The sequence below is a fragment of the Citrobacter sp. Cm046 genome (assembly GCF_030333065.1).
GTDB classification, from domain to species: domain Bacteria; phylum Pseudomonadota; class Gammaproteobacteria; order Enterobacterales; family Enterobacteriaceae; genus Citrobacter; species Citrobacter murliniae.
This window is the reverse complement of record NZ_JAOWGP010000042.1, coordinates 228731-286401: the sequence shown is the minus strand read 5'-3', so window position 1 is coordinate 286401 and position 57671 is coordinate 228731. Positions and strand designations below refer to the sequence as shown.

Genomic DNA, 57671 nt, shown 5'->3' with positions numbered 1-57671 from the left:
CATTCTAAAATCCATTTGTAATAAAATATCGGAAGCGCTACCTGTAATATTGATTGTCGCCAGTATCGGTTTCTTAATTGGCTCATGGATGGTGTCAGGAACTATCCCCATGATGATCTATTACGGTCTGAAGTGGATTAATCCGCAATATTTCTATATTTCCGCTTTTATGCTGGGAGCACTGATCTCTGTCTGCACCGGTACGTCCTGGGGATCTATCGGTACCGTAGGGATTGCCATGATTGGCGTGGCGATCGGCCTCAATGTTTCACTCCCGGTTGCTGCCGGAGCCATTGTTTCGGGGTGCTGGTTCGGCGATAAACTCTCGCCGGTCTCTGATTCAACCAATATGGCGGCACTGGCTGCCGGTGTAAACCTGTACTCACATATCGGCCATCTGCTATGGACCACAGGACCTGGATTTATTATCTGCTGTGTCGTTTACAGTTATATGGGGATGGGTATTAATGCAACCAGCAGTGCTCCAGAAAATATCACTAATTTAATGAGCTCTATCGGCCAGATTTATCACTTTAATATTCTGTTGCTGCTACCGCCGATTATTGTTTTATACGGTTCATTATCAAAGAAACCACCTATTCCCATGTTATTTCTGTCGACCTTAGTCTCGATGATTCTGGCATTAGTCTTTCAGGCATTCACGGCATCCTCTGTTGGTGAATCCGTAGTCAGCGGCTTTAAGCTCGCTATGCTCACAGGAGATGCCCTTCCGGCACTATCATCTGATGTCTCTCGCTTGCTGGAGAGAGGTGGCGCAATTTCTATGTTTAGTAGCTTTGTGACTGTTTTCAGCGCCTTTCGTTTTGCCGGTGCCATGAGCGCAACAGGTTCTCTGCATACCGTGATTAACGCACTGACAAAAGGCGTTAAATCCACATTCCGTCTGGTTGCCACCACTATTGTTACGACATTCACCATCTGTGCCTGCACGGCAAATGGTACCTTACCGCTGCTGTTATGTGGCGATGCATTTAAAGACGAGTATAAAAAACGGGGACTTGCCGCAAAGAATCTTTCGCGAACCACCGAGGATGCCGGGACGGTCGTCGAACCTATTATTCCGTGGTCTGCTTCCGGCGTTTATTGTGCAACTATGCTCGGAGTCGCCACCCTCGATTATTTGCCGTGGGCAATCTTATGCTACAGCGGCGTCATCTTCGCACTACTGTGGGCGGCGACAGGTATCGGCATTGCTAAATACGAGCCAGACAATGTCGCTGAGAATATGGCCGAGCAAAAATCACCGGCTAATTAAAAAATCAATATCGATATTCACCAGGGTTAACTATTCGATATTTAGCTGACATGCAGATTATATGCATATAAATATTCTGCATTTATATTTCATTGTTTAAATAATAATTTATAGAGACTGACCAGGAGTTAACAATGTCTTTGTTTGACGATATTGTCATAAGGGATGATAGTTGCCGTAAATACGGGCAATTACAACAGATGTTTGGCACTCATGATGTATTGCCGCTATGGATTGCAGATATGGATTTTGTCACTCCAGAGCCGATTATGAATACGCTACATGCTGTGGTTGAACAACCCGTTCAGGGATATAACCTGGATTATCCGCACTGGAAGGAAGCGGTTATCCACTGGTATGCGAAACAGTATGACACCGACATCAAACAGCACTGGGTGCATTTTGTCCCAGGGGTCATTAAAACGATTGTGTTATCTCTGATGGCGCTCACCCGTTTGGGCGATAATATATTGACCTGTACCCCAATATATGACCCTTATCCAAATCTTGTAAAGACCAGCGGCAGAAACCTGATCCAGACACGCCTGGTCGAGATGAATGGGGGCTATAAATTTGACTGGCATGATTTCCGTGAGAAGCTAAAACAGTGCAAAATGTTTCTTTTTCCTTCACCACATAATCCCGGCGGGATGATATGGAGCCGGGAAACGCTTGAGAAAATTAGCCTCTATTGCCAGGAGGCTGGCGTTATCGTTGTATCGGATGAAGTCCACGGTGATTTAACCTTACCGGGTAAGCAACATTACCCGTTTTTTACCATTGATGAAGGTCTCAACGCTAAATCAATCGTATTGACTTCGATCAGCAAGACCTTCAATACCGCGGCAATCCAGGGCGGGATAGCAATTATTAAAAATGATGAGCTGCGCAGTCAGTTTTATGGTTTTCTCGATAATTGTTATCTTGCAGAGACAAATTCATTACAGCAGGCAGCCATTTATAGCGCCTATACTCACTGCGCTAACTGGCACCAAAATTTATTAACTTATCTGTCTGATAACGTCGCGTTTGTAAAAAGCGAAATAGAGAAAAACTGTCCTTTAATATCAGTTACCTATGGTGGTGCATCCTATCTGCTTTTTCTTAATGCTGAAAAAATGGAACTCAGCGATAAGCAGCTCGCTTCATTTTTTGTTCATGAAGCCCGACTGGGTCTTTCTCCTGGCGCACAGTATGGCCCAGGCGGAGAGGGACACATGCGATTAAACGTTGGCTGTCCACGCGCCGTTCTGGTGGAAGCGATGAACAGGCTAAAAGCGGCTTACCAAAGGCGCTACGCAAGCTAATCTTGAGCTTATCAGCGTACTTTTTCGCTGTCCGCTATCGATATTATGTTGCCCTGCAGCGATGGGGCAACCATTGGCCTTACAAGGTAAATACCTGCCATTTATTACCCAAAGATATTGGTTTAACGGCTATAAAGTCTTTCTCTTCTGTCTGCTGGTGTTAAACTGGAAAGTGTGATCTTCATCATAACCTGCTTAAACAGAGAAAAGAGACACTGCTATGCAACATATCATTGAGGGCTTCCTCAACTTCCAAAAAGAGATTTTCCCTCAACGTAAGGAACTCTTCCGCAGCCTGGCATCCAGCCAGAATCCTAAAGCGCTTTTCATCTCCTGCTCAGACAGTCGCCTGGTACCAGAACTCGTCACACAGCAAGAGCCAGGGCAGCTTTTTGTTATCCGCAACGCCGGTAATATCGTGCCTTCCTTTGGCCCGGAGCCAGGTGGGGTATCTGCGACTATCGAATACGCGGTTGTCGCATTAGGCGTGACGGATATCGTTATCTGTGGCCACTCCAATTGCGGCGCGATGAAAGCCATTGCCGAAAGTCAGTGCCTGGATCCGATGCCTGCGGTCGCCCACTGGCTGCACTATGCCGATGCCGCTAAAGCGGTGGTCGATAAAAAAACCTGGGATAACGAAACCGATAAAGTTAACGCGATGGTAGAAGAGAACGTTATCGCTCAGTTGAACAATATTAAAACGCATCCTTCAGTTGCTGTTGGGCTACGTAATAATGCACTGCGTCTGCACGGCTGGGTGTACGACATTGAAAGCGGCGAAATCCGTACTCTGGATAAAAACAGCAAAGCCTTTGTTTCGCTGGCAGATAATCCGCAGGTACATTTCGAATAAATCCTCAACTGGAGCAGGGATGCTCTGGCAACGTCATACCTCCCCCCCACTATCTCTGCTAGTGGACAAAAATCACTGTTGCTACTAGCTTTTACACTGGCGATGAGTGTAGCCGTATTGGAACCAGCAGCAAATTAAGCGATAAAAAGGAGCAGTTGCGAATGCGAACGAAAAATAACAGACTTATTAATATGTTATTCTTTCATGAGTCGTGGGACACTGTGATCATTAAAAATGACGGCCCTCATACATTCCCCACCAATACGCTGGACATCCTTACTAACACCAAGGGACAACAACTCAAAAAAAAATATACCTTCCAGGCCGATCCTTTCATTATTGAAAGGGACAATAAAGTATATGTTTTTTATGAAGCATTAAGTTTTCGTAATTCTAAAGGAATATTACGATGTCGCATACTTGATGCTAATTTGGTTGAGCTTGATGATGTAAAACTCGAAGGTTTTGATAACCTAAAGTGCCATTTATCATTCCCTTTTTTATTTTACAGTCATGATCAACTCTTCATGATCCCTGAGTCCTCCGAAAGAAAAGAAGTTATCTTATTCCAGTCCATAGATTTCCCCGTACGCTGGCAGCAAGTAAAAGTATTACTGTCTGACATCGCATTAACAGATAATGTTCTTTGTTCGCACAATGGGAATCTCTATCTTTTATCCACCACGATGGATGATGAGTTAACGATTCATACAGCCGCGGAGGTAAATGGGCCATGGCAGAAAATAACGCCAGCATTACACGTATGTAATCAACACCATCGGGGAGCGGGTTCGCCACACTGTATAAATAATAAAATGTACATCCTCACCCAGGAGTGTACGCCAGAGACTTATGGAAAGTCAGTCTATATCAAAGAGTTAAACACTCTTGACGCTGCCACATTTGATGAGAGTCTGGTTGTACAAATAAACGCCAGCATCAACCAAAGCGAAGGGGTACATACATTAAATTTCACTGGCAACTATATTGTTTATGATACCAAGATAAACCGGTTTAGCTTTTTAGCCATACTTAAAAAAATATCATATAAGTGCATGGTGAAATACAGGAATTTTTACCTTACCAGACGCCACCAATAGCGTTTTATTTATGGCAGTGGCATTGGTAAATCAATGGTCGTTTGCATAAAATTTATCTGGAGACTGTATGGCAATTCTAGTCACAGGTGGCGCTGGTTATATTGGTTCACATACCGTGCTAACCCTTCTGGAGAGAGGAGATGACGTCATCGTCATCGATAATCTCTCGAATGCCTCTCAAACATCACTGAACAGAGTCGCAGAACTCACCGGAAAAGAACCCGTCGTTTACATTGCTGACATCCTGGATCGGGATACTTTGAAAACAATTTTTTCCCGTCATAGCATCACCGACGTTATTCATTTTGCGGGACTAAAATCGGTTTCAGAGTCAATAAAAGAACCTCTCGCCTACTATGAAAACAATGTCACAGGAACGCTGGTTTTGCTTTCTGAGATGTTAACCGCAGGAGTTAAGAACTTTATATTCAGTTCTTCCGCAACGGTATATGGCGAACCGGAAAACGTGCCGCTAAGTGAAAAGTCACGTACAGGCGGTACAACTAATCCGTATGGCACATCCAAATTTATGGTCGAGCAAATTCTGGCGGATTTTTCGCGCGCACAACCCGAGTTTCGCATCACCTGCCTACGCTATTTTAACCCCGTTGGCGCTCATCCTTCAGGCCGGATTGGTGAAGATCCTAATGGGATACCTAACAACCTGGTACCCTACATTTCACAGGTTGCGATTGGCAAACTTGAAACCGTGTCTGTATTCGGTAATGACTATCCGACCCCTGACGGAACAGGCGTGCGTGATTACATCCATGTTATGGATCTGGCAACAGGTCATTTAGCGGCACTGGATTGCCAGGATAAAGGCGAGTCATTCAAAGTTATCAATCTGGGTACCGGAGTCGGTTATTCCGTCATTGATCTCATTGAAGCCTTCGAAAAAGCGGCGCAAACAAAAATCAATTATAAGATAGTAGCGAGAAGGCCCGGTGATATCGCCGAATGTTGGTCGGACCCGTCGTTAGCACGAGCAGAGCTAGGCTGGCAGGCCATCTACGGACTTGATGAAATGATGCGTGATACGTGGAACTGGCAAAAAAACAATCCTGACGGATATCACGAGTAATATTTAACCCGCAATGCGCCTTACTATTGGGCGCATTGCGGCTGCAGGCTAACGTGCGGTAATCGACGACACTCGATACCAACCGCTGCTCTGTTTTCCTTCATTGGCAAAGTTAATTCTGGCCATGCCAGACTTGTCCACAATAGCAACCTCAAGATGGTACATCCCTTCCGGCAACGCACCTGGCATTGGCAACTGATAATTCAGCAGATGTTTTCCGGGCAACCAGCGACGAATATCTTCCGGCACATTCCCTTGTGCAATAACTTTATTGGCATCATTAATAATGCGAAATGACAGGGTGTAAGGAAGATAAATAGGCGCGATACCATCGTTATACCATGTGCTGGTCAGTGCCAGGCTTTGTCCATTTTGCCATACTGACTCGTGGCTCAGGGAGGCTAAACGAAACCGGTAGCCCAGCTTTGTCAGCGCATCATCGACAATCGGCCGATATTCACTGGGGACCGCTCTCGATTTCAGGTTGATCGTACTGGCGTGCTGCTTCACCGCCCAGTCAAAAATCCCCTGCACTTCAGCCCGCGTATAATGGTAGGTCTTCTCCCATTCCGGCATATATGAACACATTTCCAGACTCACTGGCGCTTTCTTCCAGGCATCATTAAATCCTGAAAAACTTGTCTGCGCCGCCAACAATCGTTGTGGATAATCATCGTGCATATGATTCCAGGTATCGGAAAACACGCGCAGGTCGCCCCAGCAGTCCGCGCGCCATCCAGCCCCTAGCGCCACCGCATTCGCCAGGCTTTGACCACCACTCATCAACATAATTTTCGGGGTAACAGGAAAAGCAGAAAAATGCATGGCGACGTAACGATCCAACTGAGCCGTCGTGTACCTCTCCAGCAGTGGTTTCAGCGTCGGAAAGTTGCTGTTATGCCACTCTCCCCATGCCCCTACCATGCCAATATCCACAAAAGCCAGATTCTCATTACCATCGTAACGCTTACCAAAGGCATTCAGCAGTCGCTGACTGTATTCAATAAACAGGGGATCATCTAAATCAGGGGCGAAGGTTTTATGATCGGGCGTCCATGTTCCTTTCACTCCTTTTTTAATCAACCAGTCAGGTATTTGCGGACCACTTTCCGGCTCTGCAAGCGCCATAAACCGCAGCCCTACATTCATCGCTGGCCGATGTGCGGCTGCGTATTTGAAAGCATCATCAACAAGTGCAAAATTGTACTGACCTTCGACGGGCTCCAGTTCTCGCCAGTAAAAACGCTCATATTCAAATCCGGTATCAGGGTAATCAGCCAGGCCCAGCTTTTCGCCATATCCCTGATGAAAACTGGCAACCCCAATACCAGGATTCGTCAAAGGGCCGGTCAGTGCTTGGGGCGTTACGGTCGTTAATGTGGCCATTGCCGCCAGCGGAAAGAACAAACACAACAGTGCAGAAACCCATTTACACTTCATCGCAGCAACGCCCTCAGCAGTCTGTTAACGCTAGCGGTCTTTCAGGCTTAACCACCAGTCCCAAATACCAACGTGGAAATTGTGGAAAATATCGATACCCAATGCAGATTTGATCATATACAGCGTCAGCAATATACAGCTGGTGACAAACAGCACGGCAATCAGCAGCAAAAAAGTGAGCAAGATTCGCGACAACGTCGACTCCTGGCGATGCTGCTGACGTAAATCTCTGCCAAGCAAAAAAACCAGATAAAAACGTTTACCGAAAAAAGGGAAACTTCTGCGGATATCAACCTTGTGCCTTGCGCCCAGGGTAATGGCGAGGACCGCTTTCTCTACCCCCGCTTTTTGTTCCGGAGTTAACTCTTCCGATATCTGCGGATCAAGCTGAGCATAAAATCTCTCGATAGCGGGGGGACGTGTTTGAGGACTGGTCAAAATTAACCTATATCTTTATCGATTGAGTGATAGACATTGACTGTTTTTCTGGCGATTTCGTGCCAGTTATAATTTTGCAAATATACACTATAGTCAACGCTATTAGCTGCTGCCCACACAGCCATTTTCTCAGCCAGATTAGTCAGATTCCCCACCTTAAAATACGCATCTGGAGGCAATTTGACCTCGAGGTTAGCAGGAATATCGCTCACCACAGCTGGCAGGGAGAATGACATAGCTTCCAATAACGCTATCGGCAATCCTTCATGGTACGAAGGCATCACGAACAGTTTTGCCTGCGAAAACACCGCCTGCAGCTCATCACCTCTTAAAAACCCAGTCATTACTACGCCAGGGGTATCGGCAGCAAGCTGCTTGAGTCGAATGCTGTATTCGGTCGGATGATCCGCATCACCAATTAATACTAATGGCAGTTGCAAACCGCTTTGTTGATAAGCGGAGATAGCATCATGCATCCCTTTTTCTTCAACGAATCGTCCAACCACAACTAAATAGTTTTTCGCTTCGAGTCCGAAGCGGGAAAGCGTGGTGTGAAGAGTGTTATCTGATAATAACCGGGGTTCATTGACGCCGTTGTAAATCAAATGTGCATCATAGCGGCCATGTTTTTTCTGGATCAGTTGGTTAATAACCTCAGAAATAACAATCACCTCGCTGGCATATTTCACCGCCCAGCGCTCACCGAGCAGCAATATTTTTTTGGCGACATATCCCCATTTCTGCCGATCGTAGTCAGGCCCATGATGGGTGAAAACTACCTTCTTACCTAACAAACGCAATAAAGGAATAACTAGTCCAGGACCAATAGCATGTACGTGCACAATATCCGAGCGGTCTATGCAGGTTCTGAACGCCGCTAAAACGGAATGGACAATCGCTTCCAGCGAGCGTTTTTTAGGTGCCCACAATGCATAAGTTTCAACTTTCTTATAGGAAGACCGTTTGTAATTCACATACGGCGAGCGGGCGATGACACAAATATCAACATCAAACTGCTGTTTAATAGCAGGATAAAGATTCTGGCAATGCGTTTCCACACCGCCCAATACATCTGGGATCCCACGAGTACCAAACACCGTTATTTTTTTGCTCATCTTATGGCCTGCTTAAAAGTTCTTTATATAACGTCTGTAGCGTCTCCATATGCTTGTCGAGAGCATATTTTTCACTTAGACGTTCACGGCCATGTAAGCCCATCACCCGAGCTTTCTCAGGATCCTCTACAAGGGTATCCATCGCCCCCGCCAGCTCCTGTGCATTGCCCGGCTCAAATAAGATCCCTTCAATACCATCGCGAATTTGTTCTGGAATGCCGCCAATGCGCGACCCAATCACCGGCTTCGCAAATGCCATCGCCTCTAACACCGCCATCGAGCAGTTTTCATAACATTCAGAAGGGAGGATCACCACCCTGGCTCGTTTAATCAGATTATCCAGCGCCTCTCCCTGCTGCACGTAACCTAAAAATTCAACATCCGGGTATTTAGCAACCAACTCGTCATACAGCGGACCGTGACCGACAATTTTCAGTGTGGCTTTGTTACGCATTTTTTGATGAGCCTGCAGCAACGTTGCCACCCCTTTCTCACGACTCAAGCGACCAAAGTACAGCACGTAACCCTCATCGTTTATCTCACCGACAGGCTGGCTGTCATCAACGCCATTGACGATCACATCAATACGGGAATTCGGCAGGGTACGCAGCAAAATACCGCGCAAGAACTTACTGGGTGACACGATCACATCCAGTGCCTGATAGTTTTGCGCAATATATTGCCAGGTAGCCTCTAAAGAGAGCAGTAAACTCTTCGAGGCAGAGCCTTCCTGGCAGCGATATCTGAAAGCATTAAAAACTGTCCCGGTGATACAGGCATCACAAACCTTACCCTCACGTAACATTGAATACGAGGGACAAACAATCTTATAGTCGTGCGCAGTCAACACCGTTTTACAGCCAAAATTGCGCGCCACTTTAATCAATGCCGGCGTCAACTGGTGGTAGATATTATGAAAGTGGACGATATCCGGGCGTTCTTTTTGTAATAACGCCAGCATTTTTTTACAGGCTTCAGCGTTATGAATAAAGCTAACTGCCGTTTTGATACCGCCCAGCAGACTACTGTCTTTATGATAATCCACATTACCGACGAAAAAATCCGCATAATCAGAAGGGAAATTCTTTTCATGCTGCATGGAAAAATCAATCACCTGCACGCCAGCTTTTTTCAGCATGCTTCGTTCCTGAAAATAAACCGTTTCCGCCCCACCCTTAATGAAGAAAAACTTGTTAACCAATAAAATTTTCATCACATCTGCCCTGTTTATTCATGAATGATTTTACTGTTGGGCGGAGTCAGCGGATCGCGTACCGGATAAATACACCCTTTGAGCAACCCCGCTGAACGAACAACCATATTTATTACGCTTTGTAACCCATCGCTTAGCGAGCGGTTTTTCACTATTTTCAACAGGGTAAATACCAGTAATGGCAGAAGTGCAACCGCCATGACTTTACCGCTAAAAGTGAGCAGTGCAGCGAACAACAAAATAAGATAGAGGGCAAATACGGCCTCATTCCTGACTATTTTTAGTGCCCCCATAAACCAGGGTTTCCCCCAGCTACAGCGCAACAGCTCGCCTGGCGCCTGGTAATACCTTGTTTTCCACCGATGCATCAGCATCTTAAACGTCGGCATGGTATGTGAAGTATGGCTAAAATACGGAATATCCAGACGACGCAGTTTGTAACCTGCGCCAGTAATGCGCAGACCCAACTCAGCCTCTTCATAAGCATGTAAATTCCGGTTTGTCAGATAGCCTATTTTTTCTATCGCAGAACGGCGATACAACCCACCGCCACCTAAATGATCGCAATCCCCAATGGGATAAATTTGATTAATTCGTTGCTTACGGGATTTAAATTCATAGTTAACGGCATCATCCATTTCTACGGTCCCGGCAACACCCGCATATTCCGGTTCAGCCTGTAAAAATGCGATGGCCCGATCGATAAATCCTTCTTCCAGCTCCATATCGCCATCCATCAGCAACAGGTAATCTCCTTCACTAAAAAGATAACCCAGTTGATGCCCCACACCGCAGCAGCGATCGCCAGGATCGGTTAATGACACCACCGTCACCCCTTTATTTACCGCCAGTTGCTGGGTGTTATCGGTCGACAGGCTATCGGCAACAATAATTTTATGTGGGTAGCCTACGAGCTGTCGCCGGATACTATCGATCGTTTTCTCAATACCTTTTGATTCGTTGAGAGTCTTAATACTTACTGAAATAAATGGTTTATTGTCCATCCCATCCCCCTGCGCTGCGAAGAACGGTTCGACGAATCACTAAGCTTGAGCCCAGTGACAAATAAAAAAGGAACTGTAACATCGGCGTTATCATCAGTATTTGGCTGTAAGGTAAGCTGATTAAACAACTAATAGCAAAAGCGTTGAACGCTGGCGCGAAGCTCAACAACTGGAGATCCTGCTTATCCAGTTGCTCAAGCACCAGCAATGGTTTTGGCTGGCACACTTTCAGAATATAAATAAACAGACTAATAAAAAGCAGTGTGCCGATGACACCAATTTCCCAAAGAAGCATACTCAGAGAAGTGGAATCGAGAATTAAGTTATAAACAATATTCAAAAACCCAGGGGAGACTGTACTTCCGCTGTTTGTCGCATTAAGTCCGTAGCCAAATAACGTGCCCGACAGCCCCCACAGATCGTTATTTTTTAGCCAGAACAGAAACGTCGTAAAGCGCCCCAACTCACCGGTAGACATGACGTAGTTTGGGTCAAAAATATAGCTCAGAGAATCGATGAAAATGCTCAATGAGCTTTTCGTCGGGTCGGCGCCAAAAGCCGAAGTATAGTACCAGGCAAGAATCACAACCGACAGGCAGATAAGCAATAGCATACCCGCTACGATCAAAATCAACGTCTTGAAGTTAATCTTACTGACGTCTTTGACATAGCTCGGGGAGAGCCATACCCATACCAGGAATAGAGGTGAAAGCAGGATGACAAACTTCACTTCACCAATGATGCATAACCCTAGCCCGAGCACAATATGCAGCGCCATAGATTTAAACGTCGTCAGCCCGTGCTTATACTCCGAGAGTTTTAGCAACATGATTAACAGGCAAAACAACCCCATTGCTGCTGTATTCCCGCCGCCCATTGGGTCGCCGCCAAATGTACCCACTACGGAGTCCCATTTTTCATCTTCACCACGCTGAGCAACGCGCTGAGGAACCACCAGTAACACCTGATATATCATTACCGGAATTTGTACGTAAAACACCCAATACAAATATCGCGTGGCCCGATAAATCTGCGATTCCCGGCAAAATCCCAGTAGCAAACAGATCATCACCAGCGACAACGCAATTTCGTTTTTAAACGCGACAACCGCTACGGTTACTCCCCCCTGGAGCAGAGTTGAGGCCCCGGCCAGCACCAGAAAAGAGAAATACAGTGCCAGGATTATGGTTTCCTGCGCATCCAGTTGCAGCGGGGCATCCCGTGTCTGCATGACCATTAATCCGACCATCAGCAGCGTCAGAAAAAATGGGATCCACAGCACCGACTGCATACCAGTGAAATACTGCACCAGACCACACAGTATCAACGTAATAAAGGTATAGGCCTGTAAATAATATCCGGTATTCAATGTCATAATATCACCGGCTTGTCTTTCAGGAGATTGGCACGTTTGTTCATTTTGAGATAAATGAACGTATAACGAATAAAGGTCAGTGAAGAAAATAATATTACTGACGCTGCATAGTCATGATAAAAATAAGGCGTCACAACAAAAGCAATCAACACAATGGCCAGCTGTTCAAGCTGGATCCTGAGAAAATAGCGATGGGAACCAAATATCAGCTCAATCACCGTCAAAGGGCTGATCGCCAGCGCCGGAAACAAATAGGGCAACATGTAGCGCGAAGTCTCAATAGAGTTAATCCAGTCTTCGCTAAAACCAAGCCGCATCACAATCGGATAGAAAATAAACACCCCGAGAGTGCAAACAACCCCAAGAACCAAAAGCAGCATCCTTACCTTAGTATACTCTTGATAATTAAAGGTGTTGTTCCGGAAATCCATAGACCACTTTGAGAAAATCGTATTGCGTACTGCATTACCGATGATCACGACGGGTGCCAGACAGAACCGACTGACGACTGAAAAATAGCCCGCTGTCAGCGCCGAGAACCAGAAGTTAATTAACATGATCGGCAAGTTGCTGCTTGCCATCGCCAACACCTCGGCACTCCCGACCTTAGTGATATGGTGAATATGCTGTTTAAAAAATAGCAGGTTACTGGATGGGCGCAGATGCTTAACAGTCACTGAACGAATATCAAACGAATGTAAAATGCAGCTCGTCGTCAGCAGCATCATCGCACATGCCCACGACCAGTAGAACATCTGTACATGATGAGTGAGCAGCACTGAGAGCACCACTACCACTGAGACAGAAATTCGCTGAAATATCAGAAAAGAAAAATTTGCCGTCCGCAGTGACAAATTCTCTGATATTAAAACCCACGCATTTGAAAGCGACAGCAAATAGAGAAACAGGACGTTCTGATGAAATAACCATGCTGTTAATGCGGCATACGGCAGCGCAATTACCGCACTTTGCAGCAGACAAAACACCACATTTTGCGCCAGGTCCTCATCCTGCTGTTTAGGAATCAACAGCTGTGAGGCAAAGGTACACACCTGTGCCCCAACCACCGCAATGCTGTAGTTGAGCGCATAAAGCCCAACCTCAGCCATATCATACTTGTGTGAGATCAACCAGATAGACAGCGCACCAATCAACTGCGAGATGACTGATGAACCGGCTATCGTGGAAGCACTCTTCAGTAGACTCATACACGACCTGGCGTAGTCATCAGTTGGTCAGTATTAAAGTTCAGTGAACGCAGTCCCTCTTGCGTTTCAAGATTCTTTTCCTCGACCGCATTTAATACCGCGCCAATCACAACGCCCTGATTATCTTCAATCTTATCCAGCGCGCTGGCAATTGTCTCCGCTGAACCACTCCCGGCTTTCACGATGAAAACAACGCCGTCAACCGCCCGTTTAAGCAGTTGGATATCCTGGCTCTGATTCACCGCGGCAACATCAATAATAATGCGCTGGTATTGCGACTTGAGTTCGCGCATTAAGGGTTCAACACGTTCAGACGACAGCATCAGTAAAGAGGAGATCGTGGCCTTGCCGTGCGGAATAAAATCAAGATTCTCATTAATCTTAATACGCGTATTTTCCAGTACGGCTTCACCCCGCAGTAGTTCCGCCATGCCAGCCGATGCCGGGGTAGCAAGCTCAGTAGACAGACCATCATGATTAAAGAAGTCCGCATCAATAAGCAGTGTTTTCTGATCGAAGCTAAATGAACTCGCCAGCAGATTAGCTAACAGAGAGCGCCCTTCACCATGCTCCGCCGATGCCATCGCGACCGTCTGTAACGCGCGGTTATCTAACATTATCCGCGTGCGAATACCGTGAATAATATCGGCGTTCAACGGGTTCTTCAGGATCAGGTCGCGAACCTGTGCTCGCCCCGTTATACCGATGAAACGACGGATCTCACCCAAGGGTTCGATATTAAGGCGTTTTTTCATCCGGCTAAGGGTGCTAATCGAATTATCCATTGCCGCTTTAACGATGAAATACATAATGCTGAAAACGACCACCAGCATAACAATCATCACCAGCAGTAACGACTTATTCGGCTTAGCAGGCTTTAGCGGAGGAACTGCAGGATCATACAGCACCGCGTCAGCATTTACGCCGGAAAGCGACAACTCCTGAGTACGCTGGTAAAGCGTTTTATACAGATCTTCCATTTTATCCAGTGACAGTTTTTGGCTGTTGTAGATATCCCGTTTTGACGCCATTTTCTGGAATATCTCTTTCTGCTGCGCCAACTGCTGCCGGTAGTTATTTTCATCTGTCACCGCAGCCAGATATTGCTGACGTAACCCAGCTTTCAGTTCACCCAGTACCCGCTGCGTTTGATTTTGAATCGACTGAACGTCGGCTTCTGCTTTTAAGATGGTTGCGTGCTTAGGCCCATACAATTTTCTCTGTTCAGACAGCACGCGCTGTGCCTGAATCAGTGCAATACGTAAATCCTGAATCTGTGCATGGTCAGAAACAGAGGGCAGAGAAATGATATCCCCGGAAGACTTTCCGCGACCATTCACTTCGTTATAAACAGATTCCGCGGCGACACGACGTTGAGTCGCATCTGCCAGACGATTGGTTACAATACTTAATTGCTCTGTTTCAAAACCATCAATACCGCGGAACGTTAATAGCCCCGCATTTTTCAGGTAGTCATCCATCTCCGCTTTTTGTTTAGCAATTGACTTCTGCACCTCTTCCATCTTTGCAGCATTTAACTCTTTCGCTTTCTCTGCTTTCTCGCGCTTTTGCTCAACGGTGTAGTTGATAAAAGCCTGAGCCACGCCATTGGCTATCTCAGCCGAAAGCTGCGGAGAGGTAGATTCATAGGAAATGGACGCCAGATTAGTCGTGCGAATGCCGACGATCTTCAGGTCTTTCGACAACGTCTTCAGCGCCTGTTCGACCCTCAACTGCCGACTCTCACTGCTGTCAGCCCCGCCAGTACCCGATTTCTCACCATTGAAGTCCGGATTTTCATCCAACTTCAGATCGCGCACAGCCTGCTCCAGAATGATTCGTGACTGCATCAGAGCATATTGGGTTTCGTAGTAGCCACTGCGCGTTGAATCAAAACCATCAACCTGTGGAAACGGCGAAACATTATCAGCCTGGGCCTTAATCAGCACAGTCGCCGTCGAAACATACTTTGATGACATCATGCTGATTAATGGATAGGCCACCGCCCCCGCAACGATACCGGCAAGTGCGATTTTCCAGGCATTCTTTTTAAGTTCTTTGGCAAAGCGTGAGAAATCGACTGAGTTCTCTCTTTTCTTGCCGTTTTCCACTATAGATAGTTTCATCGTTAGAAGAACCCCATGCCAATAATCACGACGTCCCCAGGACGAACAGAGTGCGTTAAATCGACATTCTCAAGGAGCTGATTGCTACCAGCCAGTCGAATGTTGATATCTTTGCGGTCTGCACGGTCAGTAAATCCCCCCGCCTGGGCAATAGCTTTTTCTACGGTAAGTCCCGGCTCATAAGCGAATGCATTCGGGCTTTTCACTTCACCTGAAACGTAGAATTTACGGAATTCAGCAATGCTTACGGTCACCATAGGATTAACCATATAACCATTGCGTAAACGTTGAGATAATTCCGCACTCACCTGTTCAGGCGTTTTGTCTTTCAATGCGAGCACGCCAATATAGGGGAAATTTATTGAGCCACTCTTATCCACAATAAACTTCATCGTCATCTCCGGTTCCCCGTAAACAACGATATTGACAGTATCCCCGGCACCAAGTCGGTAATCCTCTGAGGTGACAGCAGGATCGTCCGTTAATGGTGGTCTGGACGTTGCGCATCCGACCAACAGGATACTGAATAGAAAAAACGCGCACAGTTCTATTATTTTCATTTTAGATCTGAACCTTAGCTTTAAGCATAATCATCGAATTATCATAACCTAACGTTCTTATGACTTCCTGATTGTCATTGGGACCGATAAAGAACGAGTCAGTATCCTTATTCGAATTTAATGTATCTAACTGATATTTAATCTCAAAATTAACAGACGGTGTGTAGTCATAGCTCATGGTTACACTGAAGACACCATTTTTATCATGTCGGTCCTTGTTTTGTTTCTTATAGTCTTCCATGGTGTAGGCATAGTCGAGAATGGTTGAAAAGCGTTCACCTAACCAAAAATGCTGGTAAGAAATCCCATACTCAGTCACTAAAATATAACCCCCAACTTCCGATGGATCTTTAATGCTTTGCGCGGTACGAGCGGTAAAAACAGACTGTTTTAACGGTTTCCACTCTCCCTTAATATCCCAGTTTAGACCATTAAAATCATGCGAGTTTGGGCTGTTTTCAAATGTTTTGTACAACCAGGCGATATTCATATCGACATTGGTTTTCCCCGTCAGCTGCGATTTCAGACCGTAAAGCAAATAATATTCATTACTGTCTTTTTCTGAGTTGTTATCATAGTGACGTTGGTTAGTAATAAAACTATAGCGAAAACGCGTTCTGGATGTGTATTGATCAAAAATCTCTGCAACCAGGCTATTTTCATGCCATTCCTGATCAAGGATGTAATTGTAAAAATCCTCACTGGTATCTTGCGTATCCTGCGTGTTACCGAAAGTCAGTTTTTTATATAACAACGCCAACTCCGCTTTACCACGTCCATCTGGCGCACCGTAGCTATAGCGTAATTCACTGTTGATAAAATTTGTCGTCAGCGGAGATGTAATTCCGTACTGCCGAAACTGGCCCGGCAGAAAACCTTCAGTGATATCACGACCACGATTTTCATGCCCAAGAGAATCTTCCAGATTGAGAGTTAAACCGTGCATTTGCCCATAACGCCAGGCACCGTTAAAACGGAAAAAATGATCGTTGTAGTTATCAGCGGAATCGCTTGAATAGTTACGGTAATCGCCGGAATACATCAGTAAATACTTATCCTGACCGCGCTCTCCGATCATACTCAGCACTGGCGCTGCGCTCTGAAATGAGGAACCAATAGCATCACTGTTATGTGGCTGATAAGTCACGTTATCATCATAACCGTAGTCCACAGCAACCTTGCCCTGGAAGTCGATCCCGGCAAAGCCAATGTGTGATTTCGGTGTTAAATCAGCCCATGCGGACTGCGATATCACGATTCCGGTAATAACTATTAATTTAGTATGCATTCTTACCGACAAATCCTTTGAAAATAGTTTTAATAATAATTTTTATATCCAGCCATAACGACCAGTTTTGAATGTATTCGATATCATACTGAACGCGTTTTTCCATCTTGTAGAGCGCATCAATTTCCCCACGAAACCCGTTAATTTGCGCGAGGCCAGTGATCCCAGGCTTAACTTTATGGCGGATCATGTAATTTTCTACCTGCTTACGGTATTGCTCATTATGCGTAACCGCATGCGGTCTTGGACCCACAATCGACATGCTGCCTTGCAACACATTAATAAACTGAGGTAACTCATCAAGCGACGTTCGACGCAAAAAACTACCAAATTTCGTCACTCGCGGATCGTTCTTCGTGGCCTGAATCACCGTGTCGGAATTCTCCATTACCCGCATAGAGCGAAACTTCCAGACTTTAATTTTTTGCCCACTCAAACCATAGCGGTCTTGTTTAAAAAATACTGGCCCACGTGAAGTGAGTTTGATACCAATAGCGATCGCTAACATTAGCGAAGAGATCATCACCATAATAATGCTGCCCAGCACCAAATCCTCAGCCCGCTTAATAAACGATCCGGCCCCTTCAAACGGGGAACTAAAGATACCGATAGTTTGCAGATTATGGATAGATCTCAACTTAGACATATTGTTACTGTAAGTATAAAAATCAGGCACAATATAGGTATCAACCGTGGTATCAGACATCATGGCCAAAAAATGACGAATACGTTGTAGCGCCACCATCGGCAACGCAATATAGATTTCATCTATATTTCCCAGTTTAGCCTCTTCAACCAGGTTGATCACCGGCCCTCTAAAGGGGCTTTTAATTCTGTTAACAAAATCACCGCAGCGGGATAAGCTGCGTTCATCATAAAAGGCCAAATCTAATTGGATATTGGAATATTCATTCATCAATGCATTTTCTGCAGCGAGGCCATTATCGGTAAGACCAATAATCGCTACGCGAACATTTTTCTTGGTTGAATATTTAAAAATGAAAAAACGAATGTAATATAAAAAAGGTAAGGGAAAGAGATACCAAAAAATAATAGCTGAACAAACTGGGTTGTCCAGTTTACTTAAGTATCCTAATGTCTGAGGTTCAGCCACCGCAACGCTGACTATCTCAATAGAAATAATCGCCAGCAAGGTACAAGAAAGCAGTCGTTTTTGATTACGTAAGCCAATGGTCTTTATTTTTTGCTGATACATTTTAGTATATTCAGCAAACAGCAGAAAAAAGGTAGAAAAAAGAACACTCAAAATAGCAACTGTCTTAAATGGCGCCATATTCAACAGATGTGCGCTAACAATCAACGTTAAGTTGATAACAATAAAATCGACCAGTTTTATAAATACTGGGTATCCTTGACTGCTAATCTTTAGCGAATTTTTCAGCATATCCCAGCCTATTATCTATTGATCTTTAATTATTTTTTGCTCTTTTCATGTTGCTAATTATATCACAAGTCAAAAAAACGCAATGGTACATTGTCAGTAAATGTAAAAAATAATGCTACACAATGTGACTCTGGCTCCATTGATAGTATGTATTTATATGATTTTTAAGGTTATTAAAAATATCAGCACTTGATTATCATTATCAAAAAAAATGATTATTAGCAACAAATCGACTATTGACAGATAACAATCCATAGACTATGGAATACCCACTTATGTATGATAAATATCATCTGTTTTTCCTTTTTTGCCCACCATTACTGCTAAGTTAATGCTCAACACAGAGAGAGTTATAAAAAATATTCTCCACACACCCATCCAATAAATAACAAAATGAAACCATTAAAATTCTAATTAATAATAAAGTTAATTAATTGGAATATATACCCAATAGATTTCGAGTGCATTGAGGCAGCTTGAAAGACCAGGGGTACAGACAGACGATAAACAGCATCTGTATCTCTTTCTTAGCACGATACGCTCAAAAACCGTACCCGTACGCTTAACCCTCCTAACGTCTCACTGCGAGACAGGTGTGGACGCGTATGGTGCAAACGCGCGATGTCATTCACCAGCGCCAGACCGATACCCGCTCCGGGAACATTGCCGACATTATCCAGGCGATGAAACGGCAACAGCGCCTGATGCATCCGATCATCATCAATACCGGGACCGCTGTCTTCAACCACCAGCACCACCGCTTCCCCTTCTCGTAGTAGTCTGGCAGTGACTATTTCCTGCGCTGGCGTATATTTCAGCGCGTTATCCAGTAGATTCCCGCACAGCTCACCAAGCAGAACCTCATCTCCTTCAATCCATACCGCGTCCTGTTCACCTTCATAACCCAGATCGATGGCTTTACTGCGCGCCTGCGCTAGACGAGTAAAACAGCTGGTTTGCACGACCTCATACAGATTGACCGGTGAAAAATGTCTTTCCCCCTGCTCCTTACGCTTTACCGCGGAAAGCTGCAGTAGCCTTTCTGTCAGTTGAATGGTGCTATCCAGCGTCGAACTCATCGCTTGTAAACTCTCATACCACTGCTGCGGCTGTGGGCTGGCGAGGGCTACCGCCGCCTGGGTTTTAAGCACTGCCAGCGGAGTTTTGAGCTGATGAGATGCATCTGCGCTAAAGCGTTCCTGACGCGAAATAAGCGCGCGTAGCCGATCGATATAGCGGTTGAATGCCACAATCAGCAGACGGGTTTCCGACCATGGCAGCAGCTCCGGCAACGGCGTCAACAGCCCCGGTTCACGGCGCACCATCAATGATGACAGCTGGCGCATGGGACGTAATACCCGACGAAGCAGCCAGCCGACCAGTACCAGCGTCAGTAACACCAGCAACCCTTGAGAAACCCATGAGGAAAAGAGCAGTTGCCCCGCCAGATAGCGCCGCGATTGCAGCGTTTCAGCGACATAAATCTCCGCCATACCAACGATTCCCCCTTCGTTCACCGGCTGGAGAAGACGCGCCACGCGGATAGCCTCCCCGCGATACTCAGTGTGATAAAACCACGCCAGCGCCGGATAAAGCCGGGTGCGCGATGTAGCTGGCGGCATCGCAGGTAAATCGTCATAGCCGGAAATTACCTTCCCCGCCGGATCAACCACTTTGTAATACAGCCTGTCATTCATGTTCAGTTCAAAGCTGTCCAGCACCACCCATGGCACATTGACTTCGAGCTGTTTATTACGAACCACAAGTCGCTCAGACACCGTTCTGGCCGATGAGAGCAGCGTCCGGTCATACGCCTGCGTCGCTGCCTGTAGAGCGCTAACGTAGCTGTTAAACGCCGACAGTCCCCACAGCAGCAACAGCGGCAAGCCAAGAAACATTAATAACTGCAGGTACAGCGACTGGGGCTTAACCCACTTCATCACAGCACTCCAGCACATAACCCAGGCCGCGCAACGTCGCGATCCTCACATCGCTCCCCTGCAGTTTTTTACGCAGGCGATGGATATACAGTTCAATGCTTTCAGGGCTGACCTCATCGCTCAGACTGAAGACCTGTTCAAACAGTTGCTGGCGCGAAACCGGGCGTAATCGCCGGTACATCAGCACCGTCAGCAGCGCCTGTTCACGCGGCGTGAGCGCCAGCGGCTGCCCCTGCAACAGAAAATAACCTTCATCATGAAATGCCAGTTCCCCCAGTTGCTGTATACCTTGCACCTGGCCTGCGCTACGTCGCAGCAGTGCCCGCAGTCGCGCATCAAGCTCTTCAATTTCAAACGGCTTCGCCAGATAATCATCGGCCCCGACGTTCAGCCCCTTCACTCTGTCAGCCACTGCGCTACGCGCCGTCAGCAGCAGAACCGGGAGCGTCTGCCCGCGTTTGCGCAGTCGCTGAACGACTTCCAGACCATCCAGCCCCGGCATATTGATGTCCAGAACCGCCAACGCATACGTTTCGCTATGCAAGAGATGATCGGCGGCCTGCCCATCAAAGACGCAATCGACAGCAAAACCGTTTTGTACCAGCGCTTTCTCCAGCCAGTGAGCCAATTCACGGTTATCTTCCGCTAATAAGAGACGCATATCACATCCTGTAAAGTTTCTGCCGCATTGAAAGGGAATTGAAAGGTTAATGTTTTAACAATCATGCAACCGAACTGCTACACATCGGCTCACATAATCACAAAAATCTTCTTTCGTACCCGAAACTCCGGTCGCCCGGCGCGAGGATAAATAATGAAAAAACAATTACTTCGTACCCTTACTGCAAGCATGTTACTGATGAGTACCGCTGTTCTGGCTGAACAAGCCCCCTCACGCACTGAATGTATCGCTCCGGCGAAACCCGGCGGGGGATTCGACCTCACCTGTAAGCTGATTCAGGTGAGCATGATGGAAACGGGTGCTATCGAAAAACCGATGCGCGTGACCTACATGCCCGGCGGGGTGGGCGCGGTAGCCTATAACGCCATCGTCGCGCAACGCCCTGCCGAGGCGGGAACCGTGGTGGCCTTCTCTGGCGGCTCGCTGCTGAACCTGTCGCAGGGCAAGTTTGGTCGCTATGGCGTCGATGATGTGCGCTGGCTGGCAAGCGTGGGAACTGATTACGGCATGATTGCCGTACGCAACGACTCACCGTGGAAAACGCTGAAAGATCTGCTGACGGCCATGGAGAAAGATCCCAACAGCGTGGTGATTGGTGCTGGTGCTTCTATCGGCAGTCAGGACTGGATGAAGTCAGCGCTGCTGGCACAAAAAGCCAACGTCGATCCGCACAAGATGCGTTACGTGGCGTTTGAAGGCGGCGGCGAGCCGGTGACTGCGCTGATGGGAAATCATGTGCAGGTAGTTTCTGGGGATCTGAGCGAAATGGTGCCCTATCTCAGCGGCGACAAGATCCGTGTGCTGGCAGTGTTCTCTGACGAACGTCTGCCTGGCCAACTGGCAAATGTCCCTACAGCTAAAGAGCAGGGCTATGACCTCGTGTGGCCGATCATCCGTGGCTTCTACGTCGGACCAAAAGTCAGCGATGCTGAATATCAGTGGTGGGTTGAAGCATTTAACAAGCTCCAGCAGACCGATGAGTTTAAAAAGCAGCGCGAACTGCGCGGTCTGTTCGAATTCAACATGAGCGGCAAGCAGCTCGACGATTACGTGAAGAAGCAGGTCACCGATTATCGTGAGCAGGCGAAAGCCTTCGGCCTGGCTAAATAACCGCAGGGACATTGATGATGAGCGATCGTATTTTTGCGGGTATCTGGCTGTTGCTCTGTATCGCCGGGCTGTTCATAGCCTGGCAAATCAGCAGCGAATACAGTTATGAACCGGTTGGGCCGCGTCCCTTTCCACTTGGCATTATCAGCCTGATGCTCCTGTGCGCCGTGGCGCTGCTGTTGCGTCATCCGGACACCATCAGTTGGCCTCGCCGCCACGTGCTGCAAAAACTGCTCACGATGGTGATTGTTCTGTTGATGTACGCCTGGGGGTTTGAATGGCTGGGCTTTCCGATTGCCACCGCCATTCTCACCGTGGTGATTGGCATGTTGTTCGGTGCCACCATTCCGGCTGCGGGTATTTCTGGCTCTGTCCTCGGCATTCTTCTGTGGTATGCCTTCGATCGGCTGCTTGACGTCACCTTACCTCTCGGCGCCTGGCTGAGTTAACGGAGAAACGATGGATACCTGGATATATCTTTCTCAAGGTTTTGCGGTGGCGATGACGCCAGAAAACCTGGTTATCGCCTTGATCGGCTGTTTTGTTGGCACCATCGTTGGGCTGCTGCCGGGCCTCGGGCCCATCAACGGCGTGGCGATCCTGCTGCCGCTGGCCTTCGCATTGCATCTGCCAGCAGAGTCTGCGCTGATCCTGCTGGCCACTGTTTATATCGGCTGTGAATACGGCGGGCGCATCTCCTCGATTCTGCTCAATGTTCCCGGCGATGCAGCCGCCATTATGACCGCGCTTGACGGCTATCCGATGGCGCAGCAAGGGCGCGGCGGCGTGGCGCTCTCTATCTCGGCGGTCAGCTCCTTTTTCGGCTCACTTATCGCTATCGGTGGCATCATTCTGTTTGCCCCAGCGTTAGCGCAATGGTCGCTGGCTTTCGGTCCGGCAGAATACTTTGCCTTAATGGTCTTCGCCATTGCCTGCCTCGGCAGCATGATGGCGCAAAACCCACTGAAATCATTTCTGGCAGCGCTAATCGGTCTCGGCCTTGCGACCGTCGGCGTAGATGCCAACACCGGGGTCTATCGCTTCACCTTTGACAGTGTCCATCTCTCCGACGGCGTGCAGTTTATCGTGGTGGTGATTGGGTTGTTCTCTGTCTCAGAAATACTGTTAATGCTGGAACATACCAGCAGTGGCCAGACGCTGGTGCGTAAAACAGGCCGCATGTTGTTTAACGCCAAAGAAGGTATGCAGTGTGTGGGCGCGACACTTCGCTCGTCGGTGATTGGCTTTTTTGTCGGTGTGCTACCAGGCGCCGGGGCGACCATCGCCAGCGCAATCACCTACATGACTGAGAAAAAACTCAGCGGTAACAGCGACAGCTTTGGTAAAGGGGATATTCGTGGCGTTGCCGCACCAGAAGCGGCGAACAACGCCTCGGCCTGCGGATCCTTTATTCCGATGTTGACGCTCGGTGTGCCTGGCTCCGGTACCACAGCGGTGATGATGGGTGCGCTGACGCTGTACAACATCACGCCAGGCCCGGCCATGTTCACCGAGCAACCAGATATCGTCTGGGGGCTGATTGCAGCGCTGCTGATTGCTAACGTGATGCTGCTGGTGATGAACATTCCGCTGATAGGTTTGTTTACCCGCATGCTAACCATTCCGCTGTGGTTCCTGGTTCCGGCCATTGCCGCAGTCTCCGCAGTAGGCGTTTATGCAGTCCACAGTACCACTTTCGATCTGGTGCTGATGGTCGCCCTCGGCGTACTGGGCTACATACTGCGAAAAATGCACTTCCCGATGTCACCGTTGATTCTCGGGTTTGTACTGGGGGAAATGCTGGAGCAGAATCTGCGTCGCGCGCTGTCTATCAGTAATGGCAACATAGATATTCTGTGGGCAAGCGGGGTGGCAAAAGTACTGCTGGTACTGGCAGTGATGGTTATCGTGATCCCACCCGTGCTGCGTCTGATCCGTAAGCGCCACAACAAGCCGCAGGTGGACATCGGTTAGTAAAATGACGCGCCTTATCCGGCCTACGATTGATCGCCACTGTAGGCCGGATAAGCGCAGCGCCATCCGGCATTTTTATTTTGAGCGTAAACCCTGCGTTCCTGCCAGGACATGCTCGACAAACTGCGTCAGCTTTGGCAGCGGGCGTAAATCCTGCCGCCACAGCAGATGTATCGGGCGCGGTTCAGGTGTAAAGCCCTCCAGTACCCGAACCAACCTGCCACTTGTGAGTTCTTCGGCCAGTAAAACCTCGGGCTGCAACAGCAGACCCGCCCCTGCGACCGCCGCCATACGCAGGCCGTGGCCATCATTACAACGCAGGATCGCATCGCGTTTCCATCTGACCTCCCCCTCCACGCCCGGAAGCTTCCATTCGTTGCGGGCCGTCCACACCGTGTGGGATAAACACAAATGATCCACCAGATCTGCCGGCGTTCGGGGCGTACCGTGACGGGCCAGATACTCCGGTGAGGCGCAGATCGCCATACGGTACGGACACAGGTATTTCGCCACTACATCAGTCTGATGAATATCACCAATCCGGATCGCCAGATCCACACCCTCATCTACCAGATCAACCATCCGGTTAGTCAGATCCAGTTCAAGACGTACCTCCGGCCAGGTCTGTAAAAAAGCAGCAGCCAACGGCGATACCACACATGCGCCAAATGAGGTTGGTGCGCTGATGCGCAGCGTGCCAGCAGGTACCAGCCGCAAGCGCTCTACCGAGCTTTCAGCTATTGCCACCTGCTCCAATACTCGTCTGGCTTCTTCAAAGTAAACCCGCCCGGCATCGGTCAAACTCTGGCGACGGGTATTACGCTCCAGCAGACGCGTACCGAGCTGAACTTCAAGCTGGGCGATATATTTCCCCACCATTACCGCCGACATCTCCAGTCGCGTTGCCGCGCCGGTAAAGCTACCGCTCTCCACCACGGCGATAAATGTTTCCATGCCGCGCAACTTGTCCATATTACAAACCTCTGGTTAGCAATCATCTAACTTTTAGCCAGTTTATCTGATTTCATTTTCATTAAAGAATGGTGGCTCACACTATTCAGGAGGTGGTTATGAAAATCGTCGTTATTGGTGCCAGCGGCACAGTCGGTCGCGCAGTCACAGAAGTATTGAGCCGTACACATGACGTTGTTCGCGTGGGCCGCACACAGGGTGATTACCTGGTTGATATCACTTCTCAGGAGAGCGTGCAGGCGTTGTTTGAAAAAATCGGTCGGGTAGATGCGATCGTATCCGCCACCGGCAACCTGTTCTTTGGCCCGTTGTCGACAATGACCGACAACGAATTTAATCAGGGGTTGCAGGATAAGCTGTTAGGTCAGGTGCGGCTGGCATTAACCGGGCAACACTATCTGAATGATGGCGGTTCAATTACGCTTATCAGCGGCATCATCGCTCATGAGCCGATTGCGCAAGGGGCAAGCGCTGCAACCGTCAATGCAGGGCTGGAAGGTTTTGTTCGCGCTGCTGCCTGCGAATTAGAGCGCGGAATTCGCATTAATCTGATCAGTCCCACCGTGCTGAGCGAATCCGCCGACGCTTACGATAGTTTCTTCCCTGGTTTTGAAAGCGTGCCCGCCGCTACGGTGGCAAATGCTTTTCGCCGCAGCGTGGAAGGCATACAAACTGGTCGCGTCTATAAAGTCGGCTACTGATATTTTGCTGCCGCTGCATCCTTTATCAGCGGCAGCATTATTAACTCATTGTTTTAAAACATTCCCTTCTTGATTTTCTTCCCTGCATCACACTTACCCTCACCTTTTATATTGTTAAAAAATTGTTGCTTTTGATCACAAATAATAAACAAAACAGTCCATTTTGTGCGCACTTTTCAAAAATGTAGATATTTTTAATTTATGGCTACGAAACGAGCATCGCCATGTCTCCCTGACAATCTACTGAGAGGATCGATTCTGATGAACGCACTGACTGCCGTAAAACCGAACGCTGAAGATCCAGCCCAGCACTACAGCGGTTTCACGCTGAAACCATCAGCCCAGTCTCCACGCCTACTGGAACTGACTTTCTCCGCCGAGACTACGGAGCAATTTCTGCAAGCTGTGGCACAGTGGCCGGTGCAGGCACTGGAATACAAATCTTTCTTGCGATTTAAAGTGAGCAAAATCCTCGACGATTTGTGCGGTAATCAGTTGCAGCCTCTGCTGCTGAAAACGCTGCTGGATCGTGCTGAAGGCGCACTACTGATCAACGCCGTGGGTGTTGATGACGTGGCGCAAGCAGAAGAGATGGTCAAGCTGGCAACGGCAGTCGCACATCTTATCGGACGCTCCAATTTTGATGCGATGAGCGGTCAGTACTATGCGCGTTTTGTGGTTAAAAACGTTGATAACTCAGACAGCTATCTGCGCCAGCCGCACCGTGTAATGGAGTTGCATAACGACGGAACCTACCTCGAAGAAATCACCGACTACGTGTTGATGATGAAGATCGACGAGCAGAACATGACCGGCGGTAATTCGCTGCTGCTGCACCTTGACGACTGGGAACATCTGGATCAGTACTTCACCCATCCGCTGGCACGCCGCGCTATGCGCTTCGCCGCACCACCAAGCAAAAACGTCAGCCAGGACGTGTTTCATCCGGTGTTTGACGTCGACCAACAGGGTCGCCCGGTGATGCGCTACATCGACCAGTTCGTCCAGCCAAAAGACTATGAAGAAGGTGTCTGGCTGAGCGATCTCTCAGACGCGCTGGAAACCAGCAAAAGCATCCTGTCTGTTCCGGTTTCAGTCGGCAAATTCCTGCTGATCAACAACCTGTTCTGGCTGCACGGTCGCGATCGTTTTACGTCGCATCCTGATCTGCGCCGTGAACTGATGCGCCAGCGTGGTTACTTTGCTTACTCCACCAACCACTACCAGACCCATCAGTAAGCGCGAAGGAAAATAGCGGATGTATGATTTTGTGATTATTGGCGGCGGCATTATCGGCATGTCGACCGCCATGCAGCTGATTGATGTCTATCCGGACGCCAGAATTGCGCTGCTGGAAAAAGAGTCCGGCCCGGCCTGTCACCAGACGGGCCACAATAGCGGCGTGATCCATGCCGGGGTTTATTACACCCCCGGCAGCCTGAAGGCACAGTTTTGCCTGGCCGGAAATCGTGCTACCAAAGCCTTTTGCGACCAAAACGACATCCGCTATGACGTCTGCGGAAAAATGCTGGTTGCCACCTCTGAACTGGAAATGGAGCGGATGCGCGCCTTATGGGATCGCACCGCCGCCAACGGCTTAGAACGCGAGTGGCTGAACGCTGAAGAACTGCGTGAGCGTGAGCCGAACATCACCGGACTGGGCGGTATTTTTGTCCCGTCGAGCGGGATTGTCAGCTACCGTGAAGTGACGGCTGCAATGGCGAAAATCTTTCAGGCCAGAGGCGGTGAGATTATTTACAACGCCGAAGTCAGCGCGCTGAAAGAACACGCTACAGGTGTAATCGTGCATACCCGCCAGGGTCAGGAATATGAGGGCGCGACGCTGATTACCTGCTCCGGCCTGATGGCTGACCGACTGGTGAAAATGCTTGGCGTCGACCCCGGCTTTATCATCTGCCCGTTTCGCGGTGAATACTTCCGTCTGGCGCCAGAGCATAACCAGATAGTCAACCATCTGATCTACCCCATTCCCGACCCGGCGATGCCGTTTCTTGGCGTTCATCTCACCCGCATGATTGACGGCAGCGTAACGGTAGGTCCCAACGCAGTACTGGCGTTTAAGCGTGAAGGTTATCGCAAACGCGATATTTCCCTCAGCGACACGCTGGAGATATTAGGTTCCTCCGGCATCCGCCGGGTGCTGCAAAATAACCTGCGTTCCGGCCTTAGTGAGATGAAAAACTCACTGTGCAAAAGCGGCTATCTGCGGCTGGTACAAAAGTACTGCCCGAGCCTGACGCAAAAAGATCTGCAGCCGTGGCCCGCGGGCGTACGTGCGCAAGCGGTATCGCCTGACGGTAAGTTGATCGACGACTTTCTGTTTGTCACCACGCCACGTTCAATTCATACCTGCAATGCCCCCTCTCCGGCGGCGACGTCGGCAATCCCTATCGGCGCACATATCGTCAGCAAGGTTCATGCGCTGCTGGAAAACCAGAGCAATCCCGGACGCACGCTGCGTGCGGCACGTAGCGTGGAAACATTACACGCCGCATTCACTCGTTAAACATTTTATGACAGGAAGCAATCATGCAACTTAACGATCCAACCTTGTTTCGCCAGCAGGCATTGATCAACGGCCACTGGCGTGACGCCAACAGCGGCGAGACCATCGCGGTGACCAACCCCGCAAATGGTCAGCAGTTAGGTAGCGTACCGAAAATGGGTGCGGATGAAACCCGCGAGGCCATTGAAGCCGCTAACCGTGCACTGCCAGCATGGCGGACGCTGACCGCCAAAGAGCGGGCGAATATTCTGCGCCGCTGGTTTAACCTGATGATTGAACATCAGGACGATCTCGCCCGTCTGATGACCCTCGAACAGGGGAAACCGCTGGCGGAAGCGAAAGGTGAAATCATTTATGCCGCCTCCTTTATTGAGTGGTTTGCCGAAGAGGGCAAACGTATCTACGGCGACACCATCCCAGGTCATCAGGCCGATAAGCGCCTGATCGTCATTAAGCAACCTATCGGCGTGACCGCCGCGATTACGCCGTGGAACTTCCCTTCGGCGATGATCACCCGCAAAGCCGGTCCGGCGCTGGCGGCAGGCTGCACGATGGTACTCAAACCGGCCAGCCAGACGCCTTACTCAGCGCTGGCGCTGGCGGAGCTGGCCAATCGCGCCGGGATCCCGGCGGGCGTATTCAGCGTCGTCACCGGCTCGGCTGGCGCAGTTGGCAACGAGCTGACCAGCAACCCGCTGGTACGCAAGCTGTCGTTTACCGGCTCTACCGAGATTGGTCGTCAGTTAATGCAGCAATGCGCTAAAGACATCAAAAAGGTGTCGCTGGAACTGGGCGGCAATGCGCCGTTTATCGTCTTTGACGATGCCGATCTCGATAAAGCGGTGGAAGGCGCGCTGGCATCGAAGTTTCGTAACGCCGGGCAGACCTGCGTCTGCGCCAACCGTCTGTATGTTCAGGACGGCGTGTATGAACGTTTTGCTGAGAAACTCCAGCAGGCCGTGAGCAAGCTGCACCTCGGCGACGGCCTGGAGCCCAACGTCACCACCGGGCCGCTGATTGATGAGAAAGCGGTTGCCAAAGTGCAGGAGCACATCGCAGATGCGCTGGAGAAAGGCGCTCGGGTTATCACGGGTGGCAAGGCGCATGCGCTGGGCGGCAACTTCTTCCAGCCCACCATTCTGGTGGAAGTACCTGACAACGCAAAGGTCGCCAAAGAAGAGACCTTCGGCCCGCTGGCTCCGCTATTTCGTTTTAAAGATGAGGCTGACGTCATCGCACAAGCCAACGATACCGAGTTTGGTCTGGCGGCTTACTTCTACGCCCGCGATTTAAGCCGCGTTTTCCGCGTCGGCGAAGCGCTGGAGTACGGCATCGTCGGGATTAACACCGGCATCATCTCCAACGAAGTCGCCCCATTCGGCGGAATTAAAGCTTCTGGCCTTGGTCGTGAAGGCTCTAAATACGGCATCGAAGATTACTTAGAAATCAAATATATGTGCATTGGCCTTTAATAAAACAAATACTGGAGAACACCTGATGAGCACCAATAAAGAACTTATGCAACGTCGCAGCAATGCCGTTCCTCGTGGCGTAGGACAGATCCACCCTATTTTTGCCGAACGCGCAGAAAACTGCCGGGTCTGGGACGTTGAAGGCCGTGAGTTCCTCGACTTTGCTGGCGGTATCGCGGTGCTGAATACCGGCCACCTGCATCCACAAATTGTCTCTGCGGTAGAAGCTCAGTTGAAAAAGCTGTCGCATACCTGCTTCCAGGTGCTGGCTTATGAGCCGTACCTGGAACTTTGCGAAATCATGAACAAGAAGGTGCCGGGCGATTTTGCTAAGAAAACGCTGCTGGTCACTACCGGCTCTGAAGCGGTGGAAAACGCGGTGAAAATTGCCCGAGCCGCCACCAAACGAACCGGCACCATCGCCTTTAGCGGCGCCTATCACGGTCGTACCCACTACACCCTGTCATTAACCGGGAAAGTCAATCCGTACTCTGCCGGAATGGGACTAATGCCGGGCCACGTTTATCGCGCACTGTATCCTTGCGCTCTGCACGGTATCAGCGAAGACGATGCTATCGCCAGCATCCATCGAATCTTTAAAAACGACGCCGCCCCGGAAGATGTCGCCGCCATCGTGATTGAGCCGGTACAGGGCGAAGGCGGTTTTTACGCCGCTTCCCCCGCCTTTATACAACGCCTGCGCGCAATTTGTGATGAACACGGGATCATGCTGATTGCCGATGAAGTGCAAAGCGGCGCGGGCCGTACCGGCACGCTGTTTGCCATGGAGCAGATGGGCGTCGCGCCAGATATCACCACCTTCGCTAAATCCATCGCCGGTGGCTTCCCGCTGGCAGGTGTTACCGGACGCGCCGAAGTGATGGACGCCATCCCCCCTGGCGGTCTGGGTGGCACTTATGCCGGTAACCCGATTGCCTGTGCCGCTGCGCTGGCGGTGCTGAACATTTTCGAGCAGGAAAACCTGCTGCAAAAAGCCAATGAGCTGGGCAAGACCCTGCGTGATGGGCTGCTGGCAATCGCCGAAACACATCGCGAAATCGGTGATGTTCGCGGCCTGGGAGCGATGATTGCCATCGAACTGTTCGAAGACGGCGACCACAACAAGCCAGATGCCAAACTGACTGCTGAGATCGTTGCCCGGGCCCGTGATAAAGGGCTGATCCTGCTCTCCTGTGGGCCGTACTACAACGTACTACGTATCCTCGTGCCACTCACCATCGAAGATGCGCAAATCCGCCAGGGGCTGGACATTATCGCCCAGTGTTTTGATGAGGCGAAGCAGCACTAATTGCCGGATGGCGCAATCTGTAGGTCAGATAAGGCCTTTACGCCGCCATTCGACAAACAAGCAAAACAAAACGGATAAGGCCGTCCGGTAAAAATATCCAATAACAATTATACGCGTGCCCCGGCGCGGGAATGCCGGGGTGCTCTCCCAAGTGAAATACTTTCGAGAGGTTTAAAAGATGGGGCAAGTGTCACAATCACATGATTTAGGGGGCGGGCTGAAATCACGCCACGTCACCATGTTATCTATTGCCGGGGTTATCGGTGCAAGTCTGTTTGTAGGTTCAAGCGTAGCCATTGCAGAAGCAGGACCTGCGGTATTGCTGGCCTATCTGTTCGCCGGATTACTGGTGGTGATGATTATGCGCATGCTGGCCGAAATGGCCGTTGCCACCCCTGATACCGGTTCCTTTTCTACTTACGCCGACAAGGCTATCGGGCCGTGGGCTGGTTATACCATCGGCTGGCTGTACTGGTGGTTCTGGGTATTGGTGATCCCACTGGAAGCTAATATTGCCGCCATAATACTGCACTCATGGATCCCGGGCATTCCTGTCTGGCTGTTCTCGCTGGTTATCACGCTGGCGTTAACCGGCAGTAATCTGCTGAGCGTCAAAAATTACGGTGAGTTCGAGTTCTGGCTGGCGCTGTGCAAAGTGATTGCCATTCTGGCGTTTATCGCCCTGGGCGCGGCAGCGATTAGCGGTTTCTATCCCTACGCTGAGGTCAGTGGAATTTCACGGCTGTGGGATCACGGCGGCTTTATGCCTAACGGTTTTGGCGCGGTGCTCAGCGCGATGCTGATAACCATGTTCTCCTTTATGGGCGCGGAGATTGTTACCATTGCCGCCGCGGAGTCCGACACCCCGGATAAACACATCGTGCGCGCCACGAACTCGGTTATCTGGCGTATCTCTATTTTCTATCTGTGCTCAATTTTCGTGGTGGTGGCATTGATCCCGTGGAACATGCCGGGGCTTAAAGAGGTTGGCTCTTACCGCTCGGTGCTGGAATTACTGCACATCCCGCACGCGAAACTGATCATGGACTGCGTCATTTTACTGTCGGTAACCAGTTGTTTGAACTCTGCGCTGTATACGGCATCCAGGATGCTCTACTCCCTGAGCCGTCGTGGAGATGCCCCAGCTTTTATGGGCAAAACTAACCGTAGCAAAACACCTTATGTCGCGGTGCTGCTGTCGACTGGGGCCGCTTTCCTCACCGTGATCGTCAACTATTACGCGCCAGCAAAAGTGTTTAAGTTTCTGATCGACAGCTCTGGCGCCATCGCGCTGCTGGTCTATCTGGTGATTGCTATTTCCCAGCTCCGGATGCGCAAGATCCTGATGGCACAAGGCGGTGAAATTAAGCTGAGAATGTGGCTCTATCCGTGGCTGACCTGGCTGGTCATCGCCTTTATTATCTTTGTATTAGTGGTGATGCTCTTTCGCCCGGCGCAACAGCTGGAGGTTATCTCAACCGGGCTGCTCGCCATCGGGATTATTTGCACCGTACCAATTATGTCACGCTGGAAAAAACTGCTATCGTGGCAAAAAGCACCCTTGCAAAATACGCATTAAATCCGTTCCCGGCACAGGCCGGGAAACCTTTTCAGGAGTATGACCATGACCGCCATTTCCCAACCGACGGCCATTGATGGGTACCGCTGGCTCAAAAACGACATCATCCGTGGTGTGTATCAGCCTGATGAAAAACTGCGAATGAACCTGCTGACCTCGCGCTATGAACTGGGAGTCGGGCCGTTGCGCGAAGCGCTTTCGCAACTGGTGGCAGAACAGCTGGTCACGGTGGTCAATCAGAAAGGGTATCGTGTGGCATCGATGTCAGAGCAGGAGCTGCTCGATATTTTTGACGCCCGCGCTAATACGGAGGCGATGCTGGTGAGTCTGTCAATTGAGCGCGGGGACGACGCCTGGGAAGCAGAGATTCTGGCGCGGGCACATATGCTGAGCAAGCTTGAAGCTGTTGACGCCAGCGAGCAGATGCTGGATGAGTGGGATCAGCGACATCAGGCGTTTCACACGGCAATTGTTGCCGGGTGCGGTTCACACTATTTGCTGCAAATGCGCGAACGGCTGTTCGATCTCGCAGCACGCTACCGGTTTATCTGGCTGCGTAAAACGGTGCTATCCGTTGAAATGCTTGAAGATAAACACGATCAGCATCAGACGCTTACCGAAGCAATTATGGCGCGCGATGCAGAGCGCGCCAGCGAATTAATGCGCCAGCACCTGCTGACGCCAATTCCTATTATTCAGCAGGCCATGTCCGGAAAACTTCTGACGGAATAAACCTGTTCTTCTTTACTCTTCCGGAATACGTAAAACCTGCCCGGGATAGATTTTATCCGGGCTTTTCAGCATCGGTTTATTCGCCTCGAATATCTTATTGTACAGGTTAGCATTACCATAAACCTGTTTCGAAATAGCGCTCAGCGTGTCACCGGACTTCACCGTATAAAACTGACTTTCATTCGCCGGCGCAGAAGTTGTGACCTGGTCATCCACACTACCAATACCGGAGATATTACCGATCGCGATCAGAATTTTTTCTTTCGCTTCCTGGCTTAACCCATCTCCAGAAACGGTCGCCTTACCTTCGGCAATTTGGACGTTCACTTTATCAGCATCTGGAATACCGGTTTTACTCAGGTGTTCCTGCACCTTTTTCGCCAGTTCATCACTTCCATGATTTCCTGTGACCGCATCCCAGAGTTTTTCACCCGCATCTTTCACAAAATTGAAGAGACCCATATTCACCTCGGTTATTAACAATCAACACCAAGAAGTGTAGCAGAGGGGAAGGATCGATCAGGAAAGCGGCGCAGATGCGCCGCAATAGTGGAAAAGATTAGTTACGCGTCTGTACCCAGAATGCATGAATAAGACCGGGGATGTAACCCAGCAGTGTCAGTACGATATTGAGGATAAACGCCCAGCCAAATCCTTTCCCCAGCAGTACACCAAGCGGAGGCAAAATAATAGTTAAAACAATTCTCCAGAAACCCATACACACTCCATACAAGCAAAAAATTAATCATTGTGTATACCCAAAATAATTTGAGTTGCAGCCAGGCGGCAAAAGAGTGAGTCCCGATGAGCTTGCTCTTGCAAGTGATTCGGGTGAGCGACAAATCTGTCAGAAACAGATTTGAGCGCTACGGAACAACCGCCCGTAAGGCGAGACTCATGGATGAGTCGTGTAACTCGTAGCCAACGCGCATGCAACTTAAGTATGACGGGTATAAAAAGAGATTTCGTCTCTAAGCATAACCAGTGTACTCAACTCTGCCAGCCCACCCCTGCGGTTTTACCCTCCTTTACTCTCTTTACGCTGGCGTACGATGATTGTTTATTTTAGAATGTGCTTAATTTAGAACTCACTTAAATAACTATGACTGAACTTGAACAACTCCAGGCCAGCGCTGAAAAAGCGGCCGCCCTGCTCAAAGCGATGAGCAATCCGAAACGGTTGCTGATTTTGTGCATGCTCAGCGGTTCACCGGGTACCAGCGCGGGTGAATTAGCCCGCATTACCGGCTTGAGTCCTTCCGCGACCTCCCAACATCTGGCGCGAATGCGCGAGGAAGGTCTGATAGAAAGCCAGCGAGATGCTCAGCGCATCCTCTATTTCATTAAAAATGCGGCGGTGAATTCACTTATCGCCACATTAAAAACACTGTATTGCCCATAAGGAACCATCATGACCATTGGGATAATTTCCCCGCGCGAAGCACAGGCGCTCCTGGCACAAGGGGCAAAACTGATTGATATCCGTGATACAGATGAGTATCTGTACGAGCATATCCCAGAGGCGCAACTGGCCCCGCTATCCACCCTGGAACAGAACTCACTACCCACAAATTTGCGGGCCGAGCGCATTATTTTTCACTGCCAGTCGGGCAAGCGCACACAAAACGCCGCAGCCAAATTGCATGCCACCGCCGCGCCTGCACAGGTCTGGCTGCTTGAGGGCGGAATCGACGGCTGGAAAGCTGCAGGTTTGCCGGTAACAAAAGATAACTCACAGCCGTTGCCGCTGATGCGTCAGGTGCAGATTGCGGCTGGTAGCCTTGCCTTACTCGGCGTCGTTCTCGGTTACACGATCAACAGTGGCTTCTTCTTACTCAGCGGTTTTGTCGGCGCAGGTCTGGTTCTTGCTGGCGTTACCGGCTTTTGTGGCATGGCACGGCTACTGGATAAAATGCCGTGGAACCGACGTACTCATTAAGCGGTAATAACCGAAACAGCGCTGTACCCGCCAATTGACGTGCTCTATGGTGGACCATGTGATAAAGAAAGGAGCGCAGTATGTTTAAACTTGGCGATTTGGTGCAACCACGTATGGGCGGACCAAAACTGAAAGTTGTCGAAGTGAATGACGATCAGATTGTGGCCGTACAAGCCAGTAACGAAAGCGGTGAGAAATTCACACTGAAAGCTGCTGATGTTACGCGATATTCCGAAGACGGTGATTTCGGCGTTTGCTGAAATAAGCGGTGAGGATCTCCTCACCGCATTGCTATCAGATCAAAAAATCGTCGAGAGATTTACCAGCAGCCAGTGCCTGAGCAATGGGCTTCGGTGTACGTCCTTGTCCGGTCCATGTTTTCGTTTCACCATTGGTATCAGTAAAATGATATTTCGCCGGACGCGGTTGGCGTTTTTTTCCGCCCCGTGACGTGGTTGGCACCATACTCAGCAACTCTTCTGGATTAATTCCATCAGCTTGCATCAGCGCCAACAACGTATTAATTTTTTCCTGCTGCTCTGCACGCTGACGCTGTAGCTTTTCTTCTTCATCGCGTCTTTCTTTGGTAACTACCCTGAATTTTTCCAACATATCTTCAAGAACCTCGATGGGAAATTCACGGGCCATAGAACGCAGTGTGCGGATATTATTTAAGTTTTTTAACATTAAGCTCATATTAATAAAACCTCTTTAACGCAGAAATCAAAAACAGTAATACGGCAGGAAGTGTATTCGATTGTTTTTTCTATTTCCAGTATATTTTGTCGCAAAGTATTAAGCTAACAACGTTTCTTATTATTTACCTGTTGGTACGGGTGAGTCGATTTTCCGATATTTTATATAACGTGAGTATTAAAATAAATATGGCTAACGGCCTCTTAAATCATATACCCACAATACAGAAAATCACAACGTACAGTCTGGTCTGGCAGACATACCCAACATCAATTCACATTCAGAAAGGAGCTCAAAAAATTCAGAAAAACAAGTCAAAATAAGATATTGATTTAAAAGAATTTTAACCAATACAGCAACGAAAATGCCAAAACGAACAAAAAACGAACCAATGCAGAGCATTTTATCGACAAAAAGACAATAAATAAAAATTTTAAGCTAGTTGCCAGTTATTATGTAGCCATATATCCTATTAAAACGCGAAGGCAGCAAGATAAAACACTAGTTAAAAGGTATTCAAAACCTTTTCTTCCCTTTTTACAAGGAGCATTAACATGTTCTCTCCGCAGTCACGCTTGCGTCATGCTGTAGCAGACACGTTCGCGATGGTTGTTTATTGTTCTGTCGTGAACATGTTGATCGAAGTATTCCTCTCTGGAATGACCTTTGAACAATCGCTTTCTTCCAGACTGGTGGCTATCCCTGTTAACATTCTGATCGCCTGGCCCTATGGTATGTACCGTGATTTATTCATGCGCGCGGCGCGTAAAGCCACGTCAGCCGGATGGGCTAAAAATCTGGCAGATGTGCTGGCGTATGTAACGTTCCAGTCTCCGGTATATGTCGTTATTCTGTTGACGGTTGGCGCTGACTGGCACCAGATTACAGCTGCAGTAAGTTCAAACATCGTGGTATCAATGCTGATGGGGGCTGTGTATGGCTACTTCCTTGATTATTGCCGCCGCCTGTTTAAAGTCAGCAGCTATCACCAGGCTAAAGCCTAAATACATCTTCTTCGCGACTGGCATCGCCAGTCGCGCCTTTAGTTCGAACTCACGTCACCAAACAACCCATTTAAATAACGCTCAAGCGCAACACGCGAGCTAAAGCCGTGCGGAATACCATAATGTTCATGGGTTTCTCCCGCTAAATAAAGCGGAAATTGCTGATAGTGATCGCAGGTTTTAATATCTGTCGCGGGGTCAGCCAGCGATGAACTGCGCTCTTTTAGCGTGGGATGGATAACTAAAGCGGTACGTCCCATGCGTGCTTCCCGGTTAACGTACACATAATTTTCACCACGTCGATAGCCATAAGCTTTCTGTGTGACTACATCGACGGTAAAGCCCACTTTTTCAAGTACGCGCGCCACCTCATCTGGTCGTAAATACATATTATTTTCCTCGTTATCTTTTACTGCGGGCTTACCTTACCTGATTCAGCATTAGCAACGCTTTCAGAAAAGTCCATAAAGAAGTGAATATGACGGGATAAATATCTACAGAACGACTGACAATCAGGCCATTGCCAGCCGAAGTTGATATGCGGCCTGCTGCGCCATTTCCACAGATCTAATATTGGTAAATGACAGCAGTATTCCGCCCTTTCCTGTCGATTTTATTCGCCAATCAGTTAAAGCCTGAACTGCCAGACCCGCGAGGTTAGCTTTACGTACTAATACTGTGTCCTCTCCGCTAACCGACATCACCAGTTGGATCCCGCCGTCCTGAGGAACTACGGTAAATCCTTGCTCTGTCAGCGCAGTTTCCATCCATTGACGTCGTTGAGCGTAATGTTGTCGCATCTTCTTTAGATGCCGCCAGAAATACCCCCCGTGGATAAAATCAGCCAGCGTTTGTTGCCATAAAACCGGAACACTACAGGCCGTTAGCGCCGCTTGCTGGCGGAACCGCGACACCTGAGTCAGGGGGACCACCAGCCATGCCGTGCGCAGTGCAGGAAACAGCGATTTACTGAACGTTCCGGCATAAATAACCCGCTGTGGCGCATCCAGGCTTTTTAGCGGTGGCAACGGTTTTCCGTGGTAGCGAAATTCACTGTCGTAGTCATCTTCAATGATCCATGCCTGCGCACGGGCGGCCCACTCCAGCAACTGATGTCGACGGGCTAACGAAAGCGATACCCCCAGCGGACTTTGGTGAGCTGGCGTGAGGAGCGCAAAGCGCGCATGTGGATAGTCACGGATCCCGACGTACACATCCAGTCCCTCTTCATCGACCGGAACAAGCATCATTTCAACCCTTTCCTGCGCCACTACTGGCCTGATTAACGGAAAACCCGGATCCTCTACCCACATTCCATCACCAGGTTTTGCCAGAGCGCGTAGGATTAATGTCATCGATGCCGCATATCCAGAAGTAATAAACACCTGCTCCGGCAGGCACTCAATGCTGCGTGAAACGCGCAGGTAATCGACAATAGCCTGGCGTAACGTCAGTTCACCGCAAACATCTCCCAGCGCAAGGTCAAAACGCGTCTGTGTGCGCAAACGCCGCCCCATTACCCGCGCCCAGGTTTCCCGGGGGAAAAGATCGAGAGCGGGCAGCCCCATCTGAAACAACTGCGGCGTTGGACTTTCTCCGGCGTATACAACAGGGGCAGCAGACGTTGTATCCAGCCGCAGTTGTCTACTCACAAACGTTCCGGCCTGGCCACGTCGCACAAGCCAGCCCTGAGCCACCAGCTCAGCGTATGCATTTTCCACCGTCGAACGTGACACGCCCAGCTCCTGAGACCATGTACGGCTGGAGGGTAATCTTGTGCCAGGCTTAAGTTCACCTTTCTCAATAGCGGTTTTTAACTGGCGGGCGATTTGCTGGTAGCGTGGCATTTATGGTCTGCTTTTTTAGTGAAAATATGGTTCTCTTTTGCAGACCATTATAGTGCTACATTGCAGGTCATCCAAACGAGGAGAAATACCATGACTATGTTACGCCAGCCCTACTATGAACTCAGCCCTGAAGTCTATAACGCCCTGGTTCAGGCCAGCAAAGCGCTGGAAAACTGCGCTCTGGACACCACGCTGACGGAACTGATTTATCTGCGCATTTCACAAATTAACGGCTGTGCATTTTGTCTGGAAATGCACAGTAAAGCGCTGCGCAAATCTGGCGTTGAACAAACCAAGCTGGACGCACTGGCGGGATGGCGTGTAAGTCACCATTTCAGTGAGCAGGAACGTGCGGCACTGGCGTGGGCCGAGTCTGTCACACACATCGTCACAACTCATGCCGAAGATGATGTTTATCTGCCGCTGCTTGACCATTTTAGCGCCAAAGAGATTAGCGACCTGACATTCGCAATTAGCCTGATGAATTGCTTTAACCGCCTGGCGGTAAGCATGCGTATGTAATTGCGGGCTGCCCGATAAACCGCCTTATCGGGCCTCTCCATGCTTGTCAGTAAGCCCGAGAAGCGTAGGCATCGGGCAATTTATACATCACTCATCCTCTTCCCCCGCTCCGCTCGTTACTCTGAACACTTTCAATCTAAAATTCCCATATCTTGTATGGTTGAATCTTTTTAAAACTACATCTAGTATCTTCTGTATTAAGACACACACAACCCGACGCCTGTTATCGCGCCGTTCTTTTATTTTTAGATGGAAATACGAATCATGCGCATTATTATTTACACTCGCAACAACTGTGTTCAGTGCCATGCCACTAAGCGGGCAATGGAAAACCGCGGATTTGATTTTGAAATGGTGAATGTCGATCTGATGCCTGACATGGCAGACACGCTGCGTGAACAAGGTTTTCGTCAGTTACCGGTGGTAGTCGCAGGTGAAACCAGCTGGTCAGGATTCCGCCCGGATATGATTAACCGCCTGCGCCCGCAACCCCATGTGGCCAGCGCATGAATACCCTCGTCTACTTCTCCAGCAGCTCCGAAAATACCCATCGCTTTATGCAGCGTCTGGAGATGCCCGCTATTCGTATCCCACTTAATGAGCGCGAACGAATCCGGGTAGTCGAACCTTACATTTTAGTCGTGCCGTCTTACGGCGGCGGCGGTACGGCTGGTGCGGTCCCACGGCAGGTGATCCGCTTTTTAAACGATACGCACAACCGGGCATTAATACGCGGCGTGATCGCCTCCGGCAATCGCAATTTCGGCGAAGCCTATGGCCGCGCGGGTGAGGTTATCTCACAAAAATGCGGCGTGCCGTGGCTCTATCGCTTTGAGCTGATGGGAACGCAAAGCGATATCGACAATGTCCGAAAAGGAGTGAGTGAATTTTGGCAACGACAACCGCAGAACGCGTAATCCCGCAAACGCTGGACTACCACGCCCTTAACGCCATGCTGAATCTGTACGATAAAGCCGGGCGGATTCAATTCGATAAAGACCATCAGGCGGTGGACGCTTTTATTACTTCCCACGTCCGCCCCAACTCGGTGGTGTTTGCCAGCCAGGATGAGCGTCTGAATACGCTCATCCGTGACGGTTATTACGACGAAAGCGTTTTAACTCGCTACGATCGCGCTTTCGTGGTGAGGCTTTTTGACCACGCCCACGCCAGAGGATTCCGCTTCCAGACCTTCCTCGGCGCATGGAAGTACTACACCAGCTATACGCTAAAAACCTTTGACGGTAAGCGCTACCTTGAAGATTTTGCAGATCGTGTGACCATGGTGGCGTTAACGCTGGCGCAGGGTGACGAAACGCTCGCCATGCAGCTTACCGATGAGATGCTCTCCGGGCGCTTTCAGCCTGCTACACCGACATTTTTGAACTGCGGTAAACAACAGCGCGGAGAACTGGTCTCCTGCTTCCTGTTGAGAATTGAAGACAACATGGAGTCAATTGGACGGGCGGTAAACTCCGCGTTGCAACTCTCCAAACGCGGCGGTGGCGTGGCGTTTTTGCTCTCTAACCTGCGGGAAGCTGGTGCACCTATTAAGCGCATTGAAAATCAGTCTTCCGGTGTGATCCCGGTAATGAAAATGCTGGAGGACGCATTTTCTTATGCTAATCAACTGGGCGCACGTCAGGGTGCGGGGGCCGTGTATTTGCATGCACATCACCCGGATATTCTGCGTTTTCTCGATACCAAACGCGAAAATGCCGATGAAAAAATTCGCATCAAAACGCTCTCTCTCGGCGTGGTGATCCCGGATGTCACCTTCCGTCTGGCCAAAGAAAATGCGCAGATGGCGCTGTTTTCCCCTTATGACGTGGAGCGCATTTACGGCAAACCGTTTGGTGATATCGCCGTCAGTGAACACTATGACAAACTGGTTGCTGATGCGCGCGTGCGCAAAAGCTACATTAATGCCCGCGATTTCTTCCAGCGGCTGGCGGAAATCCAGTTTGAGTCAGGCTACCCGTACATCATGTTTGAAGACACGGTGAATCGTGCCAATCCGATTGCCGGACGCATCAATATGAGCAACCTGTGCTCCGAGATTTTGCAGGTCAATAGTGCCTCGACGTACGACGAAAATCTTGACTATGTGCAGATCGGACACGATATCTCCTGCAACCTCGGCTCGCTCAACATCGCTCACACTATGGATTCACCGGATTTTGGTCGCACGGTTGAAACAGCGGTTCGTGGCTTAACTGCGGTCTCTGATATGAGCCATATCCGCAGCGTGCCGTCTGTTGAAGCCGGAAACAACGCCTCACATGCCATTGGCCTCGGACAGATGAATCTGCATGGTTATCTGGCGCGAGAAGGCATTGCCTACGGTTCACCTGAAGGGCTGGATTTTACTAATCTCTATTTTTACACCATCACCTGGCATGCGCTGAACACATCGATGAAACTAGCCCGCGAACGCGGTAAAACCTTTGCCGGATTCAAACAATCCCGTTACGCCAGCGGCGAATACTTTACGCAATATCTGCAGGGCGACTGGCAACCGAAAACCGAGAAAGTCCGCGCGTTATTTGCCCACAGCGGCATTACATTACCGACGCGCGAAATGTGGTCACAACTGCGTGACGATGTGATGCGCTACGGCATCTATAACCAGAATTTACAGGCCGTTCCACCGACCGGCTCTATCTCCTACATCAATCATGCGACCTCAAGTATCCACCCGATTGTGTCGAAGGTGGAGATCCGTAAAGAGGGTAAAACCGGGCGCGTTTACTATCCGGCCCCGTTTATGACCAACGACAATCTGGACATGTACCAGGATGCTTACGAAATCGGTCCGCAAAAAATCATTGATACCTACGCCGAAGCGACACGGCATGTCGATCAAGGGCTCTCACTGACGCTATTTTTCCCTGATACCGCCACCACCCGCGATATCAATAAAGCGCAGATCTATGCCTGGAAAAAAGGGATCAAATCGCTGTACTACATCCGACTACGCCAGCTGGCGCTGGAAGGCACTGAAATCGAAGGCTGCGTGTCATGCGCACTGTAAGGAGAGCAGGATGAGATTAAATCGCATAAGTGCCATCAACTGGAACAAGATCCAGGATGATAAAGATCTCGAGGTATGGAACCGCCTGACCAGTAACTTCTGGCTGCCGGAAAAAGTCCCGCTGTCGAATGATATTCCTGCCTGGCAGACGCTGAATGCGGCTGAGCAGCAACTGACCATTCGCGTATTTACCGGGCTGACGCTACTCGACACCATTCAGAATATTGCGGGTGCGCCAACGTTAATGCAGGATGCACTAACCCCGCATGAAGAAGCCGTGTTGTCGAATATCAGCTTTATGGAGGCGGTACATGCCCGGTCATACAGCTCTATTTTCTCCACTTTATGCCAGACCCAGGATGTGGATGCGGCCTATGCCTGGAGTGAGGAAAATGCCCCTCTCCAGCGCAAAGCACAAATCATTCTTGAACATTACGCCAGCCATGATCCGCTGAAGAAGAAAATTGCCAGCGTATTTCTGGAATCTTTCCTGTTCTATTCCGGTTTCTGGTTACCAATGTATTTCTCCAGCCGTGGCAAGCTGACCAATACTGCTGATTTAATCCGTCTGATTATTCGTGACGAAGCGGTACATGGTTATTACATCGGTTATAAGTATCAAAAAGGTCTGGAAGCCATTACAGAATCGGCACGCGAAGAACTGAAGAATTTTGCGCTCGATCTGTTAATGGAGTTGTACGATAACGAAGCACGCTATACGGAAGAGCTCTACGCAGAAACGGATTGGGTGGAGGACGTCAAAGCATTCCTTTGTTACAACGCCAATAAAGCGTTAATGAACCTGGGTTATGAGGCGTTATTCCCGGCTGAAATGGCGGATGTAAATCCGGCGATCCTCGCCGCACTGTCACCTAATGCCGACGAAAACCACGATTTCTTCTCCGGTTCGGGGTCGTCCTATGTAATGGGAAAAGCCGTCGAAACCGAAGACGACGACTGGAACTTTTAACACACATTATTGCGGAGAATATCCGACTGTTTTCCGCAATAATATTTTAACTGCATCACACAATTATGCATATGTGATCTACACTCAATCTCAGTCACATTATTCGTCTGCATTTCAACAATTCAGACGTCTTTTCGGTGTTCCTTACAAAAAATATCATCTTGCTGTTATCAGCGCTCAGCCCTTATATCATGGGAAATCCCGCCTCCTGGCCTTCGGCAATATTCATGCCATTAACAAATTCAGGGTTGTCTCAGATTCTCAGTATGTTAGGGTAGAAAAAGGTAACTATTTCCATCAGGTAATATATCGATATAAACAAATAACAGGAATCATTCTATTGCATGGCAATTAAATTAGAAGTTAAAAACCTCTATAAGATATTTGGCGAGCATCCACAGAGAGCGTTCAAATATATTGAAAAAGGACTTTCAAAAGAGCAAATTCTGGATAAAACAGGGCTATCGCTTGGCGTTAAAGACGCCAGTCTGGCCATTGAAGAAGGCGAGATATTTGTCATCATGGGATTATCCGGCTCGGGTAAATCCACAATGGTACGCCTTCTCAATCGCCTGATTGAACCCACCCGTGGACAGGTACTGATTGATGGCGTAGATATTGCCAAAATATCAGATGCCGAGCTTCGCGAGGTGCGCAGAAAAAAGATTGCGATGGTTTTCCAGTCCTTTGCATTGATGCCGCACATGACGGTACTGGACAATACAGCATTCGGTATGGAATTAGCCGGTATTGCCGCAGATGCTCGTCGTGAAAAAGCGCTGGATGCGCTACGCCAGGTCGGATTAGAGAATTACGCTCACGGTTATCCGGATGAGCTTTCCGGTGGTATGCGCCAGCGTGTTGGCCTTGCCCGTGCATTAGCCATTAACCCTGACATCTTATTAATGGATGAAGCTTTCTCAGCGCTCGATCCGTTAATTCGAACTGAGATGCAGGATGAACTGGTAAAACTGCAGGCGAAACATCAGCGTACCGTGGTCTTTATTTCCCATGATCTTGATGAAGCTATGCGCATTGGCGACAGAATTGCCATTATGCAAAATGGCGAGGTGGTACAGGTCGGTACACCGGATGAGATCCTGAATAATCCGGCAAATGATTATGTGCGCACTTTCTTCCGTGGTGTTGATATAAGCCAGGTATTCAGCGCGAAAGATATTTCACGCCGTAGCCCTGAGGGCTTAATTCGTAAAACACCAGGCGTAGGTCCACGATCGGCCCTGCAATTATTGCAGGATAAAGATCGTGAATATGGTTACGTAATTGAACGCGGTAATAAATTCATTGGCGTCGTCTCCATCGACTCATTAAAAGCAGCCTTAAGCCAGTCACAAGGTATTGAAGCAGCTTTAATTGATGAACCGTTAGCTGTAGATGCACAAACCCCTCTGAGCGAGTTGCTTTCTCATGTTGGTCAGGCGCCATGCGCCGTACCGGTTGTCGATGAGGAACAGCAGTATGTGGGCATTATTTCAAAACGCATGCTGTTACAGGCTTTAGATCGCGAGGGGGCAAACAATGGCTGATCAAACGAATCCGTGGGATACCACACCAGCGGCCGATAGCGCCGCACAATCCGCTGATGCCTGGAGTACGCCGTCTGGTGCGCCAGCCGACGGAGGCAGCGCAGACTGGCTGACCAGCGCACCCGCACCAGCGCCTGAACATTTCAACATTATGGATCCCTTCCATAAAACGCTGATCCCGCTGGATAGCTGGGTTACCGAAGGGATTGACTGGGTAGTAACCCATTTCCGTCCTGTCTTCCAGGGCATTCGTGTTCCGGTAGATTACATCCTTAATGGCTTCCAGCAGCTGCTGCTGGGTATGCCTGCACCTGTAGCGATTGTTCTTTTTGCACTGATCGCATGGCAGATTTCCGGCGTCGGGATGGGTGTTGCCACCTTAATCTCATTGATTGCTATTGGCGCAATTGGCGCATGGTCGCAGGCGATGATAACCCTGGCACTGGTACTGACCGCGCTGCTGTTTTGCGTGGTGATCGGCCTGCCAATGGGAATATGGCTGGCGCGTAGTCCCCGAGCGGCAAAAATTGTTCGTCCCCTGCTGGATGCAATGCAAACCACGCCTGCGTTCGTCTATCTGGTGCCGATTGTTATGCTGTTCGGTATCGGCAACGTACCGGGGGTAGTCGTGACGATTATCTTCGCCCTGCCGCCAATCGTGCGTCTGACCATTCTGGGGATTAACCAGGTGCCAGCCGATCTGATTGAGGCCTCGCGCTCATTTGGCGCCAGTCCGCGTCAGATGCTGTTTAAAGTACAGCTGCCGCTGGCGATGCCGACCATCATGGCGGGGGTTAATCAGACACTGATGCTCGCCCTTTCCATGGTCGTTATCGCTTCGATGATAGCGGTTGGTGGGCTTGGTCAGATGGTCCTGCGTGGTATCGGTCGTCTGGATATGGGGCTGGCTACCGTCGGTGGGGTCGGGATTGTTATCCTCGCCATTATTCTGGATCGTCTGACACAGGCTGTCGGTCGCGACTCGCGTAGCCGCGGTAACCGTCGCTGGTACACCACCGGACCTGTCGGGCTTTTCACCCGTCCTTTCATTAAGTAATTCACCCATTGCCCGGTGGCATTGCGCTCGCCGGGCCTGAAACTCATAAACTTTGCACAAAATCATTTAAGTTGCACCGCGGCAGCACACGAAGTATCCCGGAAGCGTACAAACAGTATGTGACGAGTACATAAGAGCAGCCAACAAAGAGTCAGCTTGAAAGATGAAGTGTAATAAGGAACAACGATGCGACAGAATATAATCCTTGCCACAACGTTTGCCACCCTTGTCTCTACCAGCGCTTTCGCTGCCGACCTGCCGGGCAAAGGCATCACTGTACAACCTATCCAGAGCACCATCTCTGAAGAGTCCTTCCAGACGCAACTGGTCAGCCGCGCGCTGGAAAAACTGGGGTATACCGTCAACAAAGCGAGTGAAGTTGACTACAACGTCGGCTACACCTCCATTGCCTCTGGCGATGCGACTTTTACCGCCGTGAACTGGCAGCCGCTGCATGATGATATGTATGCCGCAGCAGGCGGAAATAAAAAGTTTTATCGCGAGGGGGTATTCGTAACAGGTGCGGCGCAGGGGTATCTGATCGACAAGAAAACCGCTGAGCAGTACAAAATCACCAATATCGCCCAACTGAAAGATCCGAAGATTGCCAAAATTTTTGATACCAATGGCGACGGTAAAGCCGACATGATGGGCTGTTCACCAGGCTGGGGCTGTGAAGCCGTTATCAACCACCAGAACAAAGCATTCGATCTGGAAAAAACGGTCGATGTCAGTCACGGTAACTACGCGGCGATGATGGCCGATACCATTACCCGCTTTAAGGAAGGCAAACCGATCCTCTACTACACCTGGACACCGTACTGGGTGAGCGACGTAATGAAGCCGGGCAAAGATGTGGTCTGGTTGCAGGTACCGTTCTCTTCCCTTCCAGGTGAGCAGAAAGATATTGATACCAAACTGCCAAACGGCGCTAACTACGGCTTCCCGGTAAACACTATGCATATCGTTGCTAACAAGGCGTGGGCCGAAAAAAACCCGGCGGCGGCAAAACTGTTCGCGCTGATGAAGCTGCCGCTGGCAGATATCAACGCGCAGAACGCGATGATGCATGACGGTAAATCTTCTGAAGCAGACGTACAGGGCCACGTTGATGGTTGGATTAAAGCCCACCAGCAGCAGTTCGACGGTTGGGTGAAAGAAGCGCTGGCCGCGCAGAAGTAATTCCCCTTTATGCCGGATGGCGGCGCGACGCCACCATCCGGCCTGGTAACCAGCGCACTTCTCTCCCTTCCCCATAACCGCACAATCTATCACCTAACAAATCTGCAACATGTAGCTGCTTCCGTTATGATTGTTTTCTGAAACCCATTATTCAGTTGAAAACAATGACTAAAACCACTCATGGACTTAGCCCGTCGCTGATCCTTTTAATGTCCATCGCAACCGGTCTGGCCGTCGCCAGTAACTACTACGCGCAACCGCTACTCGACACCATTGCGCGTAACTTTTCGTTGTCGGCCAGTACTGCGGGCTTTATCGTCACCGCCGCGCAGCTTGGTTATGCTGCAGGCCTGCTGTTTCTGGTGCCGCTTGGCGATATGTTTGAACGTCGGATGCTCATTGTCTCCATGACGCTGTTAGCGGCTGGCGGCATGTTAATTACCGCCAGCAGTCAGTCATTGACAATGCTGATCCTCGGTACGGCGCTGACCGGACTCTTTTCCGTGGTGGCACAAATTCTGGTTCCGCTGGCGGCAACGCTCGCCACGCCGGACAAGCGCGGCAAAGTCGTTGGCACAATTATGAGTGGTCTGTTGCTGGGCATTCTGCTGGCGCGTACCGTCGCCGGATTACTGGCCAATCTGGGCGGCTGGCGCACTGTGTTTTGGGTGGCGTCGGTACTGATGGCGCTGATGGCTATCGCGCTGTGGCGCGGCCTGCCGAAGATGAAATCTGAAACCCATCTCAACTATCCGCAACTGTTAGGTTCCGTCTTCAGCCTGTTTATCCACGACAAGCTGCTGCGTACCCGTGCGATGTTGGGCTGCCTGACCTTTGCCAACTTCAGTATTCTCTGGACATCAATGGCCTTTTTGCTCGCCGCGCCGCCATTTAACTATTCAGAAGGCATGATCGGTCTGTTTGGTCTGGCTGGTGCTGCCGGTGCGTTAGGCGCTCGCCCTGCTGGGGGATTTGCCGATAAGGGTAAATCACATCTCACGACCACCATCGGTCTGTTATTACTGTTATTCTCCTGGCTGGCTATCTGGTTCGGGCATACATCAGTGCCAATGCTGATTATCGGAATCCTGGTGCTGGATCTCACCGTGCAGGGTGTTCATATCACCAACCAGACGGTTATTTATCGCATCCATCCGGATGCACGTAATCGGCTGACTGCCGGATACATGACCAGCTATTTTATTGGCGGAGCGGCAGGTTCGCTGATTTCTGCTTCTGCCTGGCAGCATGCCGGCTGGGCTGGCGTTTGCCTGGCGGGTATGACCGTTGCCGTACTCAACCTGCTGGTCTGGTGGCGAGGTTTTCACCGCCAGGAAGCCGTAAATTAAGCGGATACAGCTCGTTTATCTCTGATTAAGCTCCTCAGGGTGTTAAGGAGCTCATCAGTCTGCTAAGGTTATAACTCATTGAGCCAGGTTATTTTAATTTCGGTAATGAAGCCTATAATCCTATGGAAAGCCCTGTTCCCCAGTCTGACCCCAGCCCGGCAACGTTAACGGAAGGGGTCAAAGACAGCCTGCCGATAGTCATCAGTTATATTCCGGTCGCATTTGCATTTGGTCTCAATGCAACTCGCCTGGGCTTTACTCCCGTTGAAAGCCTCTTTTTCTCCTGCATTATTTACGCGGGAGCCAGTCAGTTTGTCATCACCACCATGCTCGCCGCAGGAAGCTCACTGTGGATCGCCGCGCTTACCGTGATGGCAATGGATGTTCGCCACGTTCTGTATGGCCCTTCCCTGCGTAGCCGTATCGCCCGACGACTCAGCAAACCCAAAAGCGCGCTGTGGGCCTTTGGTCTCACCGATGAGGTGTTCGCTGCTGCAACGGCAAAGCTGGTACGGGATAACCGGCGCTGGAGTGAAAACTGGATGATCGGCATTGCGCTGTGCTCATGGATTTCCTGGGTATTCGGCACGATTATTGGCGCATTTTCTGGCAGTGGTTTACTGAAGGACTTTCCGGCGGTCGAAGCGGCTCTCGGATTTATGCTCCCGGCTCTGTTTATGAGCTTTCTGCTCGCCTCTTTCCAGCGTACACAGGCGCTATGCGTCACTGCGGCATTAGCCGGAGCGCTGACGGGGGTAATATTGTTTTCTATCCCCGTCGCGATCCTGGCAGGCATTGTCTGCGGATGCCTGACGGCGCTCATCCAGTCATTCTGGCAAGGGGGTCCTGATGAGCTATGAGGTTCTGCTGCTCGGCCTGTTGGTCGGTGGCGTCAATTACTGTTTTCGCTATTTGCCACTCCGTCTGGGGATGGGAAATGTTCGCCCGACTAAACGCGGCGCGACAGGCATACTACTCGACACTATCGGCATTGCATCAATTTGCGCCCTGCTGGTGGTGTCTACCGCACCAGAAGTGATGCACGACGCCCGTCGGTTTGTGCCTACACTGGTGGGGTTTATTGTACTGGGCGCAAGTTTCTATAAAACCCGAAGCATCATCATTCCGACATTGTTGAGTGCTCTGTGCTATGGATTAGCATGGAAAATGCTGGTTGTTTTATAGATAAAAATAATCATTTTAATTAAATAATACATTTACTTTATTTGTCACTGTCGTTACTATATCGGCTGAAATTAATGAGGTTATACCCAAATGGATAGTTCGTTTACGCCCATTGAACAAATGCTAAAATTTCGCGCCAGCCGCTACGAAGAGTTCCCTTATCAGGAAGTTCTTCTCACTCGTCTTTGCATGCATATGCAGGGCAAGCTGCTGGAAAACCGCAATAAAATGCTGAAAGCTCAAGGGATTAACGAGACATTGTTTATGGCGTTGATTACGCTGGAGTCTCAGGAAAACCACAGTATTCAGCCTTCTGAACTGAGTTGCGCGCTTGGCTCGTCGCGGACTAACGCCACCCGCATCGCGGATGAGTTAGAAAAACGTGGCTGGATCGAACGTCGCGAAAGCGATAACGATCGCCGCTGTCTGCATCTGCAATTGACCGAGAAAGGCCATGCATTTTTGCAGGAAGTATTACCGCCTCAGCATAGCTGCCTGCATCAACTCTGGTCCTCTCTCAGCGCCACCGAAAAAGATCAGCTTGAGCAAATCACTCGTAAGCTTCTGACCCGTCTTGATCAGATGGAACAAGATGGCACGGTATTAGAAGCGCTGCGCTAATGCGCTGACTCGCTCAAAAATCCAGATTTATAAATGAAAAACCGACAGGCCAGCACGTCATACTGCTGGCCTTTCTGATAAACAGGTCGGCTCAGCCGATGTGAAAAAAATAAGATCGTGGAGAACAACATGAGCGCAAATGCGGAGACTCAAACCCCGCAGCAACCGGTCAATAAGAATGGCAAACGTAAAAGTGCGCTGCTCCTTCTGACCTTGCTCTTTATTATCATTGCCGTGGCATATGGGATTTATTGGTTTTTAGTACTGCGTCATATCGAAGAGACTGACGATGCCTACGTGGCAGGGAACCAGGTTCAAATCATGGCTCAGGTATCAGGCAGCGTGACGAAAGTCTGGGCTGATAACACTGACTATGTCAAACAAGGCGATGTGCTGGTCACACTCGACCAGACGGATGCTAAGCAGGCATTTGAAAAAGCCAAAACTGCGTTGGCCTCCAGCGTGCGCCAGACGCATCAGCTGATGATCAACAGCAAACAGCTACAGGCCAGCATTGAAGTGCAAAAAACGGCACTGGCCCAGGCCCAGAGCGACTTTAATCGCCGGGTTCCACTGGGTAATGCCAACCTGATTGGTCGCGAAGAGCTGCAACATGCCCGCGATGCCGTCGCCAGTGCTCAGGCTCAGCTTGATGTCGCAATCCAACAATATAATGCGAACCAGGCGATGATCCTCGGAAGCCGACTGGAAGATCAGCCTGCCGTACAACAGGCAGCCACCGAAGTGCGTAATGCCTGGTTGGCGCTTGAACGTACCAAAATCGTCAGCCCGATGACCGGTTATGTTTCCCGCCGTGCCGTGCAGCCTGGCGCGCAGATTAGCCCGACCACGCCGCTGATGGCGGTCGTACCAGCCACTAACCTGTGGGTGGATGCAAACTTTAAAGAAACGCAATTAGCCCATATGCGTATCGGCCAACCTGCTACGGTTATCAGTGATATTTACGGCGATGACGTTAAATACACTGGTAAAGTTGTCGGCCTGGATATGGGGACAGGCAGCGCCTTCTCCCTGTTACCTGCACAAAACGCGACCGGTAACTGGATCAAAGTGGTACAGCGCCTGCCGGTTCGCATCGAGCTGGATGCGCAGCAACTGGCGCAGCATCCACTGCGTATTGGTTTGTCTACGCTGGTTACGGTAGATACCTCAAATCGTGACGGACAGATTCTGGCAAGCCAGGTCCGTACGACACCGGTAGCTGAAAGTAATGCACGTGAAATCAACCTTGATCCGGTCAATAAGATGATCGAAGAGATCGTGCGGGCCAACGCGGGTTAATTCAAAGGTGCGTGTGATGCAACAGCAAAAACCGCTGGAAGGCGCGCAGCTCGTCATCATGACGATCGCGCTTTCCCTGGCGACATTCATGCAGGTGCTGGACTCCACCATTGCGAACGTGGCGATCCCCACTATCGCCGGGAACCTGGGCTCTTCGCTGAGCCAGGGGACCTGGGTGATCACCTCTTTCGGTGTGGCGAATGCTATCTCCATCCCGATCACCGGCTGGCTGGCAAAGCGCTTTGGCGAAGTCAGACTCTTCATGTGGTCTACCATTGCCTTCGTTATTGCGTCATGGGCATGTGGGATGTCCAACAGCCTGACCATGCTGATTTTCTTCCGTGTGATTCAGGGGATTGTCGCCGGCCCGTTAATTCCACTGTCACAAAGCCTGTTACTGAATAACTATCCTCCTGCCAAGCGGTCTATCGCCCTGGCACTTTGGTCGATGACGGTGATTGTCGCACCTATTTGTGGCCCGATTCTCGGGGGCTACATCAGCGACAACTATCACTGGGGCTGGATATTCTTCATTAACGTGCCGATCGGCGTTGTGGTGGTGTTGATGACGCTGCAAACCCTGCGTGGTCGGGAAACTCGTACCGAACAGCGGCGCATTGACGCGATTGGTCTGGCACTGCTGGTTATCGGTATCGGTAGTTTGCAGATCATGCTCGACCGCGGCAAAGAGCTGGACTGGTTTGCCTCGCAGGAGATTATCATCCTGACGGTAGTCGCCGTAGTGGCCATCAGCTTCCTGATTGTCTGGGAGCTCACCGACGATAACCCAATTGTCGACCTCTCCTTGTTTAAGTCGCGAAACTTTACCATCGGCTGTTTGTGTATCAGCCTGGCCTATATGCTCTACTTCGGTGCAATCGTCCTGTTGCCACAGCTGTTGCAGGAAGTCTACGGATATACTGCGACCTGGGCGGGTCTGGCATCCGCACCGGTTGGGGTGATTCCTGTGCTCCTGTCGCCGATTATTGGTCGCTTCGCGCACAAGCTGGATATGCGTCGACTGGTTACGTTCAGCTTTATTATGTACGCCGTCTGTTTTTACTGGCGTGCATGGACGTTCGAACCTGGTATGGATTTTGGCGCGTCTGCCTGGCCGCAGTTTATTCAGGGATTCGCCGTGGCCTGCTTCTTTATGCCACTGACCACTATCACACTGTCAGGTTTACCACCTGAGCGTCTGGCGGCGGCATCAAGCTTGTCTAACTTTACGCGAACACTGGCCGGTTCTATCGGAACGTCGATTACAACGACAATGTGGACTAACCGTGAATCGCTCCATCACGCGCAGTTGACGGAGTCAGTCAACCCATACAACCCCAACGCACAGGCTATGTATGACCAGTTGCAGGGGCTGGGGATGACCCAGCAGCAGGCTTCCGACTGGCTGGCGCAGCAAATTACTAACCAGGGCCTGATTATTTCTGCTAACGAAATCTTCTGGATGTCGGCGGGGATTTTCCTGGTGCTGCTCGGGCTGGTCTGGTTTGCCAAACCGCCATTTGGCGCGGGCGGTGGTGGTGGCGGTGCGCACTAACAGAACGTAAAAAGGGCCCGTGTGGGCCCTTTTTTATTGCCCGGTAGTTCGTTGCTTACCGGGCCTGCACTCAGCACAATTCTGTAGGGCCAGATAAGGTGCGTAGGCACCATCCTCCGGCGCGATAACTAGATATGCAGTTCCTGCAGCTTCTCTTTCGGCAACGCCAGCTCTTCATTGCTGTTGACGCGCACATCATGCTCAAGAATATGGCGTGCAATATCCTGCGCCTCACTGAGGGAGTGCATCTGATACGTGCCGCACTGGTACACGTTAAGTTCCGGGATCTGATTCTGATCCTGCACTTTCAGCACATCAGCCATCGCTGCTTTCCAGGCATCAGCCACGCGCTGCTCTTCAGGCGTACCAATCAGACTCATATAGAAACCGGTACGACATCCCATTGGAGAAATATCGATAATCTCGACACCATTACCGTTGAGGTGGTTACGCATAAAACCGGCAAACAGGTGTTCCAGAGTGTGGATACCTTTCTCAGGCATCACCTCTTTGTTTGGAATACAGAAACGCAGATCAAACACGGTGATTGCGTCGCCATGCGGGGTGTTCATCGTTTTTGCGACCCGGACTGCAGGAGCTTCCATCCGGGTATGATCGACAGTAAAACTATCTAACAACGGCATTTAGCCACCTCCGATAAATTTTTTAAAAATAATCTGAACTCTTTGTTCCGGGGCGAGTCTCAGTATATGAAAGACGCGCATTTGTTATCATCATCCCTGTTTTCAGAGATGAAATTTTGGCCACTCCCGAGTGGCCTTTTTCTTTTGTATCAGGCGTGCTTTTCCAGCCACACGTCAAACGACTCAGTATCGGCCGCTTCAATTTCCTGCTGACGACGCTTTGATACCTCGGTTTCAGCAATAAACTCTTCTTCCTGCAACATTTCCAGCGGCTCTTCACGCAGCAGATTACGGTAAGCCTCTCCCAGCGCTTTGCCAGTGCCGCCAATGCCTGTATCAATCATAGACCGCAGGATCCGGGCTGAAAATGTCAGTTCAGGGTTGTCAAAGCACGCGACCAGTTCATCACAGACTTTTTGATATTCCTCTCCGCCGTGGATGCTGTCCAGCGTTTGTGCTACGCGTTTCAGATCACGGAACAGATCTTTGCCCACTTTAGGCAGCGGGAACTGGGCAGTTTCGCAGCCAATGCCTAACGTCAGGCCCGGCTTACGTCCTTCCAGAATCACACGGTTCCAGTTAGTACGAGTGCATAACAGCTCATCGCTACTCATCTCCGGCGCATCAGCCAGTACGCACCAAACCATAAACAGATCGAGGAAACGCACCTGCTGCTCATCCACGCCAATGGGTGAGAATGGGTTAATATCCAGCGAACGCACTTCAATGTACTCAATGCCGCCGCGCAGAAGCGCATCAGACGGCGATTCACCACTGCGAGTAACGCGTTTCGGGCGAATAGGTGCATACAATTCGTTTTCAATCTGCAGCACGTTGCTATTGATTTGCAGCCGCTTACCGTCTTTCTCCAGACCGATCGCCGCGTACTCCTCGGAAGGGGTTTTAATCGCGCGCTTCAATCCTGCCACATACTCATGCAGATCGTTAAACGTAATTCCGAGATTGCTTTGCGACTTATTGGTATAACCCAGGTCACTCAGGCGCAGAGACGTTGCATATGGTAGGTAATACATACCACAGTCGGTTTTTTCAAACGGCAGGGTCGTTGGTTTTCCTTGCAAGAAGGAGGAACAAATTGCCGGAGAGGCACCAAACAGATACGGGATCACCCAACCAAAACGGTAGTAATTACGGATCAGACGGAAGTAGCCTGCGGAGACTTTCTCTTTGGCGTCATCATCGCTCGTTACGCCGCACTTTGCCTGCCAGAATGCCATTGGCAGAGAAAAATTGTAATGTACGCCGGAGATGGTTTGCATCAACGCGCCGTAACGGTTCTTGAGGCCTTCACGGTAGAGCGTTTTCAGACGACCAATATTTGAAGTACCGTACTGCGCCAGTTCAATATCCTGACCTTCGGCAATATAACAAGGCATGCTCAACGGCCACATACGCTCATCGCCAAGGTTTCTGGCGGTATAGCGATGCAGATCGCGCATGAATGTGAGCATTTTCTGAATGTCGTCGCCAGGAGGAGTAATAAACTCCAGCAGCGTTTCGGCAAAATCGGTGGTTATCCATTTATGCGTAAGCGCTGAGCCTAATACATCAGGATGTCCCGTCGTTGCCAATGAGCCATCAGCATTAACGCGCAGCGTTTCACGCTCCAGCCCACGTTGAATCCCCTTTAACGCCTGGGGATTTTTTTCCAGCCAGGCCAGCGCCTGTGATACGTCCGGGATCAAATTGACCTCCCGCCTGTCAAAATCGTTTTAATTAGCATAATGGTATTGGTTACCCTACAGGCTATCCACAACACAATTAGTGCCACCACATAATGCCTTGCGTCGTAACCGCTGCCACCACAACGTAGCGCAGCGCTTTGCCAAGACATAAAAAAAACATCACCGGGCCCCACGAGATACGCATCCATCCCGCTAACAGGCACAGTAAATCACCCACAACTGGCATCCAGCTTAATAATAGTGTGACAGCGCCATAGCGCTTCAACCAGCCAGTGGCTTTCTCTTGCCAGCGTGATGTTTTACGCAACGGAAAGAAACGCCCAAGGATAACGTTAGTTAACCCTCCAAGGCTATTACCCATTGTTGCTGTTAAGACTAAGACCCAGGGATGACTTACCCCAGAGACCAGCAAAGCCACTAAAACAACTTCAGAATTACCAGGTAATAGCGTGGCGCTGAGAAAACTGCTGGCAAACAGTGACAGGAGCGACAGTCCATCACTCACAATAACCGGACATCCACGGCATCCATTCCGGCTGCGTATGCCGCCTGCAGTCCAAAATCGGCATCTTCAAATACTACGCAGCGAGTTGGCTCCACCCCCATACGCTCGGCACACAGTAAGAACGTATCAGGAGCAGGCTTATGGCATTGCACGTGGTCTGCAGCAACGACAGTATCAAAATAGTGACGCAGCCCGAGATGAGCGAGCAGAGCTTCAGCAATCGCACTTTCGCTCCCGGTACCTACCGACATTGGCCGACGACCATGCCAGGCTTTCACCACATCGACTAACGGCAAAGGCTGGACACTGTCCAGCAGCATGCTTTTAACTTTATCGGTTTTTTCGCGAGCCAGTGCATGAGGATCCAGATCGGCCTGATTCAGTTCAATAACCGATTGGGCAATACGCCATGTTGGGGAGCCGTTGAGTGCAACCATGGCCTGCTCATCAAAACGTAGTCCATAGCGCCCTAATACTTCACGCCACGCTTTACGGTGCGTCGGTTCAGTATCCAGGATGGTGCCATCCATATCAAAAATCAAACCCGCATAACGTTCGTACATCGTCTTCTCACAAGCCGAATGACCAGACGTTATTTTATCGTAATTGATTGATTTTGTCGCTGACGGAGAATTGAGGATTGTTCAGATAGAAGGAAAATGACTAAGGAGGAGAATAGAAACTTGCGATTATCTTGCAGATGATGAAACAACAGAATCGCTGTTATCTCGGAGAAGATGGTGCATCCGGGAGGATGACTCACTGACGTTCGCCCTACGGGCCGTTGCTGAAGCAACGTTATCCTCCCTGGTTCTAGCGACTATCTCGCAGACCATGAAACAACAATCCAGCTGTTATTTTGGAGAAGATGGTGCATCCGGGAGGATTCGAACCTCCGACCGCTCGGTTCGTAGCCGAGTACTCTATCCAGCTGAGCTACGGATGCATCAGGGAAACTTATTTTACTGCCGATACTGAAATCGCTATAAAAACGGTTTCAAGTAAGAGATGGTGCATCCGGGAGGATTACTCGGCTGCGCCTTGCCCTACGGGTCGTTGCTGAAGCAACGCTATCCTCCCTGGTGCTCGCGATTATTTCGCAGACCATGAAACAACAGCTTAGCTGTTATCTCGGAGAAGATGGTGCATCCGGGAGGATTCGAACCTCCGACCGCTCGGTTCGTAGCCGAGTACTCTATCCAGCTGAGCTACG

At 49.8% G+C, this 57671-nt stretch carries 56 protein-coding genes and 1 tRNA gene (1 of these 57 cut by a window edge); 33 read left to right on the top strand and 24 right to left on the bottom strand.

Annotation, left to right across the window (positions count from 1 at the left end):
- The 5 genes from nhaC to galE form a co-directional block, all read left to right on the top strand.
- On the top strand, window positions 1-1276 hold the 3' portion of the coding sequence (gene nhaC, locus OGX98_RS15595; RefSeq protein ID WP_286595506.1) for a Na+/H+ antiporter NhaC. 194 nt of this gene lie to the left of the window's left edge; the window shows 1276 of its 1470 coding nt (coding positions 195-1470); the start codon falls outside the window, past its left edge; its stop codon occupies window positions 1274-1276.
- Window positions 1277-1410: 134 nt separating this feature from the next.
- Window positions 1411-2583, top strand: a complete 1173-nt coding sequence (locus OGX98_RS15590) for a MalY/PatB family protein (protein WP_045446459.1) — start codon at window positions 1411-1413, stop codon at window positions 2581-2583.
- 220 nt (window positions 2584-2803) lie between these two features.
- Entirely contained in the window at window positions 2804-3439 is a 636-nt protein-coding gene (locus OGX98_RS15585; RefSeq protein ID WP_045446462.1) for a carbonic anhydrase, read from the top strand.
- A gap of 161 nt (window positions 3440-3600) precedes the next feature.
- On the top strand, window positions 3601-4539 hold the full coding sequence (locus OGX98_RS15580) for a glucosamine inositolphosphorylceramide transferase family protein (protein WP_286595505.1): 939 nt from the start codon (window positions 3601-3603) through the stop codon (window positions 4537-4539).
- Between the two features lie 67 nt (window positions 4540-4606).
- The gene (gene galE / locus OGX98_RS15575) at window positions 4607-5623 is read left to right on the top strand and encodes a UDP-glucose 4-epimerase GalE (RefSeq protein WP_048220722.1); all 1017 of its coding nucleotides are present in this window, start codon (window positions 4607-4609) and stop codon (window positions 5621-5623) included.
- 48 nt (window positions 5624-5671) lie between these two features.
- On the opposite strand, the gene OGX98_RS15570 is transcribed toward galE, so the two are convergent.
- The 13 genes from OGX98_RS15570 to tctD form a co-directional block, all read right to left on the bottom strand.
- Window positions 5672-7063, bottom strand: coding sequence for a DUF4832 domain-containing protein (locus OGX98_RS15570; protein ID WP_286595504.1), 1392 nt, complete (start codon window positions 7061-7063; stop codon window positions 5672-5674).
- A gap of 30 nt (window positions 7064-7093) precedes the next feature.
- A complete protein-coding gene (locus OGX98_RS15565) occupies window positions 7094-7501 on the bottom strand; it encodes a hypothetical protein (protein ID WP_045446474.1) in 408 nt (135 codons plus the stop codon).
- A 2-nt stretch (window positions 7502-7503) separates the two neighbouring features.
- Window positions 7504-8616, bottom strand: a complete 1113-nt coding sequence (locus tag OGX98_RS15560; RefSeq protein ID WP_200012312.1) for a glycosyltransferase family 4 protein — start codon at window positions 8614-8616, stop codon at window positions 7504-7506.
- Between the two features lies 1 nt (window position 8617).
- Window positions 8618-9829, bottom strand: a complete 1212-nt coding sequence (locus OGX98_RS15555) for a glycosyltransferase family 4 protein (protein ID WP_045446480.1) — start codon at window positions 9827-9829, stop codon at window positions 8618-8620.
- Window positions 9830-9843: 14 nt separating this feature from the next.
- Window positions 9844-10833: a glycosyltransferase family 2 protein gene (locus tag OGX98_RS15550; RefSeq protein ID WP_286595501.1), complete on the bottom strand. Its 990-nt coding sequence runs from the start codon at window positions 10831-10833 to the stop codon at window positions 9844-9846.
- Window positions 10823-12208, bottom strand: a complete 1386-nt coding sequence (locus tag OGX98_RS15545; protein WP_286595500.1) for a capsular biosynthesis protein — start codon at window positions 12206-12208, stop codon at window positions 10823-10825. Before OGX98_RS15545 ends, OGX98_RS15550 begins: the two co-directional genes overlap by 11 nt.
- The gene (locus tag OGX98_RS15540; RefSeq protein ID WP_045446489.1) at window positions 12205-13416 is read right to left on the bottom strand and encodes a lipopolysaccharide biosynthesis protein; all 1212 of its coding nucleotides are present in this window, start codon (window positions 13414-13416) and stop codon (window positions 12205-12207) included. The genes OGX98_RS15545 and OGX98_RS15540 overlap by 4 nt, the downstream gene beginning before the upstream one ends.
- The gene (locus OGX98_RS15535; protein WP_048220717.1) at window positions 13413-15542 is read right to left on the bottom strand and encodes a GumC family protein; all 2130 of its coding nucleotides are present in this window, start codon (window positions 15540-15542) and stop codon (window positions 13413-13415) included. Before OGX98_RS15535 ends, OGX98_RS15540 begins: the two co-directional genes overlap by 4 nt.
- Before the next feature lie 2 nt (window positions 15543-15544).
- Window positions 15545-16102, bottom strand: coding sequence for a polysaccharide biosynthesis/export family protein (locus OGX98_RS15530; protein ID WP_045446495.1), 558 nt, complete (start codon window positions 16100-16102; stop codon window positions 15545-15547).
- Between the two features lies 1 nt (window position 16103).
- Window positions 16104-17390 (bottom strand): outer membrane beta-barrel protein, encoded by a 1287-nt coding sequence (locus OGX98_RS15525; protein WP_286595540.1) that lies wholly within the window; start codon window positions 17388-17390, stop codon window positions 16104-16106.
- A complete protein-coding gene (locus tag OGX98_RS15520; RefSeq protein WP_045446501.1) occupies window positions 17380-18795 on the bottom strand; it encodes an undecaprenyl-phosphate glucose phosphotransferase in 1416 nt (471 codons plus the stop codon). The genes OGX98_RS15525 and OGX98_RS15520 overlap by 11 nt, the downstream gene beginning before the upstream one ends.
- 527 nt (window positions 18796-19322) lie before the next feature.
- A complete protein-coding gene (locus OGX98_RS15515) occupies window positions 19323-20735 on the bottom strand; it encodes a sensor histidine kinase (RefSeq protein WP_045446504.1) in 1413 nt (470 codons plus the stop codon).
- Window positions 20722-21396, bottom strand: coding sequence for a transcriptional regulator TctD (gene tctD / locus OGX98_RS15510; RefSeq protein ID WP_045446507.1), 675 nt, complete (start codon window positions 21394-21396; stop codon window positions 20722-20724). Before tctD ends, OGX98_RS15515 begins: the two co-directional genes overlap by 14 nt.
- Window positions 21397-21549: 153 nt before the next feature.
- Between tctD and OGX98_RS15505 the strand changes: the two genes are divergently transcribed.
- From OGX98_RS15505 to OGX98_RS15495, 3 genes are read left to right on the top strand one after another with little or no spacing between them, the layout of a single operon-like run.
- The gene (locus OGX98_RS15505; RefSeq protein WP_200012332.1) at window positions 21550-22527 is read left to right on the top strand and encodes a Bug family tripartite tricarboxylate transporter substrate binding protein; all 978 of its coding nucleotides are present in this window, start codon (window positions 21550-21552) and stop codon (window positions 22525-22527) included.
- A 14-nt stretch (window positions 22528-22541) separates the two neighbouring features.
- Window positions 22542-22976 (top strand): tripartite tricarboxylate transporter TctB family protein, encoded by a 435-nt coding sequence (locus OGX98_RS15500; protein WP_200012333.1) that lies wholly within the window; start codon window positions 22542-22544, stop codon window positions 22974-22976.
- 10 nt (window positions 22977-22986) lie between these two features.
- On the top strand, window positions 22987-24501 hold the full coding sequence (locus OGX98_RS15495) for a tripartite tricarboxylate transporter permease (protein WP_045446512.1): 1515 nt from the start codon (window positions 22987-22989) through the stop codon (window positions 24499-24501).
- 75 nt (window positions 24502-24576) lie between these two features.
- On the opposite strand, the gene OGX98_RS15490 is transcribed toward OGX98_RS15495, so the two are convergent.
- The gene (locus OGX98_RS15490) at window positions 24577-25473 is read right to left on the bottom strand and encodes a LysR substrate-binding domain-containing protein (protein WP_045446514.1); all 897 of its coding nucleotides are present in this window, start codon (window positions 25471-25473) and stop codon (window positions 24577-24579) included.
- Window positions 25474-25571: 98 nt separating this feature from the next.
- Here OGX98_RS15490 and OGX98_RS15485 point away from each other — a divergent pair, with 98 nt between their 5' ends.
- The 7 genes from OGX98_RS15485 (at window position 25572) to csiR (ending at window position 33793) form a co-directional block, all read left to right on the top strand.
- Window positions 25572-26174 (top strand): short chain dehydrogenase, encoded by a 603-nt coding sequence (locus OGX98_RS15485; protein WP_045446515.1) that lies wholly within the window; start codon window positions 25572-25574, stop codon window positions 26172-26174.
- A gap of 261 nt (window positions 26175-26435) precedes the next feature.
- Complete coding sequence (gene glaH / locus OGX98_RS15480) at window positions 26436-27413, top strand: glutarate dioxygenase GlaH (protein ID WP_045446517.1); 978 nt, start codon at window positions 26436-26438, stop codon at window positions 27411-27413.
- Between the two features lie 19 nt (window positions 27414-27432).
- Complete coding sequence (lhgD, locus tag OGX98_RS15475; protein WP_200041876.1) at window positions 27433-28701, top strand: L-2-hydroxyglutarate dehydrogenase; 1269 nt, start codon at window positions 27433-27435, stop codon at window positions 28699-28701.
- A gap of 23 nt (window positions 28702-28724) precedes the next feature.
- Entirely contained in the window at window positions 28725-30173 is a 1449-nt protein-coding gene (gene gabD / locus OGX98_RS15470; protein WP_048220711.1) for an NADP-dependent succinate-semialdehyde dehydrogenase, read from the top strand.
- Between the two features lie 25 nt (window positions 30174-30198).
- Entirely contained in the window at window positions 30199-31482 is a 1284-nt protein-coding gene (gene gabT, locus OGX98_RS15465) for a 4-aminobutyrate--2-oxoglutarate transaminase (RefSeq protein WP_286595498.1), read from the top strand.
- Between the two features lie 178 nt (window positions 31483-31660).
- Entirely contained in the window at window positions 31661-33061 is a 1401-nt protein-coding gene (gene gabP, locus OGX98_RS15460) for a GABA permease (RefSeq protein ID WP_284097245.1), read from the top strand.
- A 45-nt stretch (window positions 33062-33106) separates the two neighbouring features.
- Window positions 33107-33793, top strand: coding sequence for a DNA-binding transcriptional regulator CsiR (gene csiR / locus OGX98_RS15455; RefSeq protein ID WP_286595497.1), 687 nt, complete (start codon window positions 33107-33109; stop codon window positions 33791-33793).
- Between the two features lie 12 nt (window positions 33794-33805).
- On the opposite strand, the gene lysM is transcribed toward csiR, so the two are convergent.
- Together lysM and OGX98_RS15445 are read right to left on the bottom strand one after the other, a co-directional pair.
- Window positions 33806-34255, bottom strand: a complete 450-nt coding sequence (gene lysM, locus OGX98_RS15450; RefSeq protein WP_286595496.1) for a peptidoglycan-binding protein LysM — start codon at window positions 34253-34255, stop codon at window positions 33806-33808.
- Between the two features lie 97 nt (window positions 34256-34352).
- On the bottom strand, window positions 34353-34511 hold the full coding sequence (locus OGX98_RS15445) for a YqaE/Pmp3 family membrane protein (protein ID WP_045446535.1): 159 nt from the start codon (window positions 34509-34511) through the stop codon (window positions 34353-34355).
- A 384-nt stretch (window positions 34512-34895) separates the two neighbouring features.
- On the opposite strand from OGX98_RS15445, the gene OGX98_RS15440 reads away from it, so the two are divergent.
- The 3 genes from OGX98_RS15440 (at window position 34896) to OGX98_RS15430 (ending at window position 35992) form a co-directional block, all read left to right on the top strand.
- Window positions 34896-35195: an ArsR/SmtB family transcription factor gene (locus OGX98_RS15440; RefSeq protein ID WP_225761561.1), complete on the top strand. Its 300-nt coding sequence runs from the start codon at window positions 34896-34898 to the stop codon at window positions 35193-35195.
- Between the two features lie 9 nt (window positions 35196-35204).
- A complete protein-coding gene (locus OGX98_RS15435) occupies window positions 35205-35732 on the top strand; it encodes a rhodanese family protein (RefSeq protein WP_286595495.1) in 528 nt (175 codons plus the stop codon).
- 80 nt (window positions 35733-35812) lie between these two features.
- Window positions 35813-35992, top strand: coding sequence for a GDFGVC terminal motif YodC-like protein (locus OGX98_RS15430; RefSeq protein ID WP_286595494.1), 180 nt, complete (start codon window positions 35813-35815; stop codon window positions 35990-35992).
- A gap of 34 nt (window positions 35993-36026) precedes the next feature.
- On the opposite strand, the gene stpA is transcribed toward OGX98_RS15430, so the two are convergent.
- Window positions 36027-36428 carry a DNA-binding protein StpA gene (gene stpA, locus OGX98_RS15425; protein WP_045446547.1) on the bottom strand — a complete coding sequence of 134 codons (402 nt, stop codon included), beginning with the start codon at window positions 36426-36428 and terminating at the stop codon, window positions 36027-36029.
- Between the two features lie 554 nt (window positions 36429-36982).
- On the opposite strand from stpA, the gene alaE reads away from it, so the two are divergent.
- Window positions 36983-37432, top strand: coding sequence for an L-alanine exporter AlaE (alaE, locus tag OGX98_RS15420; protein ID WP_045446551.1), 450 nt, complete (start codon window positions 36983-36985; stop codon window positions 37430-37432).
- 38 nt (window positions 37433-37470) lie between these two features.
- Here the strand turns inward: alaE and OGX98_RS15415 are convergent, their stop codons facing one another.
- Both OGX98_RS15415 and pdxR read right to left on the bottom strand, forming a co-directional pair.
- Window positions 37471-37821, bottom strand: a complete 351-nt coding sequence (locus OGX98_RS15415; protein ID WP_045446554.1) for a DUF2002 family protein — start codon at window positions 37819-37821, stop codon at window positions 37471-37473.
- Between the two features lie 123 nt (window positions 37822-37944).
- Window positions 37945-39279 (bottom strand): MocR-like pyridoxine biosynthesis transcription factor PdxR, encoded by a 1335-nt coding sequence (pdxR, locus tag OGX98_RS15410; protein ID WP_286595493.1) that lies wholly within the window; start codon window positions 39277-39279, stop codon window positions 37945-37947.
- A 90-nt stretch (window positions 39280-39369) separates the two neighbouring features.
- Here pdxR and OGX98_RS15405 point away from each other — a divergent pair, with 90 nt between their 5' ends.
- The 14 genes from OGX98_RS15405 to emrB all read left to right on the top strand — a co-directional run bounded on the left by OGX98_RS15405 (window position 39370) and on the right by emrB (window position 53603).
- Window positions 39370-39801, top strand: a complete 432-nt coding sequence (locus OGX98_RS15405; RefSeq protein ID WP_048220704.1) for a carboxymuconolactone decarboxylase family protein — start codon at window positions 39370-39372, stop codon at window positions 39799-39801.
- Between the two features lie 264 nt (window positions 39802-40065).
- Complete coding sequence (gene nrdH / locus OGX98_RS15400) at window positions 40066-40311, top strand: glutaredoxin-like protein NrdH (RefSeq protein WP_048220703.1); 246 nt, start codon at window positions 40066-40068, stop codon at window positions 40309-40311.
- Window positions 40308-40718, top strand: coding sequence for a class Ib ribonucleoside-diphosphate reductase assembly flavoprotein NrdI (gene nrdI / locus OGX98_RS15395; RefSeq protein ID WP_286595492.1), 411 nt, complete (start codon window positions 40308-40310; stop codon window positions 40716-40718). The genes nrdH and nrdI overlap by 4 nt, the downstream gene beginning before the upstream one ends.
- Window positions 40691-42835, top strand: a complete 2145-nt coding sequence (gene nrdE, locus OGX98_RS15390) for a class 1b ribonucleoside-diphosphate reductase subunit alpha (protein ID WP_286595491.1) — start codon at window positions 40691-40693, stop codon at window positions 42833-42835. The genes nrdI and nrdE overlap by 28 nt, the downstream gene beginning before the upstream one ends.
- 10 nt (window positions 42836-42845) lie before the next feature.
- Window positions 42846-43805, top strand: coding sequence for a class 1b ribonucleoside-diphosphate reductase subunit beta (nrdF, locus tag OGX98_RS15385; RefSeq protein ID WP_045446572.1), 960 nt, complete (start codon window positions 42846-42848; stop codon window positions 43803-43805).
- Window positions 43806-44149: 344 nt separating this feature from the next.
- A complete protein-coding gene (proV, locus tag OGX98_RS15380; RefSeq protein WP_045446575.1) occupies window positions 44150-45352 on the top strand; it encodes a glycine betaine/L-proline ABC transporter ATP-binding protein ProV in 1203 nt (400 codons plus the stop codon).
- Window positions 45345-46409 (top strand): glycine betaine/L-proline ABC transporter permease ProW, encoded by a 1065-nt coding sequence (gene proW, locus OGX98_RS15375; protein WP_045446578.1) that lies wholly within the window; start codon window positions 45345-45347, stop codon window positions 46407-46409. Before proV ends, proW begins: the two co-directional genes overlap by 8 nt.
- A 186-nt stretch (window positions 46410-46595) precedes the next feature.
- Window positions 46596-47591, top strand: coding sequence for a glycine betaine/L-proline ABC transporter substrate-binding protein ProX (proX, locus tag OGX98_RS15370; RefSeq protein ID WP_200012345.1), 996 nt, complete (start codon window positions 46596-46598; stop codon window positions 47589-47591).
- Window positions 47592-47755: 164 nt separating this feature from the next.
- Entirely contained in the window at window positions 47756-48940 is a 1185-nt protein-coding gene (locus tag OGX98_RS15365; RefSeq protein ID WP_045446584.1) for an MFS transporter, read from the top strand.
- A 122-nt stretch (window positions 48941-49062) separates the two neighbouring features.
- Window positions 49063-49800 carry an AzlC family ABC transporter permease gene (locus OGX98_RS15360; RefSeq protein ID WP_225761557.1) on the top strand — a complete coding sequence of 246 codons (738 nt, stop codon included), beginning with the start codon at window positions 49063-49065 and terminating at the stop codon, window positions 49798-49800.
- Window positions 49790-50125, top strand: a complete 336-nt coding sequence (gene ygaH / locus OGX98_RS15355; protein WP_045446590.1) for an L-valine transporter subunit YgaH — start codon at window positions 49790-49792, stop codon at window positions 50123-50125. The genes OGX98_RS15360 and ygaH overlap by 11 nt, the downstream gene beginning before the upstream one ends.
- A gap of 90 nt (window positions 50126-50215) precedes the next feature.
- Window positions 50216-50746 (top strand): transcriptional repressor MprA, encoded by a 531-nt coding sequence (gene mprA / locus OGX98_RS15350; protein ID WP_045446593.1) that lies wholly within the window; start codon window positions 50216-50218, stop codon window positions 50744-50746.
- Window positions 50747-50875: 129 nt separating this feature from the next.
- The gene (gene emrA / locus OGX98_RS15345; protein WP_045446596.1) at window positions 50876-52048 is read left to right on the top strand and encodes a multidrug efflux MFS transporter periplasmic adaptor subunit EmrA; all 1173 of its coding nucleotides are present in this window, start codon (window positions 50876-50878) and stop codon (window positions 52046-52048) included.
- A gap of 16 nt (window positions 52049-52064) precedes the next feature.
- Entirely contained in the window at window positions 52065-53603 is a 1539-nt protein-coding gene (gene emrB, locus OGX98_RS15340; protein ID WP_286595489.1) for a multidrug efflux MFS transporter permease subunit EmrB, read from the top strand.
- Between the two features lie 128 nt (window positions 53604-53731).
- On the opposite strand, the gene luxS is transcribed toward emrB, so the two are convergent.
- The 5 genes from luxS to OGX98_RS15315 form a co-directional block, all read right to left on the bottom strand.
- Window positions 53732-54247: an S-ribosylhomocysteine lyase gene (gene luxS / locus OGX98_RS15335; RefSeq protein ID WP_286595488.1), complete on the bottom strand. Its 516-nt coding sequence runs from the start codon at window positions 54245-54247 to the stop codon at window positions 53732-53734.
- A 149-nt stretch (window positions 54248-54396) separates the two neighbouring features.
- Window positions 54397-55953 carry a glutamate--cysteine ligase gene (gshA, locus tag OGX98_RS15330; RefSeq protein ID WP_286595487.1) on the bottom strand — a complete coding sequence of 519 codons (1557 nt, stop codon included), beginning with the start codon at window positions 55951-55953 and terminating at the stop codon, window positions 54397-54399.
- Between the two features lie 76 nt (window positions 55954-56029).
- Window positions 56030-56458: a YqaA family protein gene (locus tag OGX98_RS15325; RefSeq protein WP_045446605.1), complete on the bottom strand. Its 429-nt coding sequence runs from the start codon at window positions 56456-56458 to the stop codon at window positions 56030-56032.
- Entirely contained in the window at window positions 56455-57021 is a 567-nt protein-coding gene (gene yqaB, locus OGX98_RS15320; protein ID WP_048220699.1) for a fructose-1-phosphate/6-phosphogluconate phosphatase, read from the bottom strand. Before yqaB ends, OGX98_RS15325 begins: the two co-directional genes overlap by 4 nt.
- Window positions 57022-57327: 306 nt before the next feature.
- A tRNA-Arg gene (locus tag OGX98_RS15315) sits at window positions 57328-57404 on the bottom strand.
- Window positions 57405-57671 lie beyond the last annotated feature (267 nt).

Coding starts and splice junctions, on each gene's coding strand:
- OGX98_RS15590 (WP_045446459.1), top strand. CDS start 1,411: ATGTCTTTGTTTGACGATATTGTCATAAGGGATGATAGTTGCCGTAAA.
- OGX98_RS15585 (WP_045446462.1), top strand. CDS start 2,804: ATGCAACATATCATTGAGGGCTTCCTCAACTTCCAAAAAGAGATTTTC.
- OGX98_RS15580 (WP_286595505.1), top strand. CDS start 3,601: ATGCGAACGAAAAATAACAGACTTATTAATATGTTATTCTTTCATGAG.
- galE (WP_048220722.1), top strand. CDS start 4,607: ATGGCAATTCTAGTCACAGGTGGCGCTGGTTATATTGGTTCACATACC.
- OGX98_RS15570 (WP_286595504.1), bottom strand. CDS start 7,063: ATGAAGTGTAAATGGGTTTCTGCACTGTTGTGTTTGTTCTTTCCGCTG.
- OGX98_RS15560 (WP_200012312.1), bottom strand. CDS start 8,616: ATGAGCAAAAAAATAACGGTGTTTGGTACTCGTGGGATCCCAGATGTA.
- OGX98_RS15555 (WP_045446480.1), bottom strand. CDS start 9,829: ATGAAAATTTTATTGGTTAACAAGTTTTTCTTCATTAAGGGTGGGGCG.
- OGX98_RS15550 (WP_286595501.1), bottom strand. CDS start 10,833: ATGGACAATAAACCATTTATTTCAGTAAGTATTAAGACTCTCAACGAA.
- OGX98_RS15545 (WP_286595500.1), bottom strand. CDS start 12,208: ATGACATTGAATACCGGATATTATTTACAGGCCTATACCTTTATTACG.
- OGX98_RS15540 (WP_045446489.1), bottom strand. CDS start 13,416: ATGAGTCTACTGAAGAGTGCTTCCACGATAGCCGGTTCATCAGTCATC.
- OGX98_RS15535 (WP_048220717.1), bottom strand. CDS start 15,542: ATGAAACTATCTATAGTGGAAAACGGCAAGAAAAGAGAGAACTCAGTC.
- OGX98_RS15530 (WP_045446495.1), bottom strand. CDS start 16,102: ATGAAAATAATAGAACTGTGCGCGTTTTTTCTATTCAGTATCCTGTTG.
- OGX98_RS15525 (WP_286595540.1), bottom strand. CDS start 17,390: ATGCATACTAAATTAATAGTTATTACCGGAATCGTGATATCGCAGTCC.
- OGX98_RS15520 (WP_045446501.1), bottom strand. CDS start 18,795: ATGCTGAAAAATTCGCTAAAGATTAGCAGTCAAGGATACCCAGTATTT.
- OGX98_RS15515 (WP_045446504.1), bottom strand. CDS start 20,735: ATGAAGTGGGTTAAGCCCCAGTCGCTGTACCTGCAGTTATTAATGTTT.
- tctD (WP_045446507.1), bottom strand. CDS start 21,396: ATGCGTCTCTTATTAGCGGAAGATAACCGTGAATTGGCTCACTGGCTG.
- OGX98_RS15505 (WP_200012332.1), top strand. CDS start 21,550: ATGAAAAAACAATTACTTCGTACCCTTACTGCAAGCATGTTACTGATG.
- OGX98_RS15500 (WP_200012333.1), top strand. CDS start 22,542: ATGATGAGCGATCGTATTTTTGCGGGTATCTGGCTGTTGCTCTGTATC.
- OGX98_RS15495 (WP_045446512.1), top strand. CDS start 22,987: ATGGATACCTGGATATATCTTTCTCAAGGTTTTGCGGTGGCGATGACG.
- OGX98_RS15490 (WP_045446514.1), bottom strand. CDS start 25,473: ATGGACAAGTTGCGCGGCATGGAAACATTTATCGCCGTGGTGGAGAGC.
- OGX98_RS15485 (WP_045446515.1), top strand. CDS start 25,572: ATGAAAATCGTCGTTATTGGTGCCAGCGGCACAGTCGGTCGCGCAGTC.
- glaH (WP_045446517.1), top strand. CDS start 26,436: ATGAACGCACTGACTGCCGTAAAACCGAACGCTGAAGATCCAGCCCAG.
- lhgD (WP_200041876.1), top strand. CDS start 27,433: ATGTATGATTTTGTGATTATTGGCGGCGGCATTATCGGCATGTCGACC.
- gabD (WP_048220711.1), top strand. CDS start 28,725: ATGCAACTTAACGATCCAACCTTGTTTCGCCAGCAGGCATTGATCAAC.
- gabT (WP_286595498.1), top strand. CDS start 30,199: ATGAGCACCAATAAAGAACTTATGCAACGTCGCAGCAATGCCGTTCCT.
- gabP (WP_284097245.1), top strand. CDS start 31,661: ATGGGGCAAGTGTCACAATCACATGATTTAGGGGGCGGGCTGAAATCA.
- csiR (WP_286595497.1), top strand. CDS start 33,107: ATGACCGCCATTTCCCAACCGACGGCCATTGATGGGTACCGCTGGCTC.
- lysM (WP_286595496.1), bottom strand. CDS start 34,255: ATGGGTCTCTTCAATTTTGTGAAAGATGCGGGTGAAAAACTCTGGGAT.
- OGX98_RS15445 (WP_045446535.1), bottom strand. CDS start 34,511: ATGGGTTTCTGGAGAATTGTTTTAACTATTATTTTGCCTCCGCTTGGT.
- OGX98_RS15440 (WP_225761561.1), top strand. CDS start 34,896: ATGACTGAACTTGAACAACTCCAGGCCAGCGCTGAAAAAGCGGCCGCC.
- OGX98_RS15435 (WP_286595495.1), top strand. CDS start 35,205: ATGACCATTGGGATAATTTCCCCGCGCGAAGCACAGGCGCTCCTGGCA.
- OGX98_RS15430 (WP_286595494.1), top strand. CDS start 35,813: ATGTTTAAACTTGGCGATTTGGTGCAACCACGTATGGGCGGACCAAAA.
- stpA (WP_045446547.1), bottom strand. CDS start 36,428: ATGAGCTTAATGTTAAAAAACTTAAATAATATCCGCACACTGCGTTCT.
- alaE (WP_045446551.1), top strand. CDS start 36,983: ATGTTCTCTCCGCAGTCACGCTTGCGTCATGCTGTAGCAGACACGTTC.
- OGX98_RS15415 (WP_045446554.1), bottom strand. CDS start 37,821: ATGTATTTACGACCAGATGAGGTGGCGCGCGTACTTGAAAAAGTGGGC.
- pdxR (WP_286595493.1), bottom strand. CDS start 39,279: ATGCCACGCTACCAGCAAATCGCCCGCCAGTTAAAAACCGCTATTGAG.
- OGX98_RS15405 (WP_048220704.1), top strand. CDS start 39,370: ATGACTATGTTACGCCAGCCCTACTATGAACTCAGCCCTGAAGTCTAT.
- nrdH (WP_048220703.1), top strand. CDS start 40,066: ATGCGCATTATTATTTACACTCGCAACAACTGTGTTCAGTGCCATGCC.
- nrdI (WP_286595492.1), top strand. CDS start 40,308: ATGAATACCCTCGTCTACTTCTCCAGCAGCTCCGAAAATACCCATCGC.
- nrdF (WP_045446572.1), top strand. CDS start 42,846: ATGAGATTAAATCGCATAAGTGCCATCAACTGGAACAAGATCCAGGAT.
- proV (WP_045446575.1), top strand. CDS start 44,150: ATGGCAATTAAATTAGAAGTTAAAAACCTCTATAAGATATTTGGCGAG.
- proW (WP_045446578.1), top strand. CDS start 45,345: ATGGCTGATCAAACGAATCCGTGGGATACCACACCAGCGGCCGATAGC.
- proX (WP_200012345.1), top strand. CDS start 46,596: ATGCGACAGAATATAATCCTTGCCACAACGTTTGCCACCCTTGTCTCT.
- OGX98_RS15365 (WP_045446584.1), top strand. CDS start 47,756: ATGACTAAAACCACTCATGGACTTAGCCCGTCGCTGATCCTTTTAATG.
- OGX98_RS15360 (WP_225761557.1), top strand. CDS start 49,063: ATGGAAAGCCCTGTTCCCCAGTCTGACCCCAGCCCGGCAACGTTAACG.
- ygaH (WP_045446590.1), top strand. CDS start 49,790: ATGAGCTATGAGGTTCTGCTGCTCGGCCTGTTGGTCGGTGGCGTCAAT.
- mprA (WP_045446593.1), top strand. CDS start 50,216: ATGGATAGTTCGTTTACGCCCATTGAACAAATGCTAAAATTTCGCGCC.
- emrA (WP_045446596.1), top strand. CDS start 50,876: ATGAGCGCAAATGCGGAGACTCAAACCCCGCAGCAACCGGTCAATAAG.
- emrB (WP_286595489.1), top strand. CDS start 52,065: ATGCAACAGCAAAAACCGCTGGAAGGCGCGCAGCTCGTCATCATGACG.
- luxS (WP_286595488.1), bottom strand. CDS start 54,247: ATGCCGTTGTTAGATAGTTTTACTGTCGATCATACCCGGATGGAAGCT.
- yqaB (WP_048220699.1), bottom strand. CDS start 57,021: ATGTACGAACGTTATGCGGGTTTGATTTTTGATATGGATGGCACCATC.